43 protein-coding genes and 1 tRNA gene are annotated in these 49,905 nt (G+C 69.4%); 21 read left to right on the forward strand and 23 right to left on the reverse strand.

Annotated features, from left to right (window positions below):
• Nucleotides 1–145 precede the first annotated feature (145 nt).
• Nucleotides 146–1,048 carry a chitosanase gene (locus FE633_RS38895; RefSeq protein ID WP_138049883.1) on the reverse strand — a complete coding sequence of 301 codons (903 nt, stop codon included), beginning with the start codon at nt 1,046–1,048 and terminating at the stop codon, nt 146–148.
• 111 nt (nt 1,049–1,159) lie between these two features.
• Here FE633_RS38895 and FE633_RS38900 point away from each other — a divergent pair, with 111 nt between their 5' ends.
• Complete coding sequence (locus FE633_RS38900) at nt 1,160–1,879, forward strand: vWA domain-containing protein (protein WP_138049884.1); 720 nt, start codon at nt 1,160–1,162, stop codon at nt 1,877–1,879.
• A gap of 74 nt (nt 1,880–1,953) precedes the next feature.
• The gene (qcrB, locus tag FE633_RS38905) at nt 1,954–3,603 is read left to right on the forward strand and encodes a cytochrome bc1 complex cytochrome b subunit (protein ID WP_138049885.1); all 1,650 of its coding nucleotides are present in this window, start codon (nt 1,954–1,956) and stop codon (nt 3,601–3,603) included.
• On the opposite strand, the gene FE633_RS38910 is transcribed toward qcrB, so the two are convergent.
• Complete coding sequence (locus FE633_RS38910) at nt 3,578–4,618, reverse strand: acyl-CoA dehydrogenase family protein (RefSeq protein WP_138049886.1); 1,041 nt, start codon at nt 4,616–4,618, stop codon at nt 3,578–3,580. The genes qcrB and FE633_RS38910 overlap by 26 nt on opposite strands.
• The gene (locus FE633_RS38915; protein ID WP_138049887.1) at nt 4,618–5,763 is read right to left on the reverse strand and encodes an acyl-CoA dehydrogenase family protein; all 1,146 of its coding nucleotides are present in this window, start codon (nt 5,761–5,763) and stop codon (nt 4,618–4,620) included. The genes FE633_RS38910 and FE633_RS38915 overlap by 1 nt, the downstream gene beginning before the upstream one ends.
• A gap of 48 nt (nt 5,764–5,811) precedes the next feature.
• Between FE633_RS38915 and FE633_RS38920 the strand changes: the two genes are divergently transcribed.
• Genes FE633_RS38920 through FE633_RS38930 form a run of 3 tightly spaced genes read left to right on the forward strand, consistent with a single transcriptional unit; the run spans nt 5,812 to nt 8,420 of the window.
• Entirely contained in the window at nt 5,812–6,600 is a 789-nt protein-coding gene (locus tag FE633_RS38920) for an SDR family oxidoreductase (RefSeq protein ID WP_138049888.1), read from the forward strand.
• Between the two features lie 15 nt (nt 6,601–6,615).
• Nucleotides 6,616–7,245, forward strand: coding sequence for a TetR/AcrR family transcriptional regulator (locus tag FE633_RS38925; protein WP_138049889.1), 630 nt, complete (start codon nt 6,616–6,618; stop codon nt 7,243–7,245).
• A 17-nt stretch (nt 7,246–7,262) separates the two neighbouring features.
• Nucleotides 7,263–8,420 carry an acetyl-CoA C-acetyltransferase gene (locus tag FE633_RS38930; RefSeq protein WP_138049890.1) on the forward strand — a complete coding sequence of 386 codons (1,158 nt, stop codon included), beginning with the start codon at nt 7,263–7,265 and terminating at the stop codon, nt 8,418–8,420.
• Here FE633_RS38930 and FE633_RS38935 read toward each other — a convergent pair.
• The 4 genes from FE633_RS38935 to FE633_RS38950 are packed head-to-tail and all read right to left on the reverse strand — an operon-like array spanning nt 8,404 to nt 11,937.
• The gene (locus FE633_RS38935; RefSeq protein ID WP_138049891.1) at nt 8,404–9,468 is read right to left on the reverse strand and encodes an NAD(P)H-dependent flavin oxidoreductase; all 1,065 of its coding nucleotides are present in this window, start codon (nt 9,466–9,468) and stop codon (nt 8,404–8,406) included. The two genes, FE633_RS38930 and FE633_RS38935, sit on opposite strands and share 17 nt — an antisense overlap.
• Complete coding sequence (locus FE633_RS38940; protein WP_138049892.1) at nt 9,468–10,253, reverse strand: CoA-transferase subunit beta; 786 nt, start codon at nt 10,251–10,253, stop codon at nt 9,468–9,470. Before FE633_RS38940 ends, FE633_RS38935 begins: the two co-directional genes overlap by 1 nt.
• A complete protein-coding gene (locus FE633_RS38945) occupies nt 10,250–11,125 on the reverse strand; it encodes a CoA transferase subunit A (RefSeq protein ID WP_138049893.1) in 876 nt (291 codons plus the stop codon). Before FE633_RS38945 ends, FE633_RS38940 begins: the two co-directional genes overlap by 4 nt.
• Nucleotides 11,122–11,937 carry an enoyl-CoA hydratase family protein gene (locus FE633_RS38950; RefSeq protein WP_138049894.1) on the reverse strand — a complete coding sequence of 272 codons (816 nt, stop codon included), beginning with the start codon at nt 11,935–11,937 and terminating at the stop codon, nt 11,122–11,124. The genes FE633_RS38945 and FE633_RS38950 overlap by 4 nt, the downstream gene beginning before the upstream one ends.
• A 77-nt stretch (nt 11,938–12,014) precedes the next feature.
• Between FE633_RS38950 and FE633_RS38955 the strand changes: the two genes are divergently transcribed.
• Both FE633_RS38955 and FE633_RS38960 read left to right on the forward strand, forming a co-directional pair.
• A complete protein-coding gene (locus FE633_RS38955) occupies nt 12,015–12,749 on the forward strand; it encodes an SDR family oxidoreductase (protein ID WP_138049895.1) in 735 nt (244 codons plus the stop codon).
• A gap of 1 nt (nt 12,750) precedes the next feature.
• Nucleotides 12,751–13,659, forward strand: a complete 909-nt coding sequence (locus FE633_RS38960) for an SDR family oxidoreductase (protein WP_138049896.1) — start codon at nt 12,751–12,753, stop codon at nt 13,657–13,659.
• Nucleotides 13,660–13,783: 124 nt separating this feature from the next.
• Here FE633_RS38960 and FE633_RS38965 read toward each other — a convergent pair whose 3' ends face one another.
• Entirely contained in the window at nt 13,784–15,307 is a 1,524-nt protein-coding gene (locus tag FE633_RS38965) for an ankyrin repeat domain-containing protein (RefSeq protein WP_138049897.1), read from the reverse strand.
• Between the two features lie 82 nt (nt 15,308–15,389).
• On the reverse strand, nt 15,390–16,301 hold the full coding sequence (locus tag FE633_RS38970) for a hypothetical protein (RefSeq protein WP_138049898.1): 912 nt from the start codon (nt 16,299–16,301) through the stop codon (nt 15,390–15,392).
• 161 nt (nt 16,302–16,462) lie between these two features.
• Between FE633_RS38970 and FE633_RS38975 the strand changes: the two genes are divergently transcribed.
• From FE633_RS38975 to FE633_RS39000, 6 genes are all read left to right on the forward strand, one after another.
• Nucleotides 16,463–17,245, forward strand: a complete 783-nt coding sequence (locus FE633_RS38975; protein WP_138049923.1) for a S1 family peptidase — start codon at nt 16,463–16,465, stop codon at nt 17,243–17,245.
• Between the two features lie 92 nt (nt 17,246–17,337).
• On the forward strand, nt 17,338–17,673 hold the full coding sequence (locus FE633_RS38980) for a chorismate mutase (RefSeq protein ID WP_138049899.1): 336 nt from the start codon (nt 17,338–17,340) through the stop codon (nt 17,671–17,673).
• A 233-nt stretch (nt 17,674–17,906) separates the two neighbouring features.
• Nucleotides 17,907–18,434, forward strand: a complete 528-nt coding sequence (locus tag FE633_RS38985) for a response regulator (protein WP_138049900.1) — start codon at nt 17,907–17,909, stop codon at nt 18,432–18,434.
• Between the two features lie 153 nt (nt 18,435–18,587).
• Nucleotides 18,588–21,098 (forward strand): aminopeptidase N, encoded by a 2,511-nt coding sequence (pepN, locus tag FE633_RS38990; protein ID WP_138049901.1) that lies wholly within the window; start codon nt 18,588–18,590, stop codon nt 21,096–21,098.
• A gap of 212 nt (nt 21,099–21,310) precedes the next feature.
• Entirely contained in the window at nt 21,311–22,696 is a 1,386-nt protein-coding gene (locus FE633_RS38995; RefSeq protein WP_138049902.1) for a pyridoxal phosphate-dependent decarboxylase family protein, read from the forward strand.
• Nucleotides 22,693–24,186 (forward strand): lysine N(6)-hydroxylase/L-ornithine N(5)-oxygenase family protein, encoded by a 1,494-nt coding sequence (locus tag FE633_RS39000; RefSeq protein ID WP_138049903.1) that lies wholly within the window; start codon nt 22,693–22,695, stop codon nt 24,184–24,186. Before FE633_RS38995 ends, FE633_RS39000 begins: the two co-directional genes overlap by 4 nt.
• Nucleotides 24,187–24,223: 37 nt before the next feature.
• Here the strand turns inward: FE633_RS39000 and FE633_RS39005 are convergent, their stop codons facing one another.
• A complete protein-coding gene (locus FE633_RS39005) occupies nt 24,224–26,062 on the reverse strand; it encodes a 5'-nucleotidase C-terminal domain-containing protein (RefSeq protein ID WP_138049924.1) in 1,839 nt (612 codons plus the stop codon).
• A gap of 144 nt (nt 26,063–26,206) precedes the next feature.
• On the opposite strand from FE633_RS39005, the gene FE633_RS39010 reads away from it, so the two are divergent.
• Both FE633_RS39010 and pyk read left to right on the forward strand, forming a co-directional pair.
• Nucleotides 26,207–26,941, forward strand: a complete 735-nt coding sequence (locus FE633_RS39010; protein ID WP_138049904.1) for an SIMPL domain-containing protein — start codon at nt 26,207–26,209, stop codon at nt 26,939–26,941.
• Between the two features lie 216 nt (nt 26,942–27,157).
• Entirely contained in the window at nt 27,158–28,594 is a 1,437-nt protein-coding gene (gene pyk / locus FE633_RS39015; protein ID WP_138049905.1) for a pyruvate kinase, read from the forward strand.
• Nucleotides 28,595–28,599: 5 nt separating this feature from the next.
• Here the strand turns inward: pyk and FE633_RS39020 are convergent, their stop codons facing one another.
• Nucleotides 28,600–29,388: a helix-turn-helix domain-containing protein gene (locus FE633_RS39020; protein WP_138049906.1), complete on the reverse strand. Its 789-nt coding sequence runs from the start codon at nt 29,386–29,388 to the stop codon at nt 28,600–28,602.
• Nucleotides 29,389–29,468: 80 nt separating this feature from the next.
• Nucleotides 29,469–29,552, reverse strand: a tRNA-Leu gene (locus FE633_RS39025).
• Nucleotides 29,553–29,650: 98 nt separating this feature from the next.
• Here FE633_RS39025 and FE633_RS39030 point away from each other — a divergent pair.
• Complete coding sequence (locus FE633_RS39030; protein WP_138049907.1) at nt 29,651–30,307, forward strand: ANTAR domain-containing response regulator; 657 nt, start codon at nt 29,651–29,653, stop codon at nt 30,305–30,307.
• 85 nt (nt 30,308–30,392) lie between these two features.
• On the opposite strand, the gene FE633_RS39035 is transcribed toward FE633_RS39030, so the two are convergent.
• The 9 genes from FE633_RS39035 to FE633_RS39075 form a co-directional block, all read right to left on the reverse strand.
• Nucleotides 30,393–31,109, reverse strand: coding sequence for an ABC transporter ATP-binding protein (locus tag FE633_RS39035; protein WP_138049908.1), 717 nt, complete (start codon nt 31,107–31,109; stop codon nt 30,393–30,395).
• Nucleotides 31,106–32,014 (reverse strand): ABC transporter ATP-binding protein, encoded by a 909-nt coding sequence (locus FE633_RS39040; RefSeq protein WP_138049909.1) that lies wholly within the window; start codon nt 32,012–32,014, stop codon nt 31,106–31,108. The genes FE633_RS39035 and FE633_RS39040 overlap by 4 nt, the downstream gene beginning before the upstream one ends.
• A 5-nt stretch (nt 32,015–32,019) precedes the next feature.
• Entirely contained in the window at nt 32,020–33,846 is a 1,827-nt protein-coding gene (locus tag FE633_RS39045; protein WP_138049910.1) for a branched-chain amino acid ABC transporter permease, read from the reverse strand.
• Between the two features lie 5 nt (nt 33,847–33,851).
• Nucleotides 33,852–34,784, reverse strand: a complete 933-nt coding sequence (locus tag FE633_RS39050) for a branched-chain amino acid ABC transporter permease (RefSeq protein ID WP_138049911.1) — start codon at nt 34,782–34,784, stop codon at nt 33,852–33,854.
• Nucleotides 34,785–34,895: 111 nt separating this feature from the next.
• Complete coding sequence (locus tag FE633_RS39055) at nt 34,896–36,131, reverse strand: branched-chain amino acid ABC transporter substrate-binding protein (protein WP_138049912.1); 1,236 nt, start codon at nt 36,129–36,131, stop codon at nt 34,896–34,898.
• A 287-nt stretch (nt 36,132–36,418) separates the two neighbouring features.
• The gene (locus FE633_RS39060) at nt 36,419–37,075 is read right to left on the reverse strand and encodes a Tat pathway signal sequence domain protein (RefSeq protein WP_138049925.1); all 657 of its coding nucleotides are present in this window, start codon (nt 37,073–37,075) and stop codon (nt 36,419–36,421) included.
• Complete coding sequence (locus FE633_RS39065) at nt 37,072–37,503, reverse strand: hypothetical protein (protein WP_138049913.1); 432 nt, start codon at nt 37,501–37,503, stop codon at nt 37,072–37,074. Before FE633_RS39065 ends, FE633_RS39060 begins: the two co-directional genes overlap by 4 nt.
• Before the next feature lie 111 nt (nt 37,504–37,614).
• Nucleotides 37,615–38,103: a PaaI family thioesterase gene (locus FE633_RS39070; protein ID WP_138049914.1), complete on the reverse strand. Its 489-nt coding sequence runs from the start codon at nt 38,101–38,103 to the stop codon at nt 37,615–37,617.
• 45 nt (nt 38,104–38,148) lie between these two features.
• Nucleotides 38,149–40,428 (reverse strand): FdhF/YdeP family oxidoreductase, encoded by a 2,280-nt coding sequence (locus tag FE633_RS39075; RefSeq protein WP_138049915.1) that lies wholly within the window; start codon nt 40,426–40,428, stop codon nt 38,149–38,151.
• A 135-nt stretch (nt 40,429–40,563) separates the two neighbouring features.
• On the opposite strand from FE633_RS39075, the gene polA reads away from it, so the two are divergent.
• Nucleotides 40,564–43,290, forward strand: a complete 2,727-nt coding sequence (gene polA / locus FE633_RS39080) for a DNA polymerase I (RefSeq protein ID WP_138049916.1) — start codon at nt 40,564–40,566, stop codon at nt 43,288–43,290.
• Between the two features lie 212 nt (nt 43,291–43,502).
• Nucleotides 43,503–44,561 carry a serine hydrolase gene (locus tag FE633_RS39090; protein WP_171060303.1) on the forward strand — a complete coding sequence of 353 codons (1,059 nt, stop codon included), beginning with the start codon at nt 43,503–43,505 and terminating at the stop codon, nt 44,559–44,561.
• Here FE633_RS39090 and FE633_RS39095 read toward each other — a convergent pair.
• Nucleotides 44,482–45,336, reverse strand: a complete 855-nt coding sequence (locus FE633_RS39095; RefSeq protein ID WP_138049919.1) for a DUF4184 family protein — start codon at nt 45,334–45,336, stop codon at nt 44,482–44,484. The two genes, FE633_RS39090 and FE633_RS39095, sit on opposite strands and share 80 nt — an antisense overlap.
• Nucleotides 45,337–45,623: 287 nt before the next feature.
• On the opposite strand from FE633_RS39095, the gene FE633_RS39100 reads away from it, so the two are divergent.
• From FE633_RS39100 to pgfA, 3 genes are all read left to right on the forward strand, one after another.
• Nucleotides 45,624–47,363, forward strand: coding sequence for a lytic transglycosylase domain-containing protein (locus FE633_RS39100; RefSeq protein ID WP_138049920.1), 1,740 nt, complete (start codon nt 45,624–45,626; stop codon nt 47,361–47,363).
• A gap of 141 nt (nt 47,364–47,504) precedes the next feature.
• Nucleotides 47,505–47,639 carry an SPW_0924 family protein gene (locus FE633_RS39105; RefSeq protein ID WP_138049921.1) on the forward strand — a complete coding sequence of 45 codons (135 nt, stop codon included), beginning with the start codon at nt 47,505–47,507 and terminating at the stop codon, nt 47,637–47,639.
• Nucleotides 47,640–47,660: 21 nt separating this feature from the next.
• Nucleotides 47,661–48,653: a cell envelope lipid trafficking protein PgfA gene (pgfA, locus tag FE633_RS39110; protein WP_138049922.1), complete on the forward strand. Its 993-nt coding sequence runs from the start codon at nt 47,661–47,663 to the stop codon at nt 48,651–48,653.
• Here pgfA and FE633_RS39115 read toward each other — a convergent pair.
• Nucleotides 48,643–49,905 (reverse strand): ATP-dependent helicase C-terminal domain-containing protein (locus FE633_RS39115; RefSeq protein ID WP_281291324.1); only part of this gene is annotated, 1,263 nt, incomplete at its 5' end. The genes pgfA and FE633_RS39115 overlap by 11 nt on opposite strands.

Consider the following 49,905-nt stretch of genomic DNA (forward strand, 5'->3'; position numbering starts at 1 on the left):
TCAAACGCCGGAGGGGCTGATTTTCAGCCCGTCCGGCGTTTGAGGACGAGGCCGCAAGGCCGATAAGGGGGGTCTGGGGGCGCAGCCCCCAGGGATGGGACGGGTAGGGGCGGCGGGGGCGAAAACCCCCCGGACGCCGCACGGGCTACTTGGGCACCCGGAACGTTTCTCCATAGACCGCCCACCGCAGCGGAGCGTCGAGGTTCAGGTTCCCGTCGTACAGGAACCGCCGCTGCGCCGTGTCGATGCGAGTCGTGTCGCGATGGGAGTCCTTGGACTTCATGGCCTTGCGGCGGACGTCCAGGAAGATGTCGAGGTACGCCTTCTCCTTGCCGCCCTGCGCCGGGCTGTCGGCCTCGGACAGGGCGCGCTCGCGCAGCCCGTAGAAGCCCGTGGACTCGGTGCCGGGGCCGTGCAGGACCATCGCGTCGTAGTAGATGAACTGCCCGAGCGTGCCGAGCCCGTCGAGCTTGGCGAGGCGGACCGCCGGGTCGAAGTAGACGCGGTCGCGTTCCGTGTCCTGGGCCCGGCGGAAGGCCGCCACCTTCGCCTCCGCCTTCCAGGCCGCCGTGAAGCCCGGGTCGAGCCCCTTGTGGGAGTCGGTGCCGTCGACCTTGCGCAGGGCGGGAAGGTAGCGGGCCAGGCCGTTGTCCGGGTGGGCCTTCGTGTAGCGCTCGACGAGGACGAGGAGGTCGTGCGTGCCGGTGCAGAAGCCGATGATGCCCGCGGTGTAGCCCTGGCCGTCGTCGATGTCCTCGATGTAGCCGTACTGGGCGCGCCAGTCCAGCGTGGAGTTCTCCGCGCTCGTCACGATCTTCTGGGCCAGCTCCTTCTTGTCCGGCGCCGCGAGACCGGGCGGCAGATCCGCGATCAGCTCGTCGTCGGCCGTGTCCTCGGCCTTCGCCTTGGCGTCCTGACGCGCCTGCTGCGAGGCGGACGTCCCCCTGCTCGTGTCCTCCGCCCCCGACTGCCCGGGCGTGAAGAAGTAGACCGCCGCCGTCGCGACGACGGGCACTACGGCGAACAGCAGGCAACCACCACGTCTCATGGCGCACAGAGTACGTTCCCGACTTCGCCGGGGTCAGGGAGGTCCCCCCGGCTAGGCTCGCCCGGGCAGCCCATGACCAGCCCGGGCAGCCCATGACCGTAAGGAGCACCCATGGCCGGGATCAGCCTGAGCAAGGTGGAGGAGACCGCACCCGCGCTGGTCTCCCTCTACAAGAGCGCGGGTGTCTCGCTGGACAAGCACGGGCTGAGCGGACAGCGGGCGGCCGTCTATCTCGTCGTCGACTACTCGGGCTCGATGAAGCCGTACTACAAGGACGGCAGCGTGCAGGCGCTCGCCGACCGGGTGTTGGGCCTGTCGGCGCACTTCGACGACGACGGGACCGTACCGGTCGTGTTCTTCTCGACGGACATCGACGCGGTGACGGACATCGCCCTGGACAACCATCAGGGCCGTATCGAGCGGATCGTCGCGGGCCTCGGCCATATGGGCAAGACCAGCTACCACCTGGCCATGGACGCGGTCATCGACCACTACCTGGACAGCGGCTCGAAAGCTCCGGCCCTGGTGGTCTTCCAGACCGACGGCGGCCCGATCAACAAACTCGCCGCCGAGCGCTACCTGTGCAAGGCGGCCAGGCTCCCGCTGTTCTGGCAGTTCATCGGCTTCGGCGACGCGACCAGCAAACAGTTCGACTTCCTCCGCAAGCTCGACGAACTCGCCGTACCCGCGAAGCGCCCCCTCGACAACGCCGGTTTCTTCCACGCGGGTTCGGACCCGCGGCAGGTCTCCGACAGCGATCTGTACGACCGCCTGGTCTCCGAATTCCCCGAGTGGCTCTCGGCGGCACGGAGTCTGGGCATCGTCCGCTGACCGACGGCGCGCGCCCCGTTGGCATTGTGTGATCGTCGTGTCACTCTGAGGTGACCCGAGGCGAGAGGCGGCGTATGGACGCGCGATCGGCGGACCGGCACGGTACGGGCGGGCGGCCTGCACAGACGGGCAAGGGCGAGCGGCTGGCGGACTGGGCCGACGGAAGGCTCGGGATCTACGCACTGGCCAAGGCCCAGATGCGCAAGGTGTTCCCGGACCACCCGTCCTTCATGCTGGGCGAGATCTGCCTCTACACCTTCATCATCCTGATCCTCACGGGCGTCTACCTCACGCTGTTCTTCGAGCCGAGCATGGCCGAGGTCGTCTACAACGGTTCGTACGAGCCGCTGAACGGCATGCTGATGACCAGGGCGTTCGAGTCCACGCTCGAGATCAGCTTCGATGTGCGCGGCGGTCTCCTCATCCGGCAGATCCACCACTGGGCGGCGGTCGTGTTCGTCGCCGGCATGCTCATCCACATGATGCGGGTGTTCTTCACCGGCGCGTTCCGCAAGCCGCGCGAGCTGAACTGGCTGTTCGGCTGGACGCTCCTGTTCCTCGGGATCATCACCGGGCTGACCGGCTACTCGCTCCCCGACGACCTGCTCTCAGGCACCGGCATCCGCTTCGCGCAGGGCGCGATCCTCTCCGTGCCGGTCGTGGGGACGTATCTCTCCTTCTTCCTCTTCGGGGGAGAGTTCCCGGGGCACGAAATCATCTCGCGTCTGTACCCGATCCACATCCTGTTGCTGCCCGGGATCATGCTCGGCCTGGTGGTGGCCCATCTGATCCTGGTCTTCTACCACAAGCACACGCAGTACCCGGGGCCCGGACGCACCCAGAAGTCCGTGGTCGGCATGCCGTTCCTCCCCGTCTACATGGCCAAGGCCGGCGGCTTCTTCTTCCTGGTCTTCGGCGTGCTGTCGGTGATGGGCGCCATCGCAACCATCAACCCCGTCTGGGCCATCGGCCCCTACCGCCCCGACCTGGTCGGCACGGGTGCCCAGCCCGACTGGTACCTCGGCTTCTCCGAGGGGCTGATCCGGGTGATGCCGGGATGGGAGATCAACGCCTTCGGCCACACCCTGGAGCTGGGCGTCTTCATCCCCTTCTCCCTCTTCCCGCTGATCATGCTCGCGATCGGCGTGTATCCGTTCATCGAGGCGTGGATCACCGGGGACAAACGGGAACACCACATCCTGGACCGGCCGCGCAACGTCCCGACGCGCACCGGTCTCGGCGCGGCCTGGCTGAGTCTGTACGGGGTGCTGCTGATCGGCGGCGGCAACGACATCGTGGCCACGCATCTGCATCTGTCGATCAACTCGATCACCTGGTTCGTACGGGTCGCCTTCTTCGTCGTGCCGGTCCTCACCTTCATCATCACCAAACGCATCTGTATGGGGCTGCAACGCCGCGACCGGGACATGGTGCTGCACGGCAGGGAGTCCGGCACCATCAAACGGCTGCCGCACGGCGAGTACATCGAGGTGCACGAACAGCTCTCGCAGTCCCAGCGGTTCACCCTGACCCAGCACGAACAGTTCCCGCCCTACGAGGTGGGCCAGCTCGTCGACGCGAACGGTGTCGCCCGCAAGGCCAGGCCCGGCCAGCGGTTGCGCGCCCGGCTGGCCCGCGCCATGTTCGGGCCGCAGACGTACATCCCCAAACCGACCCCCGAGGAGTACCAGCGCGAGCTCACGAGCGGCGAGCACCACCACTGAGCCCACCGAGCCCACCGGGCACGCTGAGTACCAGGGTCCGGCATGCGTGCGGGGTGCCCCAGGCGGTGCGCAGCGCACGGGCCTTGGTGAGCCAGAGCGAGAGGTCGTATTCGGCGGTGTAACCGATCGCGCCGTGCAGTTGCAGTGCCGTGCGCGCGGTGGCGTACGCCGCCTCGCACGCCGCCACCTTGGCCGCGGCGACATCGGCCGGACGCAGGGACAGCGCGGCGCCGAAGAGCAGCGGGCGCGCGAACTCCAACGCCGTCTTCGCATCGGCCAGTTGATGCTTGACCGCCTGGAACGAGCCTATGGGCACGCCGAACTGTGCGCGCTGCTTGACGTACGCGACCGTCTTGTCGAGCAGCGCGAGGCCTGTGCCCAGAGCTTGGGCGGCGGTGGCGAGGCGGGCCCGGGTGAGGGCCTCCTCGGCGGCCGCGGCGACATGAGGGCCGGAGGCGAGCAGTTCACCGCCCCGGTCCAGCGCGGTGAGGCGCCGGGCCGGGTCGATGGACGCATGCACCGGGCCGTGCCCGGGGGCGAGCCGCAGTGCGTCGCCGTCGACGGTGAGGCGGACCGTCGCCGTGTCCCCGTCCAGGGCCCGCTCGCCCGCGTGGGGACCTCCGCCCGGCCCCGCAGCGCCGGCCCCCGTCGGTAATGCCACCGTGGCGATCGTCTCTCCCGAGGCCAGCCCCGGAAGCAGCCGCTTCGCCGGCCCCGGGTCGGTGAGCAGCGAGGCCGCCGCGACCGTCTCCACCAGTGGCCCCGGCACCGCATGCCGCCCCAACTCCACAAAGGCGACGGTCAGTTCGACGGGCAGCGGTCCGACTCCGTCGTACGCCTCGGGCACCGCGAGCGCGAAGACCCCCGCATCGGCGATACGGGACCACAGCGCACGCCCGGCCGAGTGGTCGCCGGCAGCCCAGGACCTGATGACCGACGGCGTGTCCGCGGCCGTCAGCAGGGCGTTCAGCGAGCGGGCGAAGGCGCGCTGTTCGTCGTCCAGGAGGAAGCGCATCAGCGGCGTCCCTTCGGCAGACCGAGGAGGCGCTCGGCGATGATGTCGCGCTGGATCTCGTTCGTCCCCGCGTAGATGGGGCCCGCGAGCGAGAAGACGTAGCCCTCGCACCAGTCGGTGCCGGCCAACTCGCCCTCCGCGCCCAGCAGGTCGAGTGCCGTCTCGTGGAGGGCGATGTCGTACTCGGACCAGAAGACCTTGTTCATGCTGGACTCCGGGCCGACCGGCTCGCCGTCGAGGAAGCGGGACGCGCCCGCGTACGTGAAGAGCTGGTAGGCGCGGGCGCCGATCAGCGCGTCGGCAACGCGGTCGCGCAGTGCCGTGTCGGACGGGTCGCCGTGCGTGCGCCACAGGTCGAGCAGGCGGTCGGCGGAGGCCAGGAAACGGCCGGGGGAGCGGAGTGTCAGGCCGCGTTCGTTGCCCGCCGTCGACATCGCGACCCGCCAGCCCTCGCCGACCCCGCCGATCACGTCCTCGTCCGGCACGAACACCTCGTCCAGGAAGAGCTCGGCGAAGGCCGGTTTCCCGTCGAGACGGCCGATGGGGCGGACGGTGACGCCCGGCGCGCGCAGGTCGAACATCACGTAGGTGAGCCCCTGGTGGGGCTTCGGGGTGCCGGGCTCGCTGCGGAACAGGCCGAACGCGCGGTCGGCGAACGCGGCCCGCGACGACCACGTCTTCTGGCCGCTCAAGCGCCAACCGCCGTCCGTGCGCACCGCCCTGGACCTGAGGGAGGCCAGGTCCGAGCCCGCCTCCGGCTCGGACCACGCCTGCGCCCAGACGACCTCGCCGGACGCCATGGACGGCAAAATCCGGGCGCGCTGCTCCTCGGTGCCGTGGTCGAAGAGGGTCGGCGCGAGGAGGTTGATGCCGTTCTGGCCGACGCGGCCGGGCGCGCCCGCCGCGTAGTACTCCTCCTCGAAGATCAGCCACTTGAGGATGCCGGCGTCCCGCCCGCCGTACGCGGTCGGCCAGGACACCACCGACCAGCGGTCCGCGGCCAGTTCGGCCTCCCACGCGCGGTGTGCGGCGAAGCCCTCCTCGGTCTCGAGGGAGGGGAGAGGAGTGGCCGGCACATGGCTGTCGAGCCAGGCCCGGGCCTCGCTCCGGAAGGCGTCCTCGTCCGGTGTGAAGGCGAGATCCATCAGCGGCAATCCTTCCCTAACAAGTGTTTGGTAGGTTAGCGTGGCGGTATGACAGCCGTCGAGGGTCCGGCTTACGTATCCGGTCATGGCCTGCTGAAGGAGCGGACCGCCGTCATCACGGCCGCCGCGGGCGCGGGGATCGGCGGGGCGACGGCGCGTCGGTTCCTGGAGGAGGGCGCGCGCGTACTGATCAGCGACGCGCACGCACGACGGCTCAAGGAGAGCGCCGAGGCGTTGAGCGCCGAGTTCGGTGCAACGTCCGTCGACTCGCTGCCCTGTGACGTCACCGACGAGACTGAGGTGCGGGCCCTGTTCGACGCTGCCGGAAAGCTGCACGGCGGCTTGGACATAGTCGTCAACAACGCCGGCCTGGGCGGTACGTCGCCCTTGGTGGACATGACGGACGAGCAGTGGTCGAAGGTCCTCGACGTCACGCTGAACGGCACGTTCCGGTGTACGCGGGCGGCACTGCGGGCGATGCGGGAGGCCGGCCGAGGAGTGATCGTCAACAACGCCTCGGTCGTCGGCTGGCGCGCCCAGTCCGGCCAGGCGCACTACGCCGCGGCGAAGGCGGGCGTCATGGCGCTGACCAGGTGCGCGGCCATGGAGGCGGCCGAGTACGGGATCCGGGTGAACGCCGTGTCACCCAGCCTCGCCATGCACCCCCACCTCGTGAAGGTGACCACCCCCGAACTGCTGGAGGAGCTGACCGGCCGCGAGGCCTTCGGGCGGTACGCCGAGCCGTGGGAGGTGGCCAACGTGATCGTGTTCCTGGCGTCCGGCTATTCCTCGTACATGACCGGCGAGATCGTCTCCGTCAGCAGCCAGCACGCCTAGGACGACAATGGAGCCGTGCCTACCAAGAAGAAGCCCCAGGTGACCGCCACGCCCGAGCGGCGGCGTGAGCTCCTCGGCACCGCCGCCGAGGTCTTCGCCGAGCAGGGCTACAACGCCACCACCGTACGCAAGATCGCCGACCACGCGGGCATGCTCGCGGGCAGCCTCTACTACCACTTCGACTCCAAGGAATCGATGCTGGAGGAGATCCTGCGGACCTTCCTGGACGAGCTGTGGGACGGGTACGACACGGTCCTGGACGCCGAACTCGGGCCCCGGGAGACCCTGGAGGCCCTGGTCACCGAGTCCTTCCGGGAGATCGACCGACATCGCGCGGCCGTCGCCATCTACCAGAAGGAGTCCCGCCACCTGGCCGTCCAGGAGCGCTTCGCGTTCCTCGCCGAGTCGCAGCGCAAGTTCGAGAAGACGTGGCTGAGCACGCTGGAGCGGGGTGTGGCCGCCGAGGTCTTCCGCGACGACCTCGACATCCGGCTCACCTACCGGTTCGTGCGCGACACCGTGTGGGTCGCCGCGTCCTGGTACCGGCCTGACGGACACCACAGCCCCGAGGAGATCGCCCGTCAGTACCTGTCGATGGTGCTGGACGGGATCGCCGTACGTACGTCATCAACCGGGGATACATAACCGACTGGGGAGTTGTCATGGCCGAGGCCTACATCGTCGAAGCGGTCCGTACGCCCGTCGGGCGGCGCAAGGGCGGCCTGAGCGGGGTCCATCCGGCCGACCTGGGCGCACATGTGCTGAAGGCCCTCGTCACGCGCTCCGGAATCGACCCCGCCGCCGTCGAGGACGTCGTCTTCGGCTGTCTGGACACCGTGGGGCCGCAGGCCGGCGACATAGCACGGACGTGCTGGCTGGCGGCCGGGCTGCCCGAGGAGGTGCCGGGCGTGACGGTCGACCGGCAGTGCGGTTCCTCCCAGCAGGCCGTGCACTTCGCCGCGCAGGGCGTGCTGTCCGGGACGCAGGACCTGGTGGTCGCCGGGGGCGTCCAGAACATGACGCAGATCCCCATCGCGTTCGCCTCCCGCCAGGCCGCCGAGCCGCTGGGCCTCACCGAAGGGCCCTTCGCGGGCAGCGAGGGCTGGCGGGCGCGCTACGGCGACCGGCCCGTGAACCAGTTCTACGGGGCGGAGCTGATCGCCGAGAAGTGGGGGATCAGCCGCCGCGACCAGGAGGAGTTCGCTCTGCGGTCCCATCAGCGGGCGATCCGGGCGATCGACGAGGGCCGCTTCGCGCGCGAGGTGGTGGCATACGGGGACGTCACGGCCGACGAGGGGCCGCGCCGGGACACCTCGCTGGAGAAGATGGCGGGCCTTGCGCCGGTCGTCGAGGGCGGCACCATCACCGCCGCCTGCTCCTCCCAGGTCTCCGACGGCGCCGCCGCGATGCTGCTGGCCTCCGAGCGGGCGGTGCGCGAACACGGGCTGACGCCCCGCGCGCGCGTGCACCACCTCTCCGTACGCGGCGAGGACCCGATCCGCATGCTGTCGGCCCCCATCCCGGCCACCGCGCACGCCCTGAAGAAGACCGGCCTGACCATCGACGACATCGACCTCGTCGAGATCAACGAGGCCTTCGCCCCGGTCGTCCTGGCCTGGCTGAAGGAGACCGGCGCGGACCCGGAGAAGGTCAACGTCAACGGCGGCGCGATCGCCCTCGGCCACCCTCTCGGCGCCACGGGCGTGAAGCTGATGACGACGCTTCTCCACGAACTGGAGCGCACGGAGGGCCGGTTCGGCCTGCAGACGATGTGCGAGGGAGGAGGCCAGGCGAACGTGACGATCATCGAGAGGCTCTGACGCCGGCCGCGCACAGCTCGTGCGTCACCCGCTCGGCCTCGGTCATCACACGCTCCACCAGCTCCGCGCACGACGGCAGGTCCTCGATCACGCCGGCCACCTGTCCCGACGCCATCACCCCCAGATCCGTACGCCCCTCGACCATCGACGCGCGCAGCAGCATCGGAGTGTTGGCGGCGAGCAGGACCTGGCTCCAGGACAGGTCCTTGCCGTGCTTCAGGGCGAGGCCGTCACGGATCATCGCGGGCCAGGTGAGTCCGGACAGTTTCCGGAAGGCTGCGGCTCGGCGCACTGCCTGGGTGAAGGATCTCGTACGGCCTGCTCCCTCAAGGGAGTCGACGAGGTCCGTGCGCAGCATGCGGTGAGGCAGGCCGTCCACGGCCCTCGTCACCGTCACGTCCTTCACGGTCGCCGCCAGGTACCGGGCCTTCACCGCGTCCGGGACCGTGGAGTCCGAGGTGAGCAGGAAGCGTGTGCCCATGGCGACGCCGGCCGCCCCGTACGCGAGGGCCGCGACCAGGCCCCGGCCGTCGAAGAAGCCGCCCGCCGCCACGACCGGTATCCCGACCGCGTCCACGACCTGCGGCAGCAGCACCGTCGTCGCCACCTCGCCCGTGTGGCCGCCGCCCTCGCCACCCTGCACGATCACCGCGTCCGCACCCCACGCCGCGACCTTCTCGGCGTGACGGCGGGCGCCGACGGACGGGATGACGACGACACCCGCGTCCTTGAGTTCGGCGATCAGCGCGCGGGAGGGCGCGAGCGCGAACGAGGCGACCTTCACGCCCTCCTCGATGATGATCCGCACCCGGTCGCGGGCATCGCCCGCGTCCGCCCGCAGGTTCACGCCGAACGGCGCGTCCGTACGGGACTTGACCTCCCGGACGGCACCCCGCAGCTCCTCCACGGTCATCGTCGCGGAGGCCAGGACACCCAGGGCACCCGCGTTCGCGGACGCGGAGACCAGGCGAGGACCGGCGACCCAGCCCATACCGGTCTGGACGACCGGATGCCGCACCCCGACGAGTTTCGTGAGCGCTGTCTCCATCAGCCGCCGACCTCACGCTCGACCCGGCCGGCCGGCACCTCACGGTCGCGCAGCCCTCGGGGGTCGATCACCTCACGTATCAGCTCCAGCTCCTCCCGGGTCGGTTCGCGCGTGCGGGGGACCTCGTCCGGGACCGTCAGCTCGAAACCCGTCGCCTCCCTGACCTCCTCGACCGTGACGCCCGGATGCAGCGAGGCGAGCCGCATCGAGCGGCCCGGGGTCGCGAAGTCGAAGACGCCCAGGTTGGACACGACCCGGGGGATGCGGTGGTAGCGGGTCGCCGTGGGACCGGCCGCCGCCGCGCTGTCGTAGCCCACTCCGCTGATCAGGTCGACCTTCTCGACGAAGACACGCCTGGAATGCTTCGGGATCCAGTAACTGACGGGGTTGTTCAGCGTGTTGACGGGAGCGCCCCGCACCCCGAGCAGCTGTCGCGCGGGCCGCTCCCAGTCGCCGATGCAGGAGATGTTCTGGTTGCCGAAGCGGTCGATCTGGCTCGCGCCCATCATCACGTGCCGTCGGCCGCCGGTGACCATCGTGAGGTGCTGCCGGTACGGAAGCCAGCCCTCCGGTGTGCCGTCCGCGCCGACCAGCGTTGCCTCGCCGTCGGTGAGGAGCAGGTCGGGAGCGAAGGTCCGCCGGGCGAGCCGGGCGCCGACGGACGGGACGGCGCCCATGGGGCTGGCCAGCACCTCACCGTTGTCCCGCCATGCCTCGGCGCAGGCGATCACGCAGTACTCGGCGCGGGTGGGCGGGAGAAGCGGGGCACGCGTCACATCACTCATCGCCGCTCCTCGTGCCAGGCCTGAACGGCCGACTGGTAGTCCTTCTCGTCCCCGTGCAGGAACCGCTCGGCGAACTCCGGCCAGGGCGTGGTCGCGTACAGCCGCTGGAAGCTCTCGTCCCGGTCGTGGTCGGGCGCGCAGGACGTGAAGTGCGCGCCGCTGGGCGCCTCCACCACCCCGGTCACGCTGTGCCGCTTGACCAGCAGCGTCTGCGGGGCGGCGGCAGCCTTCGTCGGCTCGGTGGTGCCGATGGTGTCGACGAGCTGCTCGCAGGAGACGTACGCGGTGTCGGCCGCCTCGCAGAACAGGTCGTCGAAGTACGGATCCGGGCCCAGATACTGGCCGTTGCCCAGCCGGTCCGCGCGGTTCACATGGACCAGCGCGGCGTCCATGCGCAGCGCGGGCATGGCGACGAAGGTCTCGTGGACCCCCGTCGACTCGTCCTCGTACGGCGAAGTGACCGTCCGCAGCCCGGGGTTGACCCGCATCACGTCCGAACCGATTCCGGCCCGCACGGGCAGGAAGGGCAGCCGGTTCGCCGCGGCGTGCAGCCCCCACATGAACATCGCCTCGTCGATCTCCATCAGCTCGAGGGACCCGCTCTCGCGCGCCGCGCGGTAGTGCGGTTCGAGCGGGATCGAGTCGAGGGTCACGAACGCGGCGACCAGCTTCCGTATCCTCCCGGCGGCCGCGAGCATGCCGACGTCCGGCCCGCCGTACGAGACGACCGTGAGATCCGTGATCCCGGAACGGAGCAGTGCTCTCACGAGCGCCATCGGTTTGCGGCGGGAACCCCAGCCTCCGATGCCGATCGTCATCCCGCTCTCCAGCCGGCCGACGACCTCATCCGCCGACATGGTCTTGTCGCTCACCGGTCCGCCTCCTTCCCGAACGTGTCCCGGACCCGGTCGGCCACCCCGCTGAGGTTGGCCTCGAAGGTGAAGCCCTGCTCGAACCGGTAGCTGCGGCGTACGTCGACGGGGTCGATGCCGTTGATGGCGGCCTTCGCGAGCCGGATCAACTGGCCGTCCTTGGCTGCGATCTCCCGGGCCAACTCCAGGGCTGCGTCCAGGAGATCCGCGCGCGGCACGACCCGCCACACCGAACCATGCGCGTGCAGCTCGGCCGCCGTGGCCGTACGCGACGTGTAGTACAGCGCGCGCATCAGGTGCTGCGGGACGAGGCGGGCCAGGTGCGTGGCCGCGCCCAGGGCGCCCCGGTCCAGCTCGGGCAGGCCGAAGGTGGCGTCGTCGCTCGCCACGATCACGTCCGCGTTCCCCACGAGTCCGATGCCGCCGCCCAGGCAGAAACCCCGCACCGCCGCCACCACCGGCACCTCGCACTCGTACACCGCCGCGAACGCCTCGGCGCAGCCGCGGTTGGCCCCTATCAGCGCGCCATGGCCCGTCGCACCCCGATGCTCCGGCCGTTCCTGCCGTTCCTGCCGTTTCTGCTGTTCCCGCTGTGCTTGCTGTTCTTGCTGGATCTCCTTGATGTCGACGCCCGCGTTGAACCCCCGGCCCTCGGCGGTCAGCACGACACAGCGGACCTCGGCGTCGCGGCCCGCCGCGCGCACGGCGTCGGCCAGCTCGAACCAGCCGCGTACCGGCAGCGCGTTCACGGGCGGGAAGTCGACCGTGACTACCGAAATCCCCTTTTCCGGGGAGGAGGTGGAGACACCCATGGGTGCATCAGCTACCTTTCCACCAAACGTTTGTTAGGTGAGAAAGTAACAGCGAATGCCGACGAGCGGGAGGCCCTGTGGACAAGCGGCTCGTGGTGGTGACGGGCGGCACCAGAGGCGTGGGCGCAGGGATCGCCCGGGCGTTCGCCGAGGCCGGTGACGACGTGGTGGTCTGTGCGCGCAGACCGCCCGAAAAACCGGTCGAGGGAGTCGAGTTCGCGCAGGCCGACCTGCGGGACCCGGCGGCCGTACGCGCCTTCTTCGACGCTCTGCCCCGGGTCGACGTCCTGGTCAACAACGCGGGCGGCGGCCCGTACCGGCCGCTCGCGGGGACGGACGCCGAGCGGCACGCGCGCGTGATCGAACTCAACCTCACCGTGCCGCTGACCGCGTCCCTGGCGGCGTACGAGCAACTGAGGCGCGCCCGGGGCTGCGTCGTGATGATCGGCAGCGTGAGCGGGACGCGGCCCTCGCCCGGCACCGCCGCATACGGCGCGGCCAAGGCGGGGCTGGAGAACCTGGCCAGGTCGATGGCCGTGGAGTGGGCGCCGGACGTCCGCGTCAACACGCTGGTCGTAGGCATGGTCCGCACCGAGCTGTCCCACCTGCACTACGGCGACGAGGACGGCATCGCGGCCGTGTCCCGCACCGTCCCGCTCGGACGCCTCGCCGCCCCCTCGGACATCGGCGCGGCGGCCGTCTTCCTCGCGTCGGACGCCGCCGCGTACATCACCGGCGCCGGCCTGCTCGTGCACGGCGGCGGAGAGCGGCCCGCCTTCCTGGACGCGGCAACTGCCAACAAGGAGAACTGAGATGACCGGAATCTGCGACGGCCGGGTCGTGATCGTCACGGGCGCGGGACGGGGCCTCGGGAGGGCGCACGCCCTGGCGTTCGCGGCGGAGGGCGCGTGTGTCGTGGTCAACGACCTGGGGGTGGGGCTCGACGGTGCGCCCAGCCCCGACAGCCCGGCCGCACGCGTCGCCGAGGAGATCCGCGCGGCGGGCGGCGAAGCCGTCGCGCACGGCGGCGACATCGCCACCTCGCAGGGCGCCCAGTCACTGATCGCCACGGCCGTCGACGCCTTCGGACGGCTCGACACACTCGTCAACAACGCAGGGTTCCTGCGTGACCGGATGCTGGTGAACCTCGACGAGGACGACTGGGACGCCGTCCTGCGCGTCCATCTGAAGGGGCATTTCCTGCCGCTGAAGCACGCCGCCGCGCACTGGCGGGCGGAGGCCAAGGCCGGACGCACGCCGCGGGCGCGGGTTGTCAACACCAGCTCCGGAGCGGGGCTGGCGGGATCGGTCGGGCAGGGCAACTACAGCGCGGCCAAGGCGGGCATCGTCGGGCTCACCCTGGTGGCCGCCGCCGAAATGGGACGCTACGGAGTGCAGGTCAACGCCATCGCACCGGCCGCACGCACCCGCATGACCGAGCGGACCTTCGCACAGACGATGGCGGCGCCCGGCAGCGGCTTCGACGCGATGGCGCCCGAGAACGTCTCCCCGCTCGTCGTCTGGCTCGGTTCCGCCGCGAGCAATGGTGTCACCGGCCGCGTCTTCGAGGCCGAGGGCGGCCGCATCACCGTCATGGAGGGCTGGCGCCCCGGACCGACCGCCGACAAGGCGGCGCGGTGGACGCCGTCCGAGGCCGGGGACACCGCCCTCAAACTGCTCGCGGACGCGGAGGCGCCCCAGCCGGTGTACGGGGCGCGGTAGCGCGCGTACGAGGCGCGGTAGGGCGCGTACGAGGCGCGGTAGTGCGCGCATCCCGTACGTCACGGAGGAGACGGCCGACGCCGCCCCGGCCGAACATCCGCGGCGTCCCTACATCCGCCGTGTCCTACAGCCGCCGTGGCAGCGTCGACGCCAGCAGCGTCCTCACCCGGTCGTCCCGTATGTGCGTGACCGCCTCCTCGGCTGTCGCGCGCGGGGCGCTGTCGGGTCTCTCCTCCGTCAGCAGCCGCTCCAACACCTCTATGGCCCGCGGATCCTGCCGGATCGCCAGCCCACGCGCCGCCTCCGCCACCACCTCCCGGTCCGTGTCGTCGAGGAGCGCCGCGAGCGCGTCCCGCAGATCGGGGGTGTCCGTGTCGAGTGCGGCCAACGCGGTCGCCGCCCAGTCGCGTACGTCCCGGTCGGCATCCCGCGTCAGCGAGATGAGCCGCTCGATGCCCTCCTGGTGATCGGCGGGCACCAGCCCGCACAGGGCCACGGCGACCGCTCGCCGTACGCCGGCGTCCGGGTGGCCGGCATGGCGGAGGATCTCGGGGAGAGCGGCCGGGTCCCGCTGCAGGCCGAGGGCCGCGACGACGGACCGCGACGTCACCGGCTCCGAGGTCGCGCGCGCCAACTCCCGCAGCACGGGGAGACTTCGGGCGGCAAACGGGCCCACGGCTTCGGCGTGCCGCCGAGGTGGACCGTCCCGGCTTCCCTCCGTACCCAACCGCCCCAGCACATCCGCGCCGAACGCCTGCCGCAGGGGGGCCGTGCCGTCCCCGCACCACTGGGCCGCCGCCTCGAACGTCTCCTCGTCGCCACGCCGGGCGAGCATGGTCACCGCCTCCGACCAGTCGTCGTTGTCGGGGTCGCCGCAGCGCAGGGCACGATCGGCGAGTTCCGGAGCGGGGGCGGCGACGCCGAGGGACGCCTCCAGGAGCGTGACGATGGCCGCGTGGCCCGTCTGCTGGTCGTTGCCGGACGCAGGACGGCCGTCCTTCAGCAGTTCGACCTCGACCGTCACCCCGCCGTCCTCCGGGAAGCGGTGGGTGACGAACTCGTGGCCGGGCCCGGCCATCTGCTCCAGACCGGCCCGCAGCTCCGCCTCCACATCAAGGGTCAGCCAGCGCCGGGCCTCGGCCAGCGCCTCCGACCGGGCCCGCGCGCCCCGCGCGAGCAGCGCGCGTACACAGCCCGGGGAGCCGCGGCGCGCGGCCACGAAGAGCGGGGAATCCCCGGTCGGACCCGGGCGGTTCGGGTCGGCGCCGTACCTCAGGAGCTCCTCCACCACCGGAGCGTGCCCCCGCTGAACGGCCCAGGTCAGGGCGGTGAAACCGAAGCCCTCCAGCAGATCCGGCTGAGCTCCGGCCGCCAGCAGCGCGCGGACGACCTCCGTGTGCCCGCCGCAGGCCGCCCCGCACAACGGCGAATCGGTGCCCGCGCTCAGCCGGTCCGGTGCGGCTCCCGCCGCCAGGAGGAGGCGCACCACACCGGGCTTGTCGTTCACGGCCGCCAGATACAGGACGGTCTGGCCGTCCTCGTCCACCGACTCCGCGCTCGCACCGGCGCGCAACTGCCGTACGACCGCGTCCTCATCGGCCTCGTACAGGGCGGTCAACAGACCGGCCGCCGGGTCTTGCGTGTCCATGCTTCGACCTTCGCCCCGGACACATCGGCGAAGCAAAGACTTTTGCTGTGAATCTCCTCCCGATTCCCAGGCGTCGCACCGGCTACGTGTCGCACTCCAGCACCGTGCGGCACAGAGCGCAGCGTGCCCGCACCCGGCCCCGCACCGGCACCCGGATCCGCTGATGGCAGGTCGGGCAGGGGAATGACACCCGCAGCGGACCGTGGCCTTCGGGAGTGAAGTCGTACGGGACGCCCGCCGGCCCGCCGTGGGCGCGATGGTCCTGGGCGGGACCGTTCTGGGCGTGACGGCGGTCCTTCGCATACCGGCGGCGGCCCGCCCAGCCGGCCGCGGTCAGCGGAGGCTGCTGCTCGTCGTGGCGGGCCCGCGCCATGCCCTTCGTGTACGCCGTGTACGCCTGCGGGCTGGTGAACCACGTCGAAGGGTCCTCGCCGAAGATCAGGGACCGCTTGGCCAGGACGTACCCGAACTCCTCCGGAGTCAGATAGCCGAGCTTCTGCGAGGAGGCGCCGTCCTCGCGGTACGCGTCGAGCAGCAGCCAGCCCGCGCCCAGATACGTCGTCGCGGTGTCCGTGAGGATCTCGTTGTCCCGCGTGCCCTGGAACGACAGATCCAGGCGGTGCAGGTACACGTGCATCACCTCGTGCGCCAACGCGGCACCGATGTCCCTGCGATGCGAACGGAACCGGTCGTTCAGCTCGATGAAGTACTCGGGGCCCGCGGCGAGCTCGACATTCGCCGCGTGCTCCATCTCGCGGAAGCTGACGATCATGCGGGCGTCCGGCAGCCGGAAGTGCTGAACCAGCTCGCGGGCCACGCGCTGCGCGCCCAAATACAGATCGTCCACATCGGCGAAGGCCACATCGGCGGGCGCCACGCTGGTGTCGAAGGTGTGGATGGTGTCGTACGAGAGCCGCTTGTACAGCGCCGTGATCGCCGCCCGCACCGTGTCCAGGTGCGGGTAGCCGTGCTTCACCGGCCCGCCGTTCGCCACGCCCGCACCCCCAAGAGGCCCAGAACCCGATTCCACTCTAAGTCGATGCGAGGGGAATTTCGCCGCACGGGTTCCTCGGGAAGGCGTGAGATCCACCCTTGCCGCCCACACCGTTGGATCTTCATACTGCTACGCGCGCTCAACCCCCCACGAGAGGAACTCTGTTGACCAGCAGAACGCTCACCTTCGTCAAAAGATCCGCGGCCATCGGCGCCGTCGCCCTCGCGACCGCCAGCCTCCAGCCCGTCGCCGCGCACGCCGCGCCCGCGCCGATCGTCGGAGGCACCCCCGCCGCACAGAACGAGTTCCCGTTCATGGTCCATCTGTCCATGGGCTGCGGCGGCGCGCTCTACAAGAAGGACATCGTCCTGACCGCCGCGCACTGTGTCGAGTTCACGGGCAACGACACCAGCATCACGGCGACCGCCGGAGTCGTCGACCTCAACGCCCCCGGCGCGATCAAGGTCAAGTCCAAGAAGGTCCTCACGGCCCCCGGCTACAACGGCAAGGGCAAGGACTGGGCCCTGATCAAGCTGGCCCGGCCCATCGACCGGCCCACACTGAAGATCGCGACCAACACCCGCTACAACAAGGGCACCTTCACCATCGCCGGGTGGGGTGACACCAAGGAGAACGCGGGCACCGGCTCGGACAAGCTGCTCAAGGCCAAGGTCCCCTTCATCAGCGACACCAAGTGCAAGCAACACTACGGCAACCGGCTCGTCGCCGGGCAGGAGATCTGCGCCGGGTATCCGCGCGGCGGCATCGACACCTGCCAGGGCGACTCCGGTGGTCCCATGTTCCGCAAGGACGACAGCGGGGCGTGGCTGCAGGTCGGCATCGTCAGCTGGGGCGACGGGTGCGCGCGGCCCGGTGTGCCCGGCGTCTACACGGAGGTCTCCAAGTTCGCCTCCGCCATATCCCGAGCGGCGGCGACGCTGTAGGGGGCACGGGGCGGGGGCTGCGCGTCGAACCTCGGGTGCGGGTCGTCCGTGGCTTGTCGCGCAGTTCCCCGCGCCCCTTAGGGTGGGCGTCCATGACCACCAGCAACACCGGCCCCGGTGACGTGGACCCCGCCGTCCGCGCCGAACTCGCCCGGCTGCGCGACAGCATCGACAACATCGACGCCGCCGTCGTCCACATGCTCGCCGAACGCTTCAAATGCACCCAGCAGGTCGGCCACCTCAAAGCAGCCCACCAACTGCCCCCCGCCGACCCCTCCCGCGAGGCCCGGCAGATCGCCCGCCTGCGTCAGCTCGCCGAGGACGCGAAGCTCGACCCCGCGTTCGCGGAGAAGCTCCTCAACTTCATCATCGCCGAGGTCATCCGCCACCACGAAAGCATCGCGGACCACGCGAACAACACGAAGTGACAGCGGGAGCGGGACCCCGTACCTGCCTCTGGGCACGTTCCGGCCTCTCGGCACGATGTTTCCACCCATTGTCCCCACTTCTCGCACACTTCTCGCACCGTTGTACGCACAACCCCTCGGCGTGCGCGCCGAAATAAGGCATCCTTCGCTGAGCACTCCTTGTCAGTTCATGAGTACTCCGTGTCAGTCGGTTCAGGCATAAGCTGGTTGTCCAAGCGAGGGGACTTCGCGCAATGCCGTCGGATGCCAAGATCCTCATCGTCGACGACCATGAGGACACGCTCTACGCACTGGAAAGCGCCCTGGCCCCGCTCGGCTACCGGCTGGCGCGAGCCACCAGCGGCGACGAGGCCCTCAAGGAGGTCCTGCGCGGCCAGGTCGGACTGCTCCTCCTCGATGTGCGGATGCCGGGGGTCAGCGGCCTCGACGTCGTCCGCTACATGCGCCGCGTGGAGCAGACCCAGCGCATACCCATCATCCTGGTCACCGGCTTCGGCACGGACGCCCAACTCACCTCCACCGCCTTCCGGCTCGGCGTCGCCGACCTCGTCGTGAAACCCATCGACCCCTGGGCCCTGCGCACCAAGGTGCGGTACCTGTACGACTACCACCAGCGGTTTCTGTGGCTGGAACGGGAAGTACGCGAACTACGTGCCCTGGTGAAGGAAGGCGTGCCTCCCGAATCCGACCACGCGCGCTTCGACCCCCGCGTACCACCCGGGCGCCCTTCCACCGTCCCGAAGCGCGACCAGAGCGCGTAGAGCACCCAGGAGCGCGTAGGCCCCGCGAACGGCCCGCACAGGCCCTCCGACGAGGCCGGAGGATACACACAAGCCCCCGAAACGGCCGGAAGACCACCGCGTACGGCCGCGAGAGCAGGCCTCCTCTGTGCCGCGCCAAGCTCATCAGGCAGCATGTCACCCATGTCCGTACTGACGCGCGCCGAAGCGCAGACCCGTGGCCGGCTCCTCGACGTCCACCGCTACCAGATCGAACTCGACCTGACGCGCGGCGACGAGACCTTCGACTCCCGCACCGTCATCCACTTCACGGTACGGGGCGACCACAAGGCCGCGGACACGTTCGCCGAGCTCAAGCCCGCCGAACTGCGCACCGCCACCCTCGACGGACAGCCCCTCGACCCGGAAACCCTGGACGAGAACCGGCTGCCCCTCAAGAACCTCACCCCCGGCGAACACGAACTGCGCATCGACGCCGCCATGCGCTACTCGCGCACCGGCGAGGGCATGCACCGCTTCACCGACCCCACCGACGGCGAAACCTACCTCTACACCCAGCTGTTCATGGAAGACGTCCAACGCGTCTTCGCCGCCTTCGACCAGCCCGACCTCAAAGCCGTCTTCGAGCTGCGGGTCAAGGCCCCCGAAAGCTGGACCGTCCTCGCCAACGGCATCACCGAGCACCTCGGCGACGGCACCTGGAAGGCCGCCCCCACCCCGCTGATCTCCACCTACCTCGTCGCCGTCGCCGCCGGCCCCTGGCACTCCGTACGCACCCAGCACCGCGGCCTCCCCTTCGGCATCCACTGCCGCCGCTCCCTCGCCCCGTACCTCGATGCCGACGTCGACGAACTCCTCGACATCACCCGCGCCTGCTTCGACCGCTACCACGAGAAGTTCGAGGAGCCCTACCCCTTCGACTCCTACGACCAGGCGTTCGTCCCCGAGTTCAACGCCGGCGCCATGGAGAACCCCGGCCTCGTCACCTTCCGCGACGACTTCGTCCACCGCTCCGCCGTCACCGACACCGAGCGACAGATCCGCGCCATGGTCATCGCCCACGAAATGGCCCACATGTGGTTCGGTGACCTCGTCACCCTGCGCTGGTGGGACGACATCTGGCTGAACGAGTCCTTCGCCGAGTACATGGGCTACCAGACCCTCACCGAGGCCACCCGCTTCACCGGCACCTGGACCGAATTCGGCGTCACCCGCAAACCCTGGGGCTACGAAGCCGACCAGCGCCCCTCCACCCACCCCGTCGCCCCCGACCCGGACGCCGTCCCCGACACCGCCTCCGCGCTCCTCAACTTCGACGGCATCTCCTACGCCAAGGGCGCCTCCGCACTGCGCCAACTCGTCGCCTGGCTCGGCGAGAAGGACTTCCTCGCCGGCATCAACACCCACTTCGCCCGGCACAAGTTCGCCAACGCCACCCTCGCCGACTTCATCGACTCCCTCGCCCAGGCCACCGAACGAGACGTCCACGCCTGGGCCGACTCCTGGCTGCGCACCACCGGCGTCGACACCCTCACCCCGAAGGTCGCCCCCACCGACAACGGCACCTGCACCCTCACCGTCGCCCACGACGGCACCCGGCCCCACCGCATCGCCGTCGGCCTGTACGACCGCGACCTCAGCGACGAAGGCCGCCTCACCCTCCGCGAACGCCTCGAACTCGACCTCCCCCAGACCGAGCCGGCCCGGCCCATCGGCAGGCGCCCCGCCCTGCTCCTCCTCAACGACACCGACCTGTCCTACGCCAAGGTCCGCTTCGACCCCGAATCCTTCGCGACCGTACGCGCCGAACTGTCCGCCCTGCCCGACCCACTGACCCGCGCCGTCATCTGGAACGCCCTGCGCGACTCCGTACGCGACGGCGAACTCCCCGCCACCGCCTACCTGGAGGCCGCCCGCACCCACCTCCCGCACGAGACCGATCTCGCCCTCGTCCAGGGCGTCCTCGCCTTCGCCACCACCCAGGTCACCAACCGCTACATCCCCGCACCCGACCGGCCCGCCGCCCTCACCACCCTCACCTCCCTGTGCCGCGACCTCATCCGCCGCACCGAGGACGGCTCCCACCCCGGCCTGCGCCTCACCGCCGTACGCCACCTCATCGACGTCGCCGCCCAACCCGACACGATCACCGCCTGGCTCTCCGAAGGCACCGTCCCCGGCGGCCCCGAACTCGACCCCGAACTGCGCTGGCGCATCCTCGGCCGCCTCGCCATCCTCGGCGCCATCGACGACAGCGTCATCGAAGCCGAACTCGTCCAGGACCCCAGCGCCACCGGCCAGGAAGGCGCCGCCCGCTGCCGCGCCGCCCTCCCCGACCCCGAGGCCAAACGCCAGGCCTGGGACGACATGTTCACCACGGACGACCTCTCCAACTACCTGTTCACCGCCACCGCCCAAGGCTTCTGGCAGCCCGAACAGGCAGACCTCGTACGGGACTTCGTCCCCCGGTACTTCAAGGACGCGGTCGCCCTCGCCGCACGCCGAGGCCCCGCCATCGCCGAAGCCGCGGGCCGCTGGGCCTTCCCCGTGTACGCCGTCTCCACGCGGACACTCCGCCTCGGCGAGGAGTGCCTGCGCGACGCCGACCCCACGCCCGCCCTCCGCCGCAAGCTCGCCGACCAACTCGACGACCTGGCAAGGGCACTTCGGGTACGGGAGGAGTAGCCCGACAGACGTGGAGCGTGGCCGGCCGCAGGGACGACCAGCCACGCTCCAACAGCACCCGCACTCGCAGTCACACACCGAGCGTCGTGACCCCCTGGCCGCGAGCGCCGCCGTACCCCCTTTCGGGTCCCGATCGTTGGGCTCTCCGGGCGCGTCAACCCACCACGCGAACAAGCCGGAAACCCCCGGCCGCGCGCCCCCGGAGGACGTCCATGCGCGCGCTCGCCTCAGGCCCCCAAGGACCGGACGCCCTGCGGCCGTTGCTCACGATCGTGCTCGACGCGCTGCGGGACGGCGCCACCGCACGAAGCGGCCCCCTGCCCGCCGGAGGCCCCGAAGCGGTCGCCGCAGGCATACGCGCCACCCTCGGAGAGGTCCTGCCCGAACAGGGCGACGAGGACGCCCTGCGCACCCTCGTGCACACCTTCGCGGCAGGCGCCGCCGACCCCGCCGACCCCCTGTGCACGGCTCACCTCCACTGCCCGCCCCTCGCCGTCGCCACCGCCGCAGACCTCGCCGCCTCCGCCCTCAACCCGTCCCTCGACTCCTGGGACCAGGCCCCGGCGGCCTCCGAACTGGAAGCCCTGGTCACGGCCGCACTCGCCGAGGCGGTGTACGGCAAGAAGGGCGAGGCCCCGGTCGCTCAGCCCGCCGCCCTCGTCACCACCGGCGGCACCGAGTCCAACCAACTCGCCCTCCTCCTCGCGCGTGAACTCCACGGCCGCGTCCAACTCGTCTGCGCGGACACCGCCCACCACTCCCTGCACCGCGCCACCTGGCTGCTCGGCCTCCCCGAACCCGTCACCGTGCCCGCCCCCACCGGCACCATGAACCCCGCCGCACTCGACGAAGCCCTCACCGAACTGCACCGCACCGGCAGCCCCCTCCTGGTGGCCGCCACCGCGGGCACCACCGACGCCGGACACATCGACCCGCTCCCCGCCCTCGCCGACCTCTGCCAAACCCACCGCGCCCGCCTGCACATCGACGCCGCCTACGGCGGAGGCCTCCTCTTCAGCGACCGCCACCGCACCAAACTCGACGGCCTCGCCCGCGCCCACACCGTCACCCTCGACCTGCACAAACTCGGCTGGCAACCCGTCGCCGCAGGCCTGCTCGCCGTTCAGGACCCGCGCGACCTGCGCCCACTGGAACACCACGCCGACTACCTCAACGCCGACGACGACACCGAAGCCGGCCTCCCCGACCTCCTCAGCCGCTCCCTGCGCACCACCCGACGCCCCGACATTCTCAAAATCGCCGTCACCCTCAAAACACTCGGACGGCAGGGACTCGGCGCACTCGTCGACGACGTCTGCGCCCGCGCACAGGAACTCGCCGACCTCGTCGACACACACCCCGGCCTCGAGCTCTACGCCCGGCCCACCATCAGCACCGTCCTCTTCCGGCCCACCCACGCGACCGACGACACCATCGCCGGCCTACGACGACAACTCCTCACCGAAGGCCGCGCCGTCCTCGGCCGCGCCCGCCTCGATGGCCGCCTCTGGCTCAAAGCCACCCTGCTCAACCCGCACACCGAGCCCGGCGACCTCGCCGCGCTCCTGAAACTGGTGGAAGGACCCACACGCCGATGAGCCCGACGGCCACCCCCGACACACCCGCACAGCACCAGCCCGAAGCACCCCGCGACCTGGTCGGCATCGGCATCGGCCCGTTCAACCTCTCCCTCGCCGCCCTCGCCCACCCCCTCACCGAACTCGACACCGCCTTCTACGAACAACGCCCCGCCTTCGACTGGCACCCCGGCCTCCTCATCGACGGCGCCACCCTCCAAGTCCCCTTCCTCGCCGACCTGGTGACCCTCGCCGACCCCGTCAACCCCTGGTCCTTCCTCAACTACCTACGCAGCCGCGACCGGCTCTTCCCCTTCTACTTCGCCGAACGCTTCCACATCCCACGCGCCGAATACGCCGCCTACTGCCGCTGGGTCAGCGACCACCTCCCCGGACTCCACTTCGGCCACCACGTCGAAGCCATCCACTGGAACCCCGAACGCGAACTCTTCGCCATCGACTTCACCCGACACGACCCCGAAGACACCCCGGCGGGCCACCCGGCAGGCCACCCCGAAGCCGAAGCCGAAGCCGAACCCCTCCGCCGCACCTACAGCAAGAACATCGTTCTCGGCATCGGAACCACCCCCCACATCCCCGGACCCCTCCGCCCCCTCGTCGAAGCCCCCGCCGTACCCGTCATCCACGCCGCCGACTACCTCGAACACCGCGAGTGGATCCGCACCGCGGAACACATCACCGTCATCGGCTCAGGACAATCCGGCGCCGAGGTCTACCTCGACCTCCTCCGGCACCGCCCCGTCGGCCGCGAGAAGATCCACTGGCTCACCCGCACCGAGGCCTTCGCCCCCATGGAGTACTCAAAACTCGGCCTCGAACACTTCACACCCGACTACACCCGCTACTTCCACGCCCTCGCCGAACCCGTACGCGACCGGCTCGTCCCCGCCCAATGGCAACTCCACAAAGGCATCGACGCCGACACCATCGCCGCCATCCACGACGAGCTCTACCGCCGCACCCTCCACGGCGGCTGGCCCGACACCGTCCTCACCCCCGCCGTCCGCGTCCGAACCGCCGGCCGCGTAGCCCACACCAAAGTCGAACTCCACCTCGAACACGTCCAACAAGGCACCAGCACACGCCTCACCACCGACGCCGTCATCCTCGCCACCGGCTACCGCGAACGCCCCCTAGACCAACTCCTCGCCGGCCTCGCCCCCTACATGCACCGAGACAACGCCGAACGCGCCCACATCGACGACCAGTACCGCCTCACCCTCGACCCGGCCATCACCGGCACCGTCTACGTCCAGAACGCCGAAGTCCACACCCACGGCGTCGGCACCCCCGACCTCGGCCTCGCCGCCTGGCGCAGCGCCACCATCCTCAACTCCCTCACCGGCAAGAACCCCTATCCCCTTCCACCCCGCACCGCCTTCACCACCTTCGGCCTCGCACCACAACCCTCCGAGCACGAACCACAGCCCCAGATCCCCCACCCCAGACAGCACAAGGCCCAGGCACTCACCCCCCTCATGGAGAGCTGAGCACCCGGGCCAGGGACCGGACTACCGGACTGCGGGACTACGGGAACACAGGAGCCCCGTCCCGAGTCAGCTTCCAGTCCACCGAAGCGAACTCCTTCGGGTCCAGCGTGCCCTTCGCCGTCACCCACTCCGCGATCCGCGTACGGATCTCCGTCGACTCCGACCACACCTCCGTCGCCGACGCCACATGCGGGAACGCACCCCCGCCATTGGCCCGGTAGTTGTTCACCGCGAACACGAACCTCTGAGCGTCGTCCAAAGCAGCACCGTTGTAGGAAAGGTTCTTGATCCGCGAACCCGCCGCCTGAGCGATGTCGATCTCATACGTCAGACCCGACACATAGTCGTAGTTGTAGTCCGGACGGTTGTTCGCGTTCGTCAGCTTGTCCACATCCACCGCCGCACCGGCCGCCGTCCGCACGAAATACTCCGCCGAATACTCCAGGTACGCCCGCACCTGCGCACCCGTCATCACCTTCGCGACCAGCGTGTTGTCATACACATACAGACTCGACAGATCCCGGATCGTCACCTCACCGGCCGGAATCTCCGACGTACGCGAGAACGGCGACGCCTGCGAAATCACCGGCAACGACGCGTACTCCGTACCCGCAAGCGCCGCCCTGACCACGTCCTCCTGCACCCTCGTGATCAGGTCGATGATCGGCGCGTCCTTGTACCGCGCTTCCACCGTCGTCAACGTCTCCGTCGCCGTCCCGACCACCTGGTTCACATACGCCACGACCACGTCGTGCTCATCCTTCAGCAACCGGGTGATCCTGGGGTCGTCGGCCACCGAGTTCGAGTTGCGGACCGACGCCGCCACCGACTCGACCGTCCACTTCCCCTTCTCGAAAACCAGCTCGAAGTCGAACAGCGACAGCCGCTCCGCATACGCCAACGGCTCCGACAGGACGACCGTCTTCCCGGTCTTCTCGTTCGTCACCTTCAGCTCGGGAATCTCCACATGCGCATGCCCGACCAGGATCGCGTCGATCCCCGGCACCTGCTGCGCCACCAGCGCCGCCGAGTTCTCGATGTACGGCAGTTGATCACCGTACGAGGACGTGCCGGACGAGCCGCTGTGCGCCGACACGACCACCACATCGGCGCCCATCGACCGCAGCTTCGGCACCCACTTCGCCGCCTGCTCCTCCAGACCCGGGAACGTCAACTTCCCCTGCACATACGCCTTGTCCCAGATCGCGATCCCCGGATTCGTCAGACCCAGCACCGCAACCCTCACCGGCGGCAGACCCCGCACAGGGAACTTCTTGATGAAGTACGGCGGGAACGCCGGGCGCAACGTCTTCGCATCCAGCGCGTTCGCACCCAGCAGTGGGAAGTCACACTGCTCCTCGAACTTGCGCAACGTCTCGATGCCGTAGTTGAACTCGTGGTTGCCGAGCGCCACCGCGTCATACCCGATCGCGTTCATCGCCTGCGCCATCGGATGAACCGGACCACCCTTCGCCGTGATCGGGTCCACCTTCGCGTAGTAGTACGTCAGCGGAGTGCCCTGGATCGTGTCGCCCGCGTCCAGCAACAGCGTGTTGCAGCGGCCCTTCTCCTCACGGACCTGGTTCACCAGCGTCGAGATACGGGCCAGACCCTGCGCGTTGCCCGCCGAGTCCTTGTACTCCGCGTCCTTGAAGTAGTCCCAGTTGAAGACATGACCGTGCAGATCCGTCGTGCCCATCACCGTCAGGGAGTACCGCTTCACGGGTCTGCCACCCTTCCTCGTCCCCGCGGCCTGCGCCTCAGCGGCCCCCGCCTCCGTGGCCTGTGCGGACGGAGTCGCGACCGCGCCCGTCAGCGCGACCCCCGCCCCGGTCACGGCGGACTTCTTCAGGAACTTCCGGCGGTTCAGCGGCAACGGCATGTCTGGTACTCCTCGGGGGGTGGTCAACAACGCGCGTAGATTCTGACCCGTGCATGACGCGCGACAACAGCCCCCGCAGGTTTCGATCTGATGACCAGCACCACCCGGAACCGGGCCGCCGGTGACAGAGTGGGACGTATGACCCCACCCGCAGAAGAACCCCGACCCACAACCCCCACCACCGCCACAACCCCCTACGGCACCCCAGATGCACCCCGCATCGCCGTACGCGGCGAAGCCCACCTCGAAGTCGACCCCGAAATCGCCCGCATCGGCATCACCGTCAGCGCCCGCGGCACCGACCGCCGCTCCGCACTCGACGACCTCACCCGCCGCAACGCCACCGTGCTCGACCTCGTCAAGACCTACGGAGAAGCCGTCGAGCGAGTCGAAACCGGAGCCTTCTCCATCAGCCCCGAACTGACCAAACACGGCCGCGGCGAACGCATCCGCGCCTACCACGGCCGCGTCCACACCACCGCCGAACTCACTGACTTCACCGCACTCGGCGAACTCACCACCCGACTCGCCGACCTCGACCTCACCCACGTCGAAGGCCCCTACTGGGCCCTCCGCCCCGACTCACCCGCCCACCGCCAAGCCCGCCAACAAGCGGTACGCGAAGCCGTCCAACGAGCCCGCGAATACGCCGAAGCCCTCGGCACCACCCTCACCGCACTCCTCGAACTCGCCGACATCGGCGCCGAAAACGCCCACCCCTTCGACACGACGACCCGATCCCGCTCCATGCGCACCGCCGCCTACGCCGGAGCCGCCGAAGACGCCGCCGCCCCCCTCGACATCGAGCCCGAACGCCAACACGTCTACGCCCAGGTCAACGCCCGCTTCACGATGGCCCCACCAGAGCTGTGACGCCGGAGCCGCAACGAACGACAGACGTCAACGCGCGTCCGGCATTTCGACTCAATGGAGGGATTCGCGTCAATGGGTGAATTCGAGGCGCCCGAAATGCTCATCGGAGCACCCCGCCGCACAATTCAACACTTGTCAATAGCCCTTCACGTAAAGGTTGTTGAGTAGTCATGCCCGGCCAATTCTCTACCCGCCGGTAAGGTCTAGGCTCGAATCATGCGCCGAGCAAAGATCGTCTGTACCCTGGGCCCCGCAACCGACTCGTACGACCAGATCAAAGAACTGGTCGAAGCCGGAATGGACGTAGCCCGCTTCAACCTCAGCCACGGCTCCTACGCCGACCACGAGGAGCGCTACCAGCGCGTACGCAAGGCCTCCGACGAGTCCGGCCGCAGCGTCGGAATCCTCGCCGACCTTCAAGGCCCGAAGATCCGACTCGGCCGCTTCACCGAAGGCCCCGTACTCCTTGAACGCGGAGACACCTTCACCATCACCGTCGAAAACGGCATCGAAGGCGACCGCCAGACCTGCGGCACGACGTACGACGGCTTGGCGGCCGACGTCACCACCGGCGAACGCATCCTCGTCGACGACGGCAAAGTCTGCCTCGAAGTCACCGCCGTCGACGGACCCCGCGTCCACACCACCGTCGTCGAAGGCGGCATGATCTCCGACAACAAGGGCCTCAACCTCCCCGGAGTCGCCGTCTCCGTCCCCGCCCTCTCGGAAAAAGACGAAGCAGACCTCCGCTGGGCCCTGCGCACCGGATTCGACGTCATCGCCCTCTCCTTCGTCCGCACCGGAAACGACATCAATGACGTCCACCGCATCATGGACGAAGAAGGCCGCCGCCTCCCCGTCATCGCCAAAGTCGAAAAACCCCAAGCCGTCGACAACATCGACGACATCGTCGCCGCCTTCGACGGCATCATGGTCGCCCGCGGAGACCTCGGCGTCGAAATGCCGCTGGAACAAGTCCCCATCGTCCAAAAGCGCGCGATCAAACTCGCCAAGCGCAACGCCAAGCCGGTCATCGTCGCCACCCAGATGCTCGACTCGATGATCGACAACTCCCGCCCCACACGCGCGGAAGCATCGGACGTGGCCAACGCGGTCATCGACGGCACGGACGCCGTCATGCTGTCCGGCGAGACCAGCGTCGGCAAATACCCCATCGAAACCGTCCGCACCATGTCCCGCATCGTCGAGGCGGCCGAAGAGGACATCCTCGCCAAGGGCCTCCCGCCCCTGACCGAACGCAACAAGCCCCGCACCCAGGGCGGCGCGGTCGCCAGGGCGGCAGCGGAAATGGGCGACTTCCTGGGCGCGAAGTTCCTGGTTGCCTTCACTCAGTCCGGAGACACGGTCCGCCGCCTGTCGCGCTACCGCTCGCCCATCCCGCTCCTCGCCTTTACCCCCGACCCGGCCACCCGCTCCCAGCTCAACCTGACCTGGGGCGTCGAAACCTTCCTCGGCCCGCAAGTCGGCTCCACGGACGCGATGGTCGACCAGGTCGACGAACAACTCCTCAAGATCGGCCGCTGCCAGAAGGGCGACATCGTCGTCATCACGGCCGGCTCCCCGCCCGGAGTCTCCGGCTCGACGAACCTGGTCCGCGTCCACCACATCGGCGAGGACGACGCACCCAAGTAGTCGCGTCAGTACTTGGGCCCTACGTGGGTGTCCATGAGGGCGACGGAGGCTTTCCTGGCGACGGAGATGTTGAAGGGATCACTGCCGCGGGCCAGGGTGGTCCACTCGACGCCGACCTTGTCGAGGGTGTCGGTGAACAGCTTCCGAATGTCGTCCGACTTGTTGGCGAAGAGGTAGCGCGGGTACTCGTAGCGCTTCCGTTCGCCGGCCACGAGGCGCGTCGTCCAGTTGGTGATGCGGCAGCCGTCGGAGTGGATGAGGCCACGGATGAACTCCCAGGGGTGGGCGTCGACGATCACCTGTTGCCAGGGTTCGAGGGCGATCCGGCGGTCGTGCTTCCTGCCTGGGCCGTGTTGCGGGAACAGGCAGTGCAGGTGTTTGGAGTACACCTTCACGTTGCGGCAGCCGGTCTTGCGGACGCGGCACACGGAGTTGTCGGGGAAGACCGCACGCATGGCTTGCTCACAGTCGTCCATGAGGCCGGGCCACGATTCGGTGCAGGTGATCATCAGGTTGGGTACGCGGTGCTCGGAGTAGTGACTGATGTGGCCGTCGCCCAGGTAGAGGCCGAGCAGATAGCTGTAGGCCTGCTCGTCGAGCTCGCGTCCGTCGCACCGGGGGCAGCTTGGGTCGTGTCTCCCTGGGCACTCGCCGCGCTTTGCGCGGTCCAGGTGTTTCCAGTAGCTGACTGTGCCGGGTGGGACGTTGAATTGCCGTGCCACATCCGCGTTCCTCGCGCCGCCGCGTAGCAGTGTGAGTGCCTTCTGTCGCACCTCAGTGCCATGAACGTTCATGCGGCCACTCTGTGTTACTGATCGCGACCGTGCGCAGCAAAAAGCGGATGTTCACGAGAATGGGAACATCCGCTTCGCAGTGCCGGGTATGGGATTCGAACCCACACGTCCTTTCGGACAGAGGTGTTTGAGACCTCCGCGTCAGCCAGTTGCGCCAACCCGGCCTGAGTGCTGTTTGGGAGTGTACCCGGTCACCGCTGGCGGCATCAGCTAGGTAGGCTCTTGGGAGCAGTACTTGCCTGCCCTGGAACAAGGAGCACCCGTGACCGCCCCCGAGTCGCCCCAGCCCGAAGACGCGCCCGACGACGACAAGTCGCACGTGCCTCCGCTGACGACCCGTGTCGTCATCGCCGAGGACGAGGCGCTGATCCGTCTCGATCTCAAGGAGATGCTCGAAGAAGAGGGGTACACCGTCGTAGGTGAGGCGGGTGATGGTGAGCAGGCCGTCGAGCTGGCCCGGGAGCACCGGCCCGATCTCGTCATCCTGGACGTGAAGATGCCGAAGCTCGATGGCATCTCGGCGGCGGAGAAGATCGCCGAGGAGTCCATCGCGCCCGTTCTGATGCTGACCGCGTTCTCGCAGCGTGATCTCGTGGAGCGTGCGCGTGACGCCGGCGCGATGGCGTATCTGGTGAAGCCGTTCAGCAAGAGTGATGTGGTTCCGGCGATCGAGATGGCGGTGTCTCGGTTCACGGAGTTGAAGGCGCTGGAGAAGGAGATCGAGGATCTCACGCAGCGCCTGGAGACCCGGAAGCTGGTGGACCGGGCGAAGTCCGTCCTGCAGACGGAGTACGGGCTTACGGAGCCTGCCGCGTTCCGGTGGATTCAGAAGACGTCGATGGACCGGCGGATGTCGATGCAGCAGGTTGCCGAGGCGGTCATCCTGGATGCCGAGGAGAAGAAGGCGGCGAAGGGCTAGGGCCGCGTTTACGCGACGTACGGCGACGGCTGAGGCCCGCACCCCGAGCAGGGGTGCGGGCCTCAGCCGTGTAGCGAGCGGGGACTCAGTCCTCGCCGAGGTACGCCTTGCGTACGGACTCGTCGTGCAGGAGGTCCTGGCCGGTGCCGGAGAGCACGATGTTGCCGATTTCCATGACGTGTCCGTGGTCGGCGAGCGAGAGCGCGGCTTGGGCGTTCTGTTCGACGAGCAGGATGGTGGTGCCCTGGGCCTTGAGTTCGACGATGGTCGCCATGATCTTCTGCATCATGATCGGTGAGAGGCCCATGGAGGGTTCGTCGAGCATGAGCAGTTTGGGCTGGGACATCAGGGCGCGGCCCATGGCGAGCATTTGCTGTTCGCCGCCGGAGAGGGTGCCCGCGGCCTGCTTCCTGCGTTCTCCGAGGATGGGGAAGAGGTCGTAGGCGCGCTGGATGTCCTTGTCGATGCCTGCTTTGTCGTCGCGGAGGAAGGCGCCGAGTCGCAGGTTGTCCTCGATCGTCATGCGGGGGAAGATGTGCCGCCCCTCGGGGGAGTGGGCGAGTCCGAGGGAGACGATCTGGTGGGCGGGGGTCTTCTTCAGCGATTTGCCGTTGAATTTGATCTGGCCGCCGACCGGCTTGAGGAGGCCGGAGAGGGTGCGCAGTGTGGTGGTTTTGCCTGCGCCGTTGGTGCCGATGAGGGTGACGACTTCGCCGGCGTCGACTTTGAAGGAGATGCCTTTGACGGCTTCGATCTTGCCGTAGGCGACTCGGAGGTCCTCGACCTCGAGCAGTGTGGTCATCGGTCGTTCTCCTTGCCGGGCACGGCGTCGGTCTGGGCCGCGGCCTGGGCTTCGGCGGCTTCGACTTCTGCTACTTCTTCGTCGCCGGGGGCGTCTTCGAAGGGTTCGCCGAGGTAGGCGGCGATGACGCGTTCGTCGCCCTGCACGGTTTCGCTGTCGCCTTCGACGAGTTTTTCGCCTTGTACGAGGACTGCGACGCGGTCGCACAGGTTGAAGATGAAGCGCATGTCGTGCTCGATGACGAGTACGGCGATGCCCTTGTCGCGGATGGCGAAGACGAGTTCTTCGGTGGCGCGTGTTTCCTGGGGGTTCATGCCGGCGGTGGGCTCGTCGAGGAGGAGCAGGCCCGGTTCGCTGGCCAGTGCTCGCGCGATCTCCAGCTTGCGTTGCTCGCCGTAGGGGAGGTTGCGGGCGAGGTGTTCGGCTTTGCCGGCGAGGCCGATGAACTCCAGGAGTTCCATGGCGCGTTCGCGGGAGGCGGCTTCGGCTTTGTGGAAGCCGGGGCCGCGCAGCAGCGCGGACCAGAGGCCTTCTTTGGTGCGGGTGTGGCGGCCGACGAGTACGTTTTCCAGGACCGTCATGTTGGAGAAGAGACGGATGTTCTGGAAGGTGCGGGCGATGCCGGCCGCGGTGACCTTGAAGGACTTGGGCGGCAGGATGTTGCCTTTGTAGCGGACCTCTCCCTCGGTGGGGATGTAGAGGCCGGTGAGGCAGTTGAAGAAGGTTGTCTTGCCGGCGCCGTTGGGGCCGATCAGGCCGACGATTTCACCGCTGTTGACGGTGAGGTTGACGTTGCGGACGGCGGTGAGGCCGCCGAAGCGCATGGTGACGCCGCGTGCGTCGAGCACGGTTTCGCCGGGCTGGGCGGCGGGGGTGGCGGCTTTGGTGGTGGTGTCGGTAGTCATGGTGGTCAGACCCCTGCCTTGCTGAGGGCTGTGGGTGCTTCGGCCTCTTCGTGGAATTCGAGCTGGCGGCGCCGGTTGGGGATGAGGCCTTCCGGACGGAACCGCATCAGCAGGACGAGTGCGAGACCGAAGGCGAAGAGTTGGTAGTCGCCGAGGAACGCGAGCTTGGCGGGGATGAGGTAGAGCAGCGCGGCGCCGACGAGGGGGCCGCTGATGGTGCCCATGCCGCCGAGCACGACAGCCGCCAGCAGGAACGCCGAGTTGGGCGGGACCACGTGGGCGAACTGGTACTGCTCGGGCGTCACCGTGTAGGTGACGTGTGCCTGGACGGTGCCGGCGAGGCCGGCGAGGGCGGCGCCGAGGGCGAAGGCGATGAGTTTGACGCGGAAGCCGTTGATGCCCATGGCGAGGGCGGCTGTTTCGTCTTCGCGGATGGCGATCCATGCGCGGCCGATGCGGGAGTCGCTGCTGCGGCGGAAGACGATCACGACGACCAGCGTGATGAGGAGCATCAGCAGGAAGTAGTTGGCGAACCGCGCGATGGTGAACCCGGCGATGTCGTGTTCCTGGCCGAAGTCGAAGCCCAGGATGTTGAGGTTGGGGATCGACGAGATGCCGTTGGAGCCGTTGGTGATGTCCGGGCCGGAGGTGCCGTCCATGTTGAGGACGCCGATGCGGAAGATCTCACCGAAGCCGAGGGTGACGATGGCGAGGTAGTCGCCGCGCAGCCGGAGGGTCGGGGCGCCGATGAGGACACCGAAGACCATGGCGACGGCCGCGCCCACGATGGCGGAGGCCCAGAACGGCAGGTGGATGTCGAACGGGGAGGAGGGGGAGCCGGAGACCATGGCCGCGGTGTAGGCGCCGACGCCGAGGAAGGCGACGTATCCGAGGTCGAGGAGGCCGGCGAGGCCGACGACGATGTTCAGGCCCAGGGCGACGGTGGCGAAGATCAGGATGTAGACGCCGATGGTTGCGTACTGGTCGTCGGCCTGGGTGAAGGGGAAGGCGGCGGCCGCGATGAATGCACCGGTCATCGTCACGGTGCGGTGTGCGTGGGTGAGTGCGGAGACCCTGTTCACGAGTCCGGCCTTGGCGGTGGCTGCGAAGCCGAAGCCGGCGGTGATGAGGAAGCCGACGAAGAGTTCGTCGTATTCGGTGCCGATGCCGTAGGTGAAGACGGTGAGGCCGAGGGCCAGGGCGGCGACGATGATCAGGATTTCGGCGTACGCGGGCAGTTTGCGGGCCGGGGTGACGGTGCCGGAGGCGAAGGCCGCCTTGATGATGGCGCGCTTGTGGCGCGCGTTGTGGCGGAACTGCTCGTAGGCGGTGTCGTCGGGGTCGGCGGGGTCGGGGGCCGGCCGGTCGAAGGGCAGGGCGAGTGCGCCGAGGAGGGTGGCGAGGGTGGCGATGGCCACGATCCAGCCGCCGGGTTCGAGGTTGACCAGGCCGCCGAGCTTGGCGCTGATCGCGATGATGGTGAACCAGGCGGTGGTGAAGGCGGCGAGCGCGGACAGCTTGATGGCGCTGTCGGCGCCGGCGGGCACCAGCCAGCGCAGGCCCTTGATGCCGTATGAGGCGAGGCCGAAGAGCGCGGTGAGGGCGCCGCCGATGAGGACGAGGACCTGCAGGCCGCCGGGGTAGCCGTAGACGGTGAGGTCGCCGGGGAATTCGGCGGTCCAGGTCCAGGCGAGGAAGGTGGAGATGACGGTGAGGACGCCGCCGCCGGTGGCGAGGGCGCGCCCGATGTGCGGTGGAATGCCGATGAGGCCGGTGGGTGTGCCGGCGGAGGGGGTGCTCGGCGTCTGGGGTGCGGTGGTCTGTGTGGTCATCGGTGTCACGCCCTGTCCGCCACGCGCTCACCCAGCAGACCTTGTGGCCTGAAGAGGAGCACGAGGATGAGAAGTACGAAGGCCCAGACGTTGGCCCAGGACTGGCCGCCGAGCTGCGACATGCCGGGGACGTCGGCGATGTATGCGGTGGCCATGGTCTCGGCGAGGCCGAGCACCACTCCGCCGATCATGGCTCCGTAGATGTTGCCGATGCCGCCGAGTACGGCCGCGGTGAAGGCCTTGAGGCCGAGGATGAAGCCCATGCGGAAGTCGATCTGGCCGTATTTGAGGCCGTAGGCGACGCCTCCGACGGCGGCGAACGCGGCACCGAGGGCGAAGGCGACCACGATGATGCGGTCGGTGTTGATGCCCATGAGTTTGGCGGTGTCGGGGTCTTGGGCGGTGGCCTGCATGCCGCGTCCGGTGCGGGTCTTCATCACGAAGTAGGCGAGGACCGCCATGCTGATGGGGGCGGCGATCAGGAGGAAGACGTCACCGGTCTGGATGGTGATGCTGCCGATGTCGAAGGGGCCGCCGTCGATCTGCGGGAACTTGATCGCGGAGCGGGCCTCGGGGTACCAGGCCCACACGGCCTGCTGGAGGGCGAGGGAGAGGCCGATGGCGGTGATGAGGGGGGCGAGGCGTGGTGCGCCTCGCAGGGGGCGGTAGGCGAACCGTTCCGCTCCTACGGCGACGGTGACGGCGACCAGGATGGCACCGATGAGCATCAGCGGCAGGGCGATCACCATGGATGTGCCGTCGGGCAGTATGTACAGGGAGACCGTGAGAGCGCCGAAGGCTCCGGTCATGAAGATCTCGCCGTGAGCGAAGTTGATGAGCTGGACGATGCCATAGACCATCGTGTAGCCGATGGCGACCAGCCCGTACATGGATCCCAGTAGCAGGCCGTTGACCAGCTGCTGCGGCAGTTCGTTCACCGCATGTCCTCCGAGACTTTCGGATGTTCGACGGATGTGACCAGATGTGAGTACGCGCGGGGCGCTTGTGGTGCAGCGCCCCGCGCGGCTCATGAGTGGTGCGGGTGTGGGTCAGCCGGTGTAGGTACCGGACTTCTTCGGCTTCCAGGCGCCACCCTCGACGCCGTATACGGTGAGCTGCTTGTTGGTCGCGTCACCGTATTCGTCGAAGGCGACCTTGCCGGTCACACCGTCGAACGCGACGTTCTGCATGGCCGCGGTGACCTTCTCGCGGGCGTCGTCGGGGAGCTTGCCGTCGTTGTCCTCGACGACCTTCTTCACGGCCTCGATGATCGCCCACGCGGAGTCGTAGGAGTAGCCGCCGTAGGCCGCGTAGTCCTCCTTGTAGCCCGCCGCCTTGTAGTTGGCGACGAACTCCTTCGCGGAGGGCAGGTCCTCGACCGGCGCACCGACCGAGGTGGCGAGGTCACCGTCGCTGTTCTTGCCGGCCAGCTTGATGAAGGTGGGGTCGAAGATGCCGTCGCCGCCGACCAGCGGGATGTTGCCGCCGGCGGCCTTGATCTGCTTGCTCAGCGGACCGGCCTGCGGGTACTCACCGCCGTAGTAGACGACGTCCGCGCCGGCGTTCTTCACCTTGGTGGCGACGGCGGAGAAGTCCTTGGTGTCGGGGTCGATGTGCTCCGTGCCGACGACCTTGCCGCCGAGCTTCTTGAACTCGTCGGTGAAGGTGCCTGCCAGGCCGGCGCCGTAGGTCTTCTTGTCGTCGATGACGAAGACCTTCTTCTTCTTGGCGTCGTTGTAGAGGTACTGCGCGGCGAACGGGCCCTGGATGGCGTCCGTGGTCGCGGTGCGGAAGTACGACTTGTACGGGCGGGCCTTCTTGCCGCTCTGCCAGTCCGGGCCCTGGGTGAGGGTCGGGCCGGTGTTGGCGGGGGAGACCTCGACGAGCTTGGCGTCGTCGAAGACCTTCTGCATGGACTCGGCGACGGAGGAGTTCAGCGGGCCGACGACGCCGAGGACTTCCTTGTCGGCCACCAGCTTGGTCGCGTTCTGCTGGCCCGAGGAGGGCTGCGCCTGGTCGTCGAGGGCCTCGACCTTGAACTTGACGCCGTCGACGAAGTTGTCCTTGTTGGCCTGCTTGGTGGCGAGGTCCACGGAGTTCTTGATTCCGAGGCCCAGCGCGGACAGGTCGCCGGTCAGCGGGGCGTCGACGCCTATGGTCACGGTGGTGCCACCGCCACCGGAGTCCGAGCCGCCGCCGTTCTCGTCGCGTGAGCCGCAGGCGGTGAGTGTGAGTGCTCCCGCCGCCAGCGCGGCGGTGATGGCGATGAGTGAACGTTGACGCACGATCAGTCCTTTCGAGGCGCGGCCCTTCCCCGTGGAACAGGCCGAGTCGAGCGCCGGGACGAAGAGTTTTCGAATCCGTATGCGCGGTGACTGGGCGTGACTCTAAGCGTGTGTGGGGAACCTGGAGGAGGGTCTGGCCCATGCTGTGACGCTCTTGTTATGACACGACGTAATGCAGAGCGGTACTCAGTGGGTGGAAGAGCAGAATTCCCACCGATTCGTCCCGTCCACATCGTGAGATTACGTGGGCCTCGCCAGGCACTTTCAGTCACGTTTTGGTGTTTTGGTCATGACGTGGAGTCGTTGCTGCAAGCGACTTGAATGCCCTTCGAGAGGTCGTGTGCATAACGGTCGCCCAAGATGAAACTGTGTACTTGTATTGCGCGTGTATTACGCAGAGTTACGTCCAGGAAAGGAAGCCCGGCGTTCGCCGGCACGTGCGAGCAATCAGTCACATGCAACGTGATGACGATCTTGTGGGGAAAGCCGGTCCTGGTGCGGAAGGGGAGACGCGGATCCGACGACAGCGAAAGGCTCGCGTAGGGCTGGGTTATCCGCGTCACGGTGACCGGGGGCCCGGAGTGCGTGGTCAGCTCCACGGCGAGGCTGAAGCTCTTGGGTGCGGCGCCGTTGTGCCCCGGCGGCAGTCGCGCCCCGCCGGTGTCCTGGGGTGTGGGCTGTCTGCCCAGATAGGCGACGTCGACCACGTTGGAGGGGTACGGCGGAGGGGCGGGGGGCGGGGCCTGGGGTCGGGAGGTGTAGAGGTAGCCGCCGCCGGCGAGGAGGGTGGCTGCCGACGCCGAGGCGAGGACGGCCCGGCGGTGGCGGGCATACAGCTGTGCGAGGCGTCCGCGCGGTGGTTCCGGCGGGAACGGGTCGCCCGGCTCCAGGGTGTCCCACGCGCGTGTGCCCTCGCCCGGTTCGACAGGCCCGACGCCGCTCACTGCCACGGACCACCACTCGGACCGCCTTCGCGATACCAGTCCTCGCACCCGGCGCGTGCTCTGCGGTCGATCAGTCGCTCCGCCGCCCGTGCGCCTTCACGTTCCTTCTCTGTCCGGGCGGCGTCCACGACGTCCATCAGGATCTCGTACTGCCCGTTGGACAGGCCCATCGACTGGTAGTCGCCATAAGTGTCGTCGTCGAGTACCCGTCGCGACCAGTGCGCGACGATCCGCGTGCACAGGTCCTCGGGGGGTGTGGCCTGCGGTGACGGCGAGACGGAGCCGGTCCGCGCGGTGTCCTGCTTACTCGCCGCCGCGTCCTTCGAGTCGGACTGACCGCATCCGGCGGTCAAGGCGCCGGTCAGGAGCACCAGTCCGAGCCTCGACCCGAAGGCGGCCCCCGGCCAAGGGGCCTTTCCCGTTGTCATGCCATGACGCTAAGGCGCCGGGTGCCCGGGGGCAACGGCCCTGTGGACAACGGCGGTTTCCGCCACGGCGGTTGGACGACCTGGCTCGCGGGTGCGGGTGCGGGGTGCGGGTCAGGTCGCGGCGTGCACCTGCTGCTCGTCGCTCGCGTTCACGTCACGCAGCAGGCACGTCAGGCGCGCGCTGCACAGGCGCTTGCCGTTCTCGTCGCTGATCACGATCTCGTATGTCGCGGTGGACCGGCCGCGGTGGAGGGGGGTGGCGACACCGGTGACGAGGCCGGAGCGTGCTCCCCGGTGGTGTGTGCAGTTGAGGTCCACGCCGACCGCGATCTTGGAGCTGCCGGCGTGCAGCATGGAGCCGATCGAGCCGAGGGTTTCGGCGAGGACCGCGGAGGCGCCGCCGTGGAGGAGGCCGTAGGGCTGGGTGTTGCCCTCGACCGGCATGGTGCCCACGACGCGGTCCGCGGAGGCTTCGAGGATCTGGACGCCCATGCGCGTGCCGAGGTGCCCGGCGGAGAACATGGCGACGATGTCGATGCCGAGCGCCGCGTATTCGTCGATGACCTCTTGCGGGAACTTCACGTGGTGCTGCTCGCCCATCGGGTCAAGCTCCTTCGTCGTCGATCGTGCTCACTAAGCGAACGCTCAGTTGGTAGTGGATTGTTCCAGACGGACGACGACGGACTTGCTGGCGGGTGTGTTGCTGGTGTCTGCGGTGGCGTCCAGAGGGACCAGGACGTTGGTCTCCGGGTAGTAGGCGGCCGCGCAGCCGCGAGCCGTGGGGTAGTGCACTACCCGGAAGCCGGGGGCGCGGCGCTCCACGCCGTCCTTCCACTCGCTGACGAGGTCGGTGTACGAGCCGTCGGCGAGGCCCAGCTCGCGGGCGTCCTCGGGGTTGACGAGCACGACCCGGCGGCCGTTCTTGATGCCTCGGTAGCGGTCGTCCAGGCCGTAGATCGTGGTGTTGTACTGGTCGTGGGAGCGCAGGGTCTGCAGCAGCAGGCGGCCCTCGGGGAGCTTCGGATACTCGACGGGTGCGGCCGTGAAGTTGGCTTTGCCGGTGGCCGTGGGGAAGCGGCGCTCGTCGCGCGGGGCGTGGGGCAGGACGAAGCCGCCGGGCTCGGCCACGCGCGCGTTGAAGTCCTCGAAGCCCGGGACGACGCGGGCGATGCGGTCACGGACCGTCGCGTAGTCCTTCTCGAACTCCTCCCAGGGGGTGGTGGACCGATGTCCGAGGACGCGGCGCGCGAGACGGCACACGATGGCCGGCTCCGACAGGAGATGCGGGCTCGCGGGCTCCAGGCGCCCGCGTGAGGCGTGCACCATGCCCATGGAGTCCTCGACGGTCACGAACTGCTCGCCGCCGCCCTGGAGATCACGCTCGGTGCGGCCGAGGGTGGGCAGGATCAGGGCCCGCGCGCCCGTCACGGCGTGTGAGCGGTTGAGCTTCGTGGACACGTGCACCGTGAGGCGGGCGCGGCGCATGGCCGCCTCGGTGACCTCGGTGTCGGGGGAGGCCGACACGAAGTTGCCGCCCATCGCGAAGAAGACCTTCGCCTTGCCGTCGCGCATGGCGCCGATGGCCCGTACGACGTCGTAGCCGTGCTCGCGCGGTGGCGCGAAGCCGAACTCCTTCTCCAGGGCGTCCAGGAAGGCCGGCGCGGGCCGCTCGAAGATGCCCATGGTGCGGTCGCCCTGCACGTTCGAGTGGCCGCGCACCGGGCACACCCCGGCGCCCGGGCGGCCGATGTTGCCGCGCAGCAGAAGGAAGTTGACGACCTCGCGGATGGTCGGCACGGAGTGTTTGTGCTGGGTCAGGCCCATGGCCCAGCACACGATGGTGCGCTGGGAGGCGAGGACCATGCGCAGGGCCTCTTCGACCTTCGCCCGCTCCAGGCCGGTCGCGGTGAGCGTCTCGTCCCAGTCGGCGGCGCGGGCGGCGGCCGCGAACGCCTCGTACCCGTGGGTGTGCTCGCGGACGAAGTCCTCGTCGACCGCGTCGTCCGTCTCGAGGATGAGCTTGTTCAGGAGGCGGAAGAGGGCCTGGTCGCCGCCGATGCGGATCTGCAGGAACAGATCGGTGAGCGCGGCGCCCCTGAGCATGCCCTGGGGGGTCTGCGGGTTCTTGAAGCGCTCCATGCCCGCTTCGGGGAGCGGGTTCACGGTGATGATCCTCGCGCCGTTCGCCTTCGCCTTCTCCAGGGCGGAGAGCATGCGCGGGTGGTTCGTGCCCGGGTTCTGCCCGGCGACGATGATCAGGTCCGCCTTGTAGAGGTCGTCGAGGAGGACGCTGCCCTTGCCGATGCCGAGGGTCTCGCTGAGCGCGGACCCCGACGACTCGTGGCACATGTTGGAGCAGTCCGGCAGGTTGTTCGTACCGAACTCGCGGGCGAAGAGCTGGTACAGGAACGCCGCTTCGTTGCTGGTGCGGCCCGAGGTGTAGAAGAGGGCCTCGTCGGGGGAGTCGAGGGCGGTGAGCTCCTCGGCGACGATGTCGAAGGCCCGCTCCCAGGGCACCGGCTCGTAGTGGTCGGCGCCCTCCGCCAGATACATGGGCTGGGTGAGGCGGCCCTGCTGGCCCAGCCAGTAGCCGCTGCGGGTCGCGAGGTCCGCCACCGGGTGCGCGGCGAAGAAGTCCGGGGTGACCCGGCGCAGTGTCGCCTCCTCGGCGACCGCCTTCGCACCGTTCTCACAGAACTCCGCGGTGTGCCGGTGCTCCGGCTCGGGCCAGGCGCAGCCAGGGCAGTCGAAGCCGTCCTTCTGATTGACCCGGAGCAGGGTGAGCGCCGTGCGCCGCACACCCATCTGCTGCTGGGCGACGCGCAGGGTGTGCCCGATGGCGGGCAGCCCGGCCGCCGCGTGCTTGGGCCCGGCGACCTGCGGCGCGTCCTGAACCGGATCACCCTGGGGCGGCTTGCCGGCCATCTCGGCCCTCCTCTTCGAGCACATGTGTGAGGTACTCCTTTGATCCTGCCACGTGACAGTGACAACGACCTGGCCCGGGCCGAGGCGGGGAACGGGCGGGGCTCGTTGTCAGTGGGGCGTGGCAGGATCGGGGGCGTGGCAGAAACAGCATCGAAGAAGACCGAGAAGACCTCCGGCGGCGGGCGCCCGCGGCTGATGCTCATGGACGGGCACTCGCTGGCGTACCGAGCGTTCTTCGCGCTGCCCGCGGAGAATTTCACGACGGCGACGGGACAGCCGACGAACGCGATCTACGGCTTCGCGTCGATGCTGGCCAACACCCTGCGCGACGAGGAGCCCACGCACTTCGCGGTGGCGTTCGACGTGTCCCGCAAGACCTGGCGCTCCGAGGAGTTCACGGAGTACAAGGCGAACCGTTCCAAGACACCGGACGAGTTCAAGGGCCAGGTCGAGCTGATCGGCGAGCTGCTGGACGCGATGCGCGCCGAGCGGTTCGCCGTCGACGGCTTCGAGGCGGACGACGTCATCGCCACGCTCGCCACGCAGGCCGAGGCCGAGGGCTTCGAGGTGCTGATCGTCACCGGGGACCGGGACTCCTTCCAGCTGGTCTCCGAGCACACGACCGTGCTGTATCCGACGAAGGGTGTCTCCGAGCTGACGCGGTTCACACCGGAGAAGGTCTTCGAGAAGTACGGGCTGACGCCCACGCAGTACCCCGACTTCGCGGCCCTGCGCGGCGACCCGTCCGACAACCTGCCGGGCATTCCGGGCGTCGGGGAGAAGACCGCCGCGAAGTGGATCAACCAGTTCGGGTCGTTCGCGGAGCTCGTGGAGCGGGCCGAGGAGGTCAAGGGCAAGGCGGGGCAGAATTTCCGCGACCATCTGGAGTCGGTCAAGCTCAACCGCCGGCTGACGGAGCTGGAGCGGCATGTGGAGCTGCCCAGGACGGTCGCCGACCTGGAGCGCGCCGCGTACGACCGCAAGGCCGTCGCGGTGGTCCTGGACACCCTGGAGATCCGTAATCCGTCGCTGCGTGAGCGGCTGCTGGCCGTCGACCCGGGGGCCGACGAGGCCGAGCCCCGGCAGGTGGTCGCCGAGGGCGTGGCGCTCGAGGGTGCGGTGCTCGGCGCGGGCGAGCTGAAGTCGTGGCTCGCCGAACACGGCACGGAGGCCCTCGGTGTAGCAACGGTCGACACCTGGGCGCTGGGTACGGGTCACGTCGCCGAGGTCGCGCTCGCCGCGGCCGCCGGACCCGCCGCGTGGTTCGACCCGTCGCAGCTGGACGAGGGCGACGAGAACGCGTTCGCGCAGTGGCTCGCCGATCCGGAGAAGCCCAAGGTGCTGCACAACGCCAAGGGCGCCATGCGGGTCTTCGCCGAGCACGGCTGGAGCATCACCGGTGTCTCGATGGACACCGCGCTCGCCGCCTATCTGGTCAAGCCCGGACGCCGCTCCTTCGACCTGGAGGCGCTGTCACTGGAGTACCTCGGCCGGGAGCTGGCGCCGGCCGCGGCGGCCGACGGGCAGCTCGCCTTCGGCGCCGACGAGACTGCCGAGGCCGAGGCGCTGATGGTGCAGGCCCGGGCCGTCCTCGACCTGGGCGAGGCCTTCGGCGGCCGGCTGCAGGAGGTCGGCGCGGCCGATCTGCTGGGCGACATGGAGCTGCCGACGTCGGCGCTGCTCGCCCGCATGGAGCGGCACGGTATCGCCGCGGACCGGGCCCATCTCGAAGCCATGGAGCAGATGTTCGCGGGCGCCGTGCAGCAGGCCGTGAAGGAGGCGCACGCGGCGGCCGGGCACGAGTTCAATCTGGGCTCGCCCAAGCAACTGCAGGAAGTCCTCTTCGGTGAACTGGGCCTGCCCAAGACGAAGAAGACGAAGACGGGCTACACGACGGACGCGGATGCCCTGGCATGGCTGGCCACCCAGACCGACAACGAACTGCCGGTCATCATGCTCCGCCACCGTGAGCAGGCCAAGCTGCGGGTCACCGTCGAAGGCCTGATCAAGACGATCGCCGCGGACGGCCGCATCCACACCACCTTCAACCAGACGGTCGCCGCCACGGGCCGTCTGTCGTCCACGGACCCGAACCTCCAGAACATCCCGGTGCGTACGGATGAGGGCCGCGCGATCCGCCGGGGCTTCGTGGTCGGTGAGGGCTTCGAGTCCCTCATGACCGCGGACTACAGCCAGATCGAGCTGCGCGTGATGGCCCACCTCTCCGAGGACGCGGGCCTGATCGAGGCGTTCACCTCGGGCGAGGACCTGCACACGACGGCGGCCTCGCAGGTGTTCGCGGTCGAGCCCGCCGCGGTGGACGCGGAGATGCGGCGCAAGATCAAGGCGATGTCGTACGGCCTGGCGTACGGTCTGTCGGCCTTCGGCCTCTCCCAGCAGCTGAACATCGACGCGGGCGAGGCACGTGCCCTGATGGACGCGTACTTCGAGCGGTTCGGCGGCGTGCGGGACTATCTGCGCCGGGCCGTCGACGAGGCGCGGGCGACGGGCTACACGGCGACACTCTTCGGGCGTCGCCGCTACCTCCCGGACCTCAACAGCGACAACCGTCAGCGCCGCGAGGCGGCCGAGCGCATGGCCCTCAACGCGCCCATCCAGGGCACGGCCGCCGACATCGTCAAGATCGCCATGCTGAACGTCGACCGGGCGCTGACCGAGGCGAACCTCAAGTCCCGCATGCTCCTTCAGGTCCACGACGAAATCGTCCTGGAAATCGCCCCGGGCGAGCGGGACTTGGCCGAGGAACTCGTCCGCCGGGAAATGGCGGACGCGGTGCGCCTGAGGGCGCCCCTCGACGTGTCGGTGGGCTCCGGCCACGACTGGGAGTCGGCGGCGCACTAGCCTCCGGCGGACCGGGGATGGGGTGCCCCTTTTCGACAAGGGGCGCCCCCACGGGCAACCGGAGCAGGGCACCTGTCCGGAGAAGAGCCCCTGCCTGGTGCGGGACCTTCTCCAAGGGCCCTCGCCTGACGCGGGCCTGTGTCCGAGGACCCTGTCACCCGCGTGGCCCCCGAGCGGGAGCCGCGGGCGCGGTGCGCCCGGAGGATGCGGGCATGGGTCCTCACATACGGCACTGCCGCACGGCACTCGTCGCAGCACTCGCGTCGGTGCTGCTCACGCCGATACCTGCCCTGGCGAACGGCGCCAGCAGCCCCCGAACCCCGACCGGAGACGCCACTCGCCGCGTCCCGGCGGGCAGCGCGGGCCATCGCACGCTTGCGGACACCCCCGGTCCTGGCCCCCTCGCGGTCGCCCCCTGCCACTCCGCCCGCGACCCCGAGCGCGCCGCCCGCCTGTCCCGGGACATCCGGGCGGTCGTGTCGTCCAGGCACGGCACCGTCTCCGTGGCGGTGGCCGACGCCTCCGGACTGACCTGCGCGTACGCGAGTGAGCTGCGGTACGACTCGGCGAGCGTCGCCAAGGTGCTGATCATGGAGGGCGTGCTGCGGCGGGCGGATGAACTGCGGCGCAGACTCACAAGCTGGGAAGCGGCCAACATACGGCCCATGATCGTCAGCTCGGACAACACCGCCGCCGGGCGCCTCTGGGCCGCCTTGGGGCACAGCTACCTGAACCGTTTCCTCACCCGCACCCGCACCCGCGCCACCGTCCTCGGCCCCGGCCGCTACTGGGGCCTGACCCGCACCACGGCCGCCGACCAGTTGCGGCTGCTGGGTGTGCTGACGAATCCCAGCTCCTTCCTGCGCTCCCGCGCGTACGGCCTGAAACTGCTCAGCGAGGTCCGCCGCGACCAGCGTTGGGGCGTTCCCGCGGGCATGCCGAGCGGTCTGACGGCGCACGTCAAGAACGGCTGGCTGCCCAGAGCGACGCACGGCTGGCGCGTGCACAGCGTCGGCGCGTTCACGGGCCAGGGCCGCAGCACGTACCGCATCGTCGTCCTGTCCCACGACAACCCGACGATGGCGTACGGCGTCGGCACCATCGAGCGCATAGCCCAGGCCGTGCACCGCGGGCTGGATCAGGGCCGCGACGGCGGCCCGACAGATGACGCCCTCACCCCGGAGAGCGAGATCAGCGAGGAGTCGGACGGCTCCGCTCCGTACGATCCGCTGCCGGGCTGGGACGAGCCGGAGCCGGACGCCACACCCTGACACCGACGCCGTACGCGAGCAGACCGATGGCCAGCCCGGCCCCCGCCCCGAAGCACACGGTGGGAATCAGCTCCCAGGGCTCGGCACTCGACCCCCAGTAGTCCCACCACCGCACCGCCCTCTGCACCGCGGCCACCGCCGCACAGCCACCGATCACCAGCACGGCGAGCCACCGGTCCCGTACGGACAACACCGGCAGCCCCACGAGTTCCACGGCCGGCAGTCGCCGCAGAGAGACCCCCAGAAAGACCGCGATCACCACCGCGGCCACCGCCGAACCCCCGTACTGCAGATACCAGTACAGCGGTGAGCCCGCGATCTCCTGTCCCAGCACGGGGAACAACCGCATCCCCCACCGGTCGAGATGCGTGAACGCGTCCCACACCACATGCGTCAGCGCGCCGAGCGCCGCGGACACGTACCACCACAGCGCGAGCGACGGACTGAAGGGGGCACGTGGCGCACCGCACCGCACCAGGGAACCCGTACGGCCCTGCCAACTCGGCGGCAGCAACGCGACCAACGGCTCGCGCAGCAGCAGCCATGCGCCCACGAGTGCCCAGGTGATGAGGACGTCGACCGTGAACACTCCGGCGAAGGAGTGCGTGACGTCGCCGAACTCCATCGCCCCGGGCAACGCGCCGGCCGCGTAATAGGTCAGATCGGGCGCGAACGAGCCGGCCACGAGTACCGCGGGGACCAGCGGGCCACGGCCGGTTCCATCAGCGCGTACGGCGGGCAGGACAGCCGCGGCATGGCTGAGAGTGAACGGCAACTGGGCTCCCCGCGAACGAAATTGACCGAGCCTGACGGTCCCTGGAGTTGACCGAGCCTGGCGGGCCTTGATCGGTGACGCCCAGTATGCGGGACGGGCGGCGTATGGTCCCGGACACCCGGGTAGGCGAAAACGGATCCGGCCAACCGGTGAAAAACGGGCACGAACAACTGTCTGCGCGACAGAAGTTGTCGTAGGGTCACCTGGGTCGCCGTGCTGGGCAGTACGGCCGGGACCGCAAGGTAGCGCGCGGAGCGCGGCGCTCGTCGACGGGAGGGGTTCACGCAATGGCGGCGCAATTCGGTCGAAGGCTGGCCAAAGGAGCGGCAACCACCGCTGTGGCGGCGGCCGCGGTCGCGGCCCTCTCCGCCTCCCAGGCACCGGGCGTGACCGACACTTCGCAGGGCCGGCAGAACACCGGCTCGCAGCCCTCACCCGAGGCCGGCGACGACACCAGCGCGACCGGCAACTCGCCGTACTACACGGACCTCCCGCCGCTCAACAGCCCTGCCCCGACACCCGGCACGGGGACCCCCACCGGCACGGGCGACGTCGAAGCGGGCATACCGGCGACCGTTCTCGACGCCTACAAGAAGGCCGAGGCGGCGCTGCGCGACGCCAAGCCCGGCTGCAACCTGCCCTGGGAACTCCTCGCCGCCATAGGCAAGGTCGAGTCCGGCCAGGCCCGCGGCGGCCGAGTCGATGCCGACGGCACCACGCTCAGCCCGATCCTCGGCCCCGTCCTCAACGGCAACGGCTTCAAGAAGATCACCGACACCGACGGCGGTGCGTACGACGGGGACAGCACCCACGACCGGGCCGTCGGCCCCATGCAGTTCATCCCTTCCACCTGGGCGTGGTCCGGCCGCGACGGCAACGGCGACGGCGAGAAGGACCCCAACAACATCTACGACGCCGCCCTCGCCGCTGGCCATTACCTGTGCCGGGCGGACCGCGACCTGTCCGTCGAGAAGGACCTGAACCGCGCGATCCTCAGCTACAACCAGTCCACGGACTACCTGAACCTGGTCCTGACGTGGCTCGACTACTACCGCAAGGGCACGCACGAGGTGCCGGACGGCACGGGCACGCTGCCCTCCGGCCGCAGCGACGACTACAGCGGCGCGAGCCCCACTCCCACCCCGCCGTCGAGGACTCCCGGTACGTCGAAGCCGAGTACCCCGTCGACCGGCGGCGATTCCACGAGCCCGACCCCGCCGAGCTCCACGCCGCCGTCGAGCACGCCCCCGTCGAGCACACCGCCCCCGACATCCCCGCCCTCCACGCCCTCCACGCCCACCGACACGGTGGACCACCTGGAGAACGCGGGCACCGGCAAGCTCACCGCGACCGCCGGTGACGCCTTCACCGAGCGGATCGCCACGCGCGCCGAGACAAAGGCCGGAAAAGCCGTGCCGAAGGTCAGGGTCCGCTTCACGATCGTCGGCGACACGGACGCTGCCTTCACCGGTGGCGAGAGTGTCGCGACGGTCCTCACCAACAGCTCCGGCGTGGCCACCGCGCCCGCGCTCAAGGCCGGCGAGAAGACCGGTGACTTCGAGGTCCGCGCCACCGTCGTCGGCCGCAGCGTGTCCGGCCTCGACTACGCGGCGACGGTCACCGCCCGCCAGGCCGATGCCCTCGTGCGTACCAGCAGCACCGCGCTGACCTGCGTAGCGGGCGGCGAGTTCGCGAACCAGGTCGAGGTGAAGGCCACGTACAAGGGCGCCGTCGCCGACGGTGTCGCGGCTACCGCCACGCTCATCAAGTCGGCGGACGACGCCACCGAGAACGACAAGGGCCCCTACTTCAAGGACGCGGACGGCAAGACCATCCGCACCCTGAAGGGCCTCAAGACGGACGCGAACGGCCTGCTGAAGCTGCCGAAGCTGTACGCGGACGACACCACCGGCACGTTCCTGCTGCGTATCAACACCACCGGCGGCGCGACGCTGACGGTCGAGTTGAAGGTGGAGGCGGCCGCCTCGTCGAGTCCCAGCACCTCGCCGAGCCCCAGCGCCCAGTAAGCCCTGAGTCACTGGCGCCCCCTCCGCCGAGTCGGCGGAGGGGGCGCCGTTGTCCGTGTGCGCAACGTGTTCTCATCTCGCCCCGCCGTTGCTACGGTGCCCCAGCCCTGACGCTCCATCAGCTAACCGGGGAGGCTCCGCATGCGCGTCCTCATCGCCGCCGCGACCGGTCTCGCCGTCGCGCTCGCGCTGGTCTTCACGCTCACGGCCATCGGCACACCGGCCGGCACGACCTCACCGAAGCCGCTGCTGACCACCGTCCCCGAGCACCCCTGACCCGTAGGGAGGGCCGCCGAGATGCGCCGCAAGGCCAGCCTGATCCTGCTCGCCCTCGCCGTGTTCTGCACGGCACTGTCTCCGCTGCTGCGCTGGTACGCCTTTCCCCGGCTCGCCAAGATCCCGGCCAACCAGTACCAGGACATGGTCCTCGAAGCGAAGGACGCGACGCTCCTCGACTACGGCTCCATGAAGGCCCGGAAAGTCGACAAGGTCTCCATCGTGCAGACCCTCAGGGGCAACGTCGAGGCATCCGAGAAGATCGAGAAGACCGCGGGCCGCGACGTCGTCGTCTGGGACGGCCTGTCCTACGTCCAGGGCCCCGACGGCAAGATGGTCTCCAAGATCCCCGAGCGCTACATCTTCGACGCGCACACCCAGGAGCCCGTCCACGCCACCGGCGAGATGGTCGACGGCGACCCCGTCAGGCGCGAGGGCATCGAGTTCAAGTGGCCCTTCCTGACCGAGAAACGGGACTACGAGTACTTCGACGCGCAGGCCCGTATCACCGCACCCATCCACTACAAGGGCACACAGGACTTCCGGGGCGTGAGCGTCTACTACTTCGAGCAGACCATCCCCTGGACGAAGGTCCCCTTCCCGAAGGCCATGCCCGTCAAAGGCATCACCCCGGAGTCGGTCGCCAAGACCGGCACGACCCGCTGGTACACCACGGTCCGCAAGTTCTGGGTCGAACCCGTCACGGGAGCGCCCGTCTACGGCGAGGAGATCCACCAGGAGGAACTGCGCGGCGGCACGCTCCTGGGGGGCCGTGACAAGGTGACCGCGTTCTCCGGCCACGTCAAAATACGCGAGGACTACATCGAGTCGACGGTCGACCTGGTCAAGTCCCAGCGCCTCCTGGTCCTTTCGCTGACGACCTACCTGCCGTGGGGGTTGCTGGTCCTGGGTGTCGCGCTGCTGTCGCTGTCCCTGTACCTGGAGGCCCGCAGCCGACGCCCCGGTGACCCGTCGCCCACGCAAGAGCGCGATCCCGAACCGGTCAGCGCCTGAGGCGTGCGTTCGTGTGCCGGGTCGGCTCGGCCGTCGCGGGGTCCTCGGGCCACGGGTGCTTCGGATACCGCCCGCGCAGTTCGGCCCGCACGCCCCGGTACCCGTCCCGCCAGAAGGAGGCGAGGTCGGACGTGACGGCGGCGGGCCGCCCGGCGGGCGACAGCAGATGCACCAGTACGGGCACACCGGCGACGGCCGGGGACTCCTGCAGCCCGAACATCTCCTGCAACTTCACCGCGAGCACGGGCCGTTCGGGATCCGCGTAGTCGATCCGGATTCTGGACCCGCTCGGCACCTCGATCCGCTCGGGCGCCAGCTCTTCGAAGCGTGCCGCGTCCCCCGAGGCCCACGGCAACAGCCGGCCGAGGGCCTGCCCGGCGTCGATCCGCCCGAGATCGGCACGCCGCCGCGCCCGGCTCAGCTCGGGCTCGAGCCATTCGTCCACGCGCGCGTGCAGGACGTCGTCCGACACCTCGGGCCAGGGAGCCCCCAGATGGTGACGCAGAAACCCGAGCCGCTGCCGCAGCACCTCGGCATCCCGCGACCACCGCAACAGCCCCAGCCCCTCCTCCCGCAACCCGTCCAGCAGCGCATCGCGTACGAGCCCGGCGTCGGCGTCCCGCAGCGGCCGCACCGTCAACTCCACGGCACCCAGCCGCTCGACGCGCCGGGCGACGACGTCCCCGTCGGCCCAGCGGACCTCCTCACTCTCGCCGTACAGGGCCCCGGCGGCCCGCCGGGCGGTCTCCTCGTCGATCCTCGCCCCGAGCCGCACGCGCGCGAGCCCCGCTCCCACGGGCCGGTCGGCCACGGCGACCGCGAGCCACGCAGCCTCCCGCAGCCCCGTCCCGTCCCCGAGCTCGGCCCTCGTACCGGACACCATCAGGTACGAGCCGCCCCCGGCCCGGGCGACCCGCTCAGGAAACGCGAGGGCGGCGACGAGACCCGCGGCGTGGTGGTCGTCAACGGGGCTGTCCGGCGCGCTGGTCGCACCGGTATCGGGTGTGTGAGCCGACTGTCCGTCCGCTCCTGGCCCGGCGGTGGGTTCTGCGTTCCGCGCCGAGGCCGCGGGCGCCGCCGCGGCACCCAGCCGCCGCGCCTCCGCCCTCCAGCGAGCCGCATAGGCGTCACCGCCGCGCCGGGCGGTGCGCCAGACCGCCGCGAGGTCGTCGCCGTACTCGCGAGGCGGCTCCTCGGAGAGGAGGGCGACCACCTCGGCGGCGCGCACGGGGCCCACCGCGGGCGCCGCGTC

This window comes from Streptomyces montanus, from assembly GCF_005786655.1.
Classification (GTDB): Bacteria; Actinomycetota; Actinomycetes; order Streptomycetales; family Streptomycetaceae; genus Streptomyces; species Streptomyces sporangiiformans.

Excerpts from the sequence above, each read along its gene's own strand:
- FE633_RS38895 (WP_138049883.1), bottom strand. The coding sequence starts at position 1,048 with ATGAGACGTGGTGGTTGCCTGCTGTTCGCCGTAGTGCCCGTCGTCGCG.
- FE633_RS38900 (WP_138049884.1), top strand. The coding sequence starts at position 1,160 with ATGGCCGGGATCAGCCTGAGCAAGGTGGAGGAGACCGCACCCGCGCTG.
- qcrB (WP_138049885.1), top strand. The coding sequence starts at position 1,954 with ATGGACGCGCGATCGGCGGACCGGCACGGTACGGGCGGGCGGCCTGCA.
- FE633_RS38910 (WP_138049886.1), bottom strand. The coding sequence starts at position 4,618 with ATGCGCTTCCTCCTGGACGACGAACAGCGCGCCTTCGCCCGCTCGCTG.
- FE633_RS38915 (WP_138049887.1), bottom strand. The coding sequence starts at position 5,763 with ATGGATCTCGCCTTCACACCGGACGAGGACGCCTTCCGGAGCGAGGCC.
- FE633_RS38920 (WP_138049888.1), top strand. The coding sequence starts at position 5,812 with ATGACAGCCGTCGAGGGTCCGGCTTACGTATCCGGTCATGGCCTGCTG.
- FE633_RS38930 (WP_138049890.1), top strand. The coding sequence starts at position 7,263 with ATGGCCGAGGCCTACATCGTCGAAGCGGTCCGTACGCCCGTCGGGCGG.
- FE633_RS38935 (WP_138049891.1), bottom strand. The coding sequence starts at position 9,468 with ATGGAGACAGCGCTCACGAAACTCGTCGGGGTGCGGCATCCGGTCGTC.
- FE633_RS38940 (WP_138049892.1), bottom strand. The coding sequence starts at position 10,253 with ATGAGTGATGTGACGCGTGCCCCGCTTCTCCCGCCCACCCGCGCCGAG.
- FE633_RS38950 (WP_138049894.1), bottom strand. The coding sequence starts at position 11,937 with ATGGGTGTCTCCACCTCCTCCCCGGAAAAGGGGATTTCGGTAGTCACG.
- FE633_RS38960 (WP_138049896.1), top strand. The coding sequence starts at position 12,751 with ATGACCGGAATCTGCGACGGCCGGGTCGTGATCGTCACGGGCGCGGGA.
- FE633_RS38965 (WP_138049897.1), bottom strand. The coding sequence starts at position 15,307 with ATGGACACGCAAGACCCGGCGGCCGGTCTGTTGACCGCCCTGTACGAG.
- FE633_RS38980 (WP_138049899.1), top strand. The coding sequence starts at position 17,338 with ATGACCACCAGCAACACCGGCCCCGGTGACGTGGACCCCGCCGTCCGC.
- FE633_RS38985 (WP_138049900.1), top strand. The coding sequence starts at position 17,907 with ATGCCGTCGGATGCCAAGATCCTCATCGTCGACGACCATGAGGACACG.
- pepN (WP_138049901.1), top strand. The coding sequence starts at position 18,588 with ATGTCACCCATGTCCGTACTGACGCGCGCCGAAGCGCAGACCCGTGGC.
- FE633_RS38995 (WP_138049902.1), top strand. The coding sequence starts at position 21,311 with ATGCGCGCGCTCGCCTCAGGCCCCCAAGGACCGGACGCCCTGCGGCCG.
- FE633_RS39000 (WP_138049903.1), top strand. The coding sequence starts at position 22,693 with ATGAGCCCGACGGCCACCCCCGACACACCCGCACAGCACCAGCCCGAA.
- FE633_RS39010 (WP_138049904.1), top strand. The coding sequence starts at position 26,207 with ATGACCCCACCCGCAGAAGAACCCCGACCCACAACCCCCACCACCGCC.
- pyk (WP_138049905.1), top strand. The coding sequence starts at position 27,158 with ATGCGCCGAGCAAAGATCGTCTGTACCCTGGGCCCCGCAACCGACTCG.
- FE633_RS39020 (WP_138049906.1), bottom strand. The coding sequence starts at position 29,388 with ATGAACGTTCATGGCACTGAGGTGCGACAGAAGGCACTCACACTGCTA.
- FE633_RS39035 (WP_138049908.1), bottom strand. The coding sequence starts at position 31,109 with ATGACCACACTGCTCGAGGTCGAGGACCTCCGAGTCGCCTACGGCAAG.
- FE633_RS39040 (WP_138049909.1), bottom strand. The coding sequence starts at position 32,014 with ATGACTACCGACACCACCACCAAAGCCGCCACCCCCGCCGCCCAGCCC.
- FE633_RS39045 (WP_138049910.1), bottom strand. The coding sequence starts at position 33,846 with ATGACCACACAGACCACCGCACCCCAGACGCCGAGCACCCCCTCCGCC.
- FE633_RS39065 (WP_138049913.1), bottom strand. The coding sequence starts at position 37,503 with ATGACAACGGGAAAGGCCCCTTGGCCGGGGGCCGCCTTCGGGTCGAGG.
- FE633_RS39070 (WP_138049914.1), bottom strand. The coding sequence starts at position 38,103 with ATGGGCGAGCAGCACCACGTGAAGTTCCCGCAAGAGGTCATCGACGAA.
- FE633_RS39075 (WP_138049915.1), bottom strand. The coding sequence starts at position 40,428 with ATGGCCGGCAAGCCGCCCCAGGGTGATCCGGTTCAGGACGCGCCGCAG.
- FE633_RS39090 (WP_171060303.1), top strand. The coding sequence starts at position 43,503 with ATGGGTCCTCACATACGGCACTGCCGCACGGCACTCGTCGCAGCACTC.
- FE633_RS39100 (WP_138049920.1), top strand. The coding sequence starts at position 45,624 with ATGGCGGCGCAATTCGGTCGAAGGCTGGCCAAAGGAGCGGCAACCACC.
- FE633_RS39105 (WP_138049921.1), top strand. The coding sequence starts at position 47,505 with ATGCGCGTCCTCATCGCCGCCGCGACCGGTCTCGCCGTCGCGCTCGCG.
- pgfA (WP_138049922.1), top strand. The coding sequence starts at position 47,661 with ATGCGCCGCAAGGCCAGCCTGATCCTGCTCGCCCTCGCCGTGTTCTGC.